The sequence below is a fragment of the Rahnella sp. PCH160 genome (assembly GCF_047784855.1).
In the GTDB taxonomy this organism is placed as follows: Bacteria; Pseudomonadota; Gammaproteobacteria; order Enterobacterales; family Enterobacteriaceae; genus Rahnella.
This window is the reverse complement of record NZ_JBLOGT010000001.1, coordinates 863829-921499: the sequence shown is the minus strand read 5'-3', so window position 1 is coordinate 921499 and position 57671 is coordinate 863829. Positions and strand designations below refer to the sequence as shown.

General features: G+C 54.7%; 50 protein-coding genes, 1 tRNA gene and 3 pseudogenes (1 of these 54 only partly in view). 30 read left to right on the top strand and 24 right to left on the bottom strand.

Annotated features, from left to right (window positions below):
* The first annotated feature begins 301 nt into the window (after positions 1 to 301).
* The 7 genes from ACM5QY_RS04220 (at position 302) to ACM5QY_RS04190 (ending at position 8379) form a co-directional block, all read left to right on the top strand.
* On the top strand, positions 302 to 1024 hold the full coding sequence (locus tag ACM5QY_RS04220) for a DUF3053 domain-containing protein (RefSeq protein WP_416119364.1): 723 nt from the start codon (positions 302 to 304) through the stop codon (positions 1022 to 1024).
* A gap of 186 nt (positions 1025 to 1210) precedes the next feature.
* The gene (locus ACM5QY_RS04215; RefSeq protein ID WP_416119362.1) at positions 1211 to 2005 is read left to right on the top strand and encodes a DsbA family protein; all 795 of its coding nucleotides are present in this window, start codon (positions 1211 to 1213) and stop codon (positions 2003 to 2005) included.
* Between the two features lie 237 nt (positions 2006 to 2242).
* Positions 2243 to 2422 (top strand): hypothetical protein, encoded by a 180-nt coding sequence (locus ACM5QY_RS04210; RefSeq protein ID WP_416119360.1) that lies wholly within the window; start codon positions 2243 to 2245, stop codon positions 2420 to 2422.
* A 33-nt stretch (positions 2423 to 2455) separates the two neighbouring features.
* Entirely contained in the window at positions 2456 to 3997 is a 1542-nt protein-coding gene (locus ACM5QY_RS04205) for an anti-phage dCTP deaminase (RefSeq protein ID WP_416119358.1), read from the top strand.
* 509 nt (positions 3998 to 4506) lie between these two features.
* Complete coding sequence (locus ACM5QY_RS04200) at positions 4507 to 6420, top strand: PTS mannitol transporter subunit IICBA (protein WP_416119356.1); 1914 nt, start codon at positions 4507 to 4509, stop codon at positions 6418 to 6420.
* A 125-nt stretch (positions 6421 to 6545) separates the two neighbouring features.
* Positions 6546 to 7694, top strand: coding sequence for a mannitol-1-phosphate 5-dehydrogenase (locus ACM5QY_RS04195; protein ID WP_416119355.1), 1149 nt, complete (start codon positions 6546 to 6548; stop codon positions 7692 to 7694).
* 136 nt (positions 7695 to 7830) lie between these two features.
* Positions 7831 to 8379 carry an MltR family transcriptional regulator gene (locus tag ACM5QY_RS04190; RefSeq protein ID WP_104924826.1) on the top strand — a complete coding sequence of 183 codons (549 nt, stop codon included), beginning with the start codon at positions 7831 to 7833 and terminating at the stop codon, positions 8377 to 8379.
* Positions 8380 to 8381: 2 nt separating this feature from the next.
* On the opposite strand, the gene ACM5QY_RS04185 is transcribed toward ACM5QY_RS04190, so the two are convergent.
* Positions 8382 to 8990 carry a LysE family translocator gene (locus ACM5QY_RS04185; RefSeq protein ID WP_416119353.1) on the bottom strand — a complete coding sequence of 203 codons (609 nt, stop codon included), beginning with the start codon at positions 8988 to 8990 and terminating at the stop codon, positions 8382 to 8384.
* 139 nt (positions 8991 to 9129) lie between these two features.
* Here ACM5QY_RS04185 and ACM5QY_RS04180 point away from each other — a divergent pair, with 139 nt between their 5' ends.
* A complete protein-coding gene (locus ACM5QY_RS04180; protein WP_416119352.1) occupies positions 9130 to 10608 on the top strand; it encodes an aminotransferase-like domain-containing protein in 1479 nt (492 codons plus the stop codon).
* Between the two features lie 88 nt (positions 10609 to 10696).
* Positions 10697 to 11056 carry a YibL family ribosome-associated protein gene (locus ACM5QY_RS04175; protein WP_104924825.1) on the top strand — a complete coding sequence of 120 codons (360 nt, stop codon included), beginning with the start codon at positions 10697 to 10699 and terminating at the stop codon, positions 11054 to 11056.
* A gap of 135 nt (positions 11057 to 11191) precedes the next feature.
* Here ACM5QY_RS04175 and yiiM read toward each other — a convergent pair whose 3' ends face one another.
* From yiiM to fdhD, 4 genes are all read right to left on the bottom strand, one after another.
* Positions 11192 to 11878 carry a 6-hydroxyaminopurine reductase gene (gene yiiM / locus ACM5QY_RS04170; protein WP_416119350.1) on the bottom strand — a complete coding sequence of 229 codons (687 nt, stop codon included), beginning with the start codon at positions 11876 to 11878 and terminating at the stop codon, positions 11192 to 11194.
* Positions 11879 to 11986: 108 nt separating this feature from the next.
* A complete protein-coding gene (locus tag ACM5QY_RS04165) occupies positions 11987 to 13930 on the bottom strand; it encodes a methyl-accepting chemotaxis protein (protein ID WP_416119348.1) in 1944 nt (647 codons plus the stop codon).
* Between the two features lie 278 nt (positions 13931 to 14208).
* Positions 14209 to 14829, bottom strand: coding sequence for a superoxide dismutase [Mn] (sodA, locus tag ACM5QY_RS04160; RefSeq protein WP_101077777.1), 621 nt, complete (start codon positions 14827 to 14829; stop codon positions 14209 to 14211).
* 208 nt (positions 14830 to 15037) lie between these two features.
* Positions 15038 to 15880: a formate dehydrogenase accessory sulfurtransferase FdhD gene (gene fdhD / locus ACM5QY_RS04155; protein ID WP_416119347.1), complete on the bottom strand. Its 843-nt coding sequence runs from the start codon at positions 15878 to 15880 to the stop codon at positions 15038 to 15040.
* Between the two features lie 145 nt (positions 15881 to 16025).
* Here fdhD and fdnG point away from each other — a divergent pair, with 145 nt between their 5' ends.
* The 6 genes and pseudogenes from fdnG to exaC all read left to right on the top strand — a co-directional run bounded on the left by fdnG (position 16026) and on the right by exaC (position 23949).
* Positions 16026 to 19073, top strand: a complete 3048-nt coding sequence (gene fdnG / locus ACM5QY_RS04150; protein WP_416119346.1) for a formate dehydrogenase-N subunit alpha — start codon at positions 16026 to 16028, stop codon at positions 19071 to 19073.
* A gap of 12 nt (positions 19074 to 19085) precedes the next feature.
* Positions 19086 to 20000 (top strand): formate dehydrogenase subunit beta, encoded by a 915-nt coding sequence (gene fdxH, locus ACM5QY_RS04145; protein ID WP_416119345.1) that lies wholly within the window; start codon positions 19086 to 19088, stop codon positions 19998 to 20000.
* Positions 19997 to 20649 (top strand): annotated as a pseudogene (gene fdoI / locus ACM5QY_RS04140) (formate dehydrogenase cytochrome b556 subunit). Before fdxH ends, fdoI begins: the two are co-directional and overlap by 4 nt.
* Positions 20646 to 21572 (top strand): formate dehydrogenase accessory protein FdhE, encoded by a 927-nt coding sequence (fdhE, locus tag ACM5QY_RS04135; protein WP_416119343.1) that lies wholly within the window; start codon positions 20646 to 20648, stop codon positions 21570 to 21572. Before fdoI ends, fdhE begins: the two are co-directional and overlap by 4 nt.
* A 95-nt stretch (positions 21573 to 21667) precedes the next feature.
* Complete coding sequence (locus ACM5QY_RS04130; RefSeq protein ID WP_416119342.1) at positions 21668 to 22309, top strand: glutathione S-transferase; 642 nt, start codon at positions 21668 to 21670, stop codon at positions 22307 to 22309.
* A gap of 101 nt (positions 22310 to 22410) precedes the next feature.
* Positions 22411 to 23949 (top strand): acetaldehyde dehydrogenase ExaC, encoded by a 1539-nt coding sequence (exaC, locus tag ACM5QY_RS04125; protein ID WP_416119341.1) that lies wholly within the window; start codon positions 22411 to 22413, stop codon positions 23947 to 23949.
* 127 nt (positions 23950 to 24076) lie between these two features.
* Here the strand turns inward: exaC and ACM5QY_RS04120 are convergent, their stop codons facing one another.
* Positions 24077 to 25315 carry an MFS transporter gene (locus tag ACM5QY_RS04120; RefSeq protein WP_416119339.1) on the bottom strand — a complete coding sequence of 413 codons (1239 nt, stop codon included), beginning with the start codon at positions 25313 to 25315 and terminating at the stop codon, positions 24077 to 24079.
* Positions 25316 to 25552: 237 nt separating this feature from the next.
* On the opposite strand from ACM5QY_RS04120, the gene ACM5QY_RS04115 reads away from it, so the two are divergent.
* Positions 25553 to 26548, top strand: a complete 996-nt coding sequence (locus tag ACM5QY_RS04115) for an acyltransferase (protein WP_416119338.1) — start codon at positions 25553 to 25555, stop codon at positions 26546 to 26548.
* Positions 26549 to 26554: 6 nt separating this feature from the next.
* Here ACM5QY_RS04115 and ACM5QY_RS04110 read toward each other — a convergent pair whose 3' ends face one another.
* The 5 genes and pseudogenes from ACM5QY_RS04110 to ACM5QY_RS04090 all read right to left on the bottom strand — a co-directional run bounded on the left by ACM5QY_RS04110 (position 26555) and on the right by ACM5QY_RS04090 (position 31226).
* The gene (locus tag ACM5QY_RS04110; RefSeq protein WP_416119337.1) at positions 26555 to 27469 is read right to left on the bottom strand and encodes a GlxA family transcriptional regulator; all 915 of its coding nucleotides are present in this window, start codon (positions 27467 to 27469) and stop codon (positions 26555 to 26557) included.
* A 47-nt stretch (positions 27470 to 27516) separates the two neighbouring features.
* Positions 27517 to 28059, bottom strand: a pseudogene (locus ACM5QY_RS04105) (isochorismatase family protein); the annotation flags it as partial.
* Between the two features lie 119 nt (positions 28060 to 28178).
* Positions 28179 to 28775 (bottom strand): DJ-1/PfpI family protein, encoded by a 597-nt coding sequence (locus ACM5QY_RS04100; protein ID WP_416119336.1) that lies wholly within the window; start codon positions 28773 to 28775, stop codon positions 28179 to 28181.
* 82 nt (positions 28776 to 28857) lie between these two features.
* Positions 28858 to 29889, bottom strand: a complete 1032-nt coding sequence (idnD, locus tag ACM5QY_RS04095; protein WP_416119334.1) for an L-idonate 5-dehydrogenase — start codon at positions 29887 to 29889, stop codon at positions 28858 to 28860.
* A gap of 134 nt (positions 29890 to 30023) precedes the next feature.
* Positions 30024 to 31226, bottom strand: a complete 1203-nt coding sequence (locus tag ACM5QY_RS04090; RefSeq protein ID WP_416119333.1) for a benzoate/H(+) symporter BenE family transporter — start codon at positions 31224 to 31226, stop codon at positions 30024 to 30026.
* A 139-nt stretch (positions 31227 to 31365) separates the two neighbouring features.
* Here ACM5QY_RS04090 and ACM5QY_RS04085 point away from each other — a divergent pair, with 139 nt between their 5' ends.
* Positions 31366 to 31932, top strand: coding sequence for a helix-turn-helix domain-containing protein (locus ACM5QY_RS04085; protein WP_416119332.1), 567 nt, complete (start codon positions 31366 to 31368; stop codon positions 31930 to 31932).
* A gap of 28 nt (positions 31933 to 31960) precedes the next feature.
* Positions 31961 to 32413, top strand: coding sequence for a GNAT family N-acetyltransferase (locus ACM5QY_RS04080; RefSeq protein ID WP_416119331.1), 453 nt, complete (start codon positions 31961 to 31963; stop codon positions 32411 to 32413).
* Here ACM5QY_RS04080 and ACM5QY_RS04075 read toward each other — a convergent pair.
* Together ACM5QY_RS04075 and ACM5QY_RS04070 are read right to left on the bottom strand one after the other, a co-directional pair.
* Entirely contained in the window at positions 32410 to 32862 is a 453-nt protein-coding gene (locus tag ACM5QY_RS04075) for a GNAT family N-acetyltransferase (RefSeq protein WP_416119330.1), read from the bottom strand. The genes ACM5QY_RS04080 and ACM5QY_RS04075 overlap by 4 nt on opposite strands.
* 32 nt (positions 32863 to 32894) lie before the next feature.
* Positions 32895 to 33434 (bottom strand): hypothetical protein, encoded by a 540-nt coding sequence (locus ACM5QY_RS04070; protein WP_416119329.1) that lies wholly within the window; start codon positions 33432 to 33434, stop codon positions 32895 to 32897.
* A gap of 260 nt (positions 33435 to 33694) precedes the next feature.
* On the opposite strand from ACM5QY_RS04070, the gene yfcF reads away from it, so the two are divergent.
* Positions 33695 to 34327, top strand: a complete 633-nt coding sequence (yfcF, locus tag ACM5QY_RS04065; protein WP_416119328.1) for a glutathione transferase — start codon at positions 33695 to 33697, stop codon at positions 34325 to 34327.
* Positions 34328 to 34370: 43 nt separating this feature from the next.
* On the opposite strand, the gene ACM5QY_RS04060 is transcribed toward yfcF, so the two are convergent.
* Both ACM5QY_RS04060 and bhsA read right to left on the bottom strand, forming a co-directional pair.
* Positions 34371 to 34817 (bottom strand): GNAT family N-acetyltransferase, encoded by a 447-nt coding sequence (locus ACM5QY_RS04060; protein WP_416119327.1) that lies wholly within the window; start codon positions 34815 to 34817, stop codon positions 34371 to 34373.
* A 145-nt stretch (positions 34818 to 34962) separates the two neighbouring features.
* Complete coding sequence (gene bhsA / locus ACM5QY_RS04055) at positions 34963 to 35220, bottom strand: multiple stress resistance protein BhsA (RefSeq protein ID WP_416119325.1); 258 nt, start codon at positions 35218 to 35220, stop codon at positions 34963 to 34965.
* 405 nt (positions 35221 to 35625) lie between these two features.
* On the opposite strand from bhsA, the gene ACM5QY_RS04050 reads away from it, so the two are divergent.
* The gene (locus ACM5QY_RS04050; protein WP_416119324.1) at positions 35626 to 35874 is read left to right on the top strand and encodes a GlsB/YeaQ/YmgE family stress response membrane protein; all 249 of its coding nucleotides are present in this window, start codon (positions 35626 to 35628) and stop codon (positions 35872 to 35874) included.
* Positions 35875 to 36051: 177 nt separating this feature from the next.
* On the opposite strand, the gene urtE is transcribed toward ACM5QY_RS04050, so the two are convergent.
* The 8 genes from urtE to atzF all read right to left on the bottom strand — a co-directional run bounded on the left by urtE (position 36052) and on the right by atzF (position 48007).
* Positions 36052 to 36750, bottom strand: coding sequence for an urea ABC transporter ATP-binding subunit UrtE (gene urtE / locus ACM5QY_RS04045; protein ID WP_416119323.1), 699 nt, complete (start codon positions 36748 to 36750; stop codon positions 36052 to 36054).
* 24 nt (positions 36751 to 36774) lie between these two features.
* Entirely contained in the window at positions 36775 to 37572 is a 798-nt protein-coding gene (gene urtD, locus ACM5QY_RS04040) for an urea ABC transporter ATP-binding protein UrtD (RefSeq protein WP_416119322.1), read from the bottom strand.
* Entirely contained in the window at positions 37572 to 38645 is a 1074-nt protein-coding gene (gene urtC / locus ACM5QY_RS04035) for an urea ABC transporter permease subunit UrtC (RefSeq protein WP_416119321.1), read from the bottom strand. Before urtC ends, urtD begins: the two co-directional genes overlap by 1 nt.
* Entirely contained in the window at positions 38645 to 40213 is a 1569-nt protein-coding gene (gene urtB, locus ACM5QY_RS04030; protein WP_416119319.1) for an urea ABC transporter permease subunit UrtB, read from the bottom strand. The genes urtC and urtB overlap by 1 nt, the downstream gene beginning before the upstream one ends.
* Positions 40214 to 40400: 187 nt before the next feature.
* Positions 40401 to 41669: an urea ABC transporter substrate-binding protein gene (urtA, locus tag ACM5QY_RS04025; protein WP_416119318.1), complete on the bottom strand. Its 1269-nt coding sequence runs from the start codon at positions 41667 to 41669 to the stop codon at positions 40401 to 40403.
* A gap of 75 nt (positions 41670 to 41744) precedes the next feature.
* Complete coding sequence (locus ACM5QY_RS04020) at positions 41745 to 42467, bottom strand: GntR family transcriptional regulator (RefSeq protein ID WP_416119317.1); 723 nt, start codon at positions 42465 to 42467, stop codon at positions 41745 to 41747.
* 47 nt (positions 42468 to 42514) lie between these two features.
* The gene (uca, locus tag ACM5QY_RS04015; RefSeq protein WP_416122811.1) at positions 42515 to 46147 is read right to left on the bottom strand and encodes an urea carboxylase; all 3633 of its coding nucleotides are present in this window, start codon (positions 46145 to 46147) and stop codon (positions 42515 to 42517) included.
* Positions 46148 to 46159: 12 nt separating this feature from the next.
* Positions 46160 to 48007, bottom strand: a complete 1848-nt coding sequence (gene atzF, locus ACM5QY_RS04010; protein ID WP_416119316.1) for an allophanate hydrolase — start codon at positions 48005 to 48007, stop codon at positions 46160 to 46162.
* Between the two features lie 270 nt (positions 48008 to 48277).
* Between atzF and ACM5QY_RS04005 the strand changes: the two genes are divergently transcribed.
* The 7 genes from ACM5QY_RS04005 to ACM5QY_RS03975 all read left to right on the top strand — a co-directional run bounded on the left by ACM5QY_RS04005 (position 48278) and on the right by ACM5QY_RS03975 (position 53706).
* Entirely contained in the window at positions 48278 to 48739 is a 462-nt protein-coding gene (locus ACM5QY_RS04005) for an antitoxin PaaA2 family protein (protein ID WP_416119315.1), read from the top strand.
* Between the two features lie 3 nt (positions 48740 to 48742).
* Entirely contained in the window at positions 48743 to 49021 is a 279-nt protein-coding gene (locus tag ACM5QY_RS04000; RefSeq protein ID WP_416119313.1) for a type II toxin-antitoxin system RelE/ParE family toxin, read from the top strand.
* A 14-nt stretch (positions 49022 to 49035) separates the two neighbouring features.
* Positions 49036 to 50481 carry an alpha/beta hydrolase gene (locus ACM5QY_RS03995; RefSeq protein WP_416119312.1) on the top strand — a complete coding sequence of 482 codons (1446 nt, stop codon included), beginning with the start codon at positions 49036 to 49038 and terminating at the stop codon, positions 50479 to 50481.
* 86 nt (positions 50482 to 50567) lie between these two features.
* On the top strand, positions 50568 to 51032 hold the full coding sequence (locus ACM5QY_RS03990) for a MarR family winged helix-turn-helix transcriptional regulator (protein ID WP_416119310.1): 465 nt from the start codon (positions 50568 to 50570) through the stop codon (positions 51030 to 51032).
* Positions 51033 to 51169: 137 nt separating this feature from the next.
* Positions 51170 to 51592, top strand: a complete 423-nt coding sequence (locus tag ACM5QY_RS03985) for an organic hydroperoxide resistance protein (RefSeq protein ID WP_416119309.1) — start codon at positions 51170 to 51172, stop codon at positions 51590 to 51592.
* 257 nt (positions 51593 to 51849) lie between these two features.
* A complete protein-coding gene (gene eptB, locus ACM5QY_RS03980) occupies positions 51850 to 53529 on the top strand; it encodes a kdo(2)-lipid A phosphoethanolamine 7''-transferase (protein ID WP_416119307.1) in 1680 nt (559 codons plus the stop codon).
* Positions 53530 to 53629: 100 nt separating this feature from the next.
* Positions 53630 to 53706, top strand: a tRNA-Pro gene (locus ACM5QY_RS03975).
* 136 nt (positions 53707 to 53842) lie between these two features.
* Here ACM5QY_RS03975 and ACM5QY_RS03970 read toward each other — a convergent pair.
* Positions 53843 to 54121 (bottom strand): annotated as a pseudogene (locus ACM5QY_RS03970) (LysR family transcriptional regulator); the annotation flags it as partial.
* Between the two features lie 737 nt (positions 54122 to 54858).
* Between ACM5QY_RS03970 and dppA the strand changes: the two are divergent.
* The 3 genes from dppA to dppC all read left to right on the top strand — a co-directional run.
* The gene (gene dppA / locus ACM5QY_RS03965; protein ID WP_416119306.1) at positions 54859 to 56466 is read left to right on the top strand and encodes a dipeptide ABC transporter periplasmic-binding protein DppA; all 1608 of its coding nucleotides are present in this window, start codon (positions 54859 to 54861) and stop codon (positions 56464 to 56466) included.
* Between the two features lie 101 nt (positions 56467 to 56567).
* Entirely contained in the window at positions 56568 to 57587 is a 1020-nt protein-coding gene (gene dppB, locus ACM5QY_RS03960) for a dipeptide ABC transporter permease DppB (RefSeq protein WP_416119305.1), read from the top strand.
* Between the two features lie 10 nt (positions 57588 to 57597).
* Positions 57598 to 57671, top strand: partial view of a dipeptide ABC transporter permease DppC gene (gene dppC, locus ACM5QY_RS03955; protein WP_104923794.1) — the beginning only. Its footprint extends 841 nt past the window's final position; 74 of the gene's 915 nt are visible here — the first part of the coding sequence; its start codon is at positions 57598 to 57600; its stop codon lies off the right edge, out of view.

Sequence of the window (57671 nt, the reverse complement as noted above, 5' to 3'; positions counted from 1 at the left end):
CCTGGCCTCTTTTGGGCGGTTTCGGCGCAGCGAGTTAAGTGAGCGCTGCAATTGAGAAACCGAAATTTTCGCGGTTCTTCTTTTAGCATTAAGGCCAGTAACGCCAGTTTGGGTGGCAACCCAAGGTATTGACGTTGAATTTAAAAAGCTCAACAGCTGAACCTCGGCAAAAAAAGGGATTTTAAGGCGCAGCCTTAAGTATCACATCCCCCCCAGATGTTCTATCCTATACCCCGCATGGACGCACAGCATCGGCACGGAATTCGCCGGCAAAGAACATTGAAATCAGGAGTCAGGACTCATGGCTGTAGGGATCAGAAGCGGTGTATATTCTCGCTGGCTGGCGCCGTTTATCGCATTGCTGGTAGTGTTTCAGCTCACTGCATGCGGCGATAAAGAACCGGAACAACGCAAAGCCTTTATCGATTATTTGCAAAATACTGTGATGCGCAGCGGGCAAAACCTGCCATCGCTGAGTGAAGATCAGAAGCAACGTTTTGGTAATTACGCGAATGACTACGGCATCATCCTGTCATTCTCCCGTCAGATGAAAGGTGCCGTTGAAGGCAGCTTTGTGCCGGTAGTTAACGCGATTGGTCAGGTGCGCACGCCGCAGGATTACATGACCCAGCGTAGCGCGTTGCAACAGGCCGCCAGCACGCTGAGTATGATGAATGCCCAGTTGCGCGATTCGAAAACTAAAGCCGATACCGCGATGGCCGCTCTCAAGCAGCCTGACGATCTGAAAGCCGTTTACGGTCAGGTCTACAACACCGTGGTCACTCAGCCAGCAAACGTGCTGACCCCGCTGGTGCCTGCGCTGCAAAGCTTCACCCAGGATATCGTCTCAGTGGGTGATTTCCTGCAACAGCAGGGCCCTCAGGTGGCTTTCGCTAACGGCGGCGTGCAGTTCCCGACGCAGCAACAGGCGACGCAGTACAACACTATGATGTCGAATCTGGTGGGTAAACAGCAGACATTGCTGCAAGCGCAGAAAGTTGCACAGGGCGATTTCAGCAACTAACCCAGACTGGAATTTTCGTAAAAAGCCACGTCATTTTGTACGTGGTTTTTTTGTTGGGAAAATCCGGGACTTGATGGCGTCATATTTATAAAAAATGACAATTTTTAACCTGCAAACTCTGCTGAATTCCTCTACTTTTGAAGGCAACTGCCCGATTTCCCCCGTATTTCACTTTAAGGATTTTTGATGAAACGTCAGATGATGACTCTGTTGGCTTCTCTGGTGCTGGCACCTGTTCTGGCCAACGCTGCCGACAGCGCAACAGCAGATTTCACCCCGGCGCAACAGGAAGCCATTGGTAAAATTGCAGCAGATTACATGCTTCAGCACCCTGAAATTCTGGTGCAGGTTAGCCAGAAACTTCAGGCGAAGCAGGCCGATCAGCAGCAACAGGAAATCCTGAGCGCCGTTCTGGCGAATTCAAAAGCACTCATTGAAGATCCTTCCACGCCAGGCTACGGCCCGAAAGATGCCAAAGTGGCTTTCGTAGAATTCTTCGATTATCAGTGTCTGTATTGCAGCCGTATGGCACCGGTGGTTGAACAAACGGTGAAAGCGAATCCGAACGTCCGTTTCGTCTTCAAAGAATGGCCAATCTTCGGTGACCGCTGGAAAGCGTCCATCACTGCGGCAGAAACCGGCATGGCTATCTGGAAAGAAAAAGGCGCGCAGGCGTACTTTGACTACCACAACAGCATTTATCGTACCGGCCATGACGAAGGCAAACTGACCGATGCGGATATCGCCGGTGCGGTGAAAGCGGCCAAAGCTACCCAGCCGACCGACGCGCAGCGTAAAGCCACGCACGACGCCATCGCCTCCAACGACGAACTGGCCCGCACGCTGGGCTTCAGCGGCACACCTGGCTTTGTGGTGATGCCAACCAACGGCGCAACGGCGGCGAACACCACCGTCCTTCCGGGCGCAGTTTCAGCCGAAGAATTGCAAGCCGCCATTGTTAAGGCGCAAGGCGGGAAGTAATTTCTCATCAATTTCAATCCGGCAGCCTGTGCTGCCGGATCCTCTTTTCCCCCAGTTTGGAAAGCACTTCTCAATATTGGATGTAATGTCTGAAAGGGGTAAATTTTTACCCGCTTCATTGTTTTCGCCGTGGTAACCTTGCCTTCTTCATGGATATTTATCTCTGTGAAGCAACCTCTGATTCGTTGGATCTGGCATCAGAGTTCCCCAATCTTTGACCGACTACATGGATAGCTAATGATTGTTCAATTTGCTGAGTATGCTGCGCTGAAAAAAAGTAAGCAGGATAAAGAACCGGGTGTATCAGAAACGTTGGGTTCGCCTCAGGTTATTGAGCTGTCTGCTCGGCAAGAGTTTGCTGCGTATGAGAGAGCTAAAGCACGAGTGCAGGAAGCTGCCGCTAAACTCGACTGGTAATCACGCCCTGCCTGTCCAGTCATTGGAGTTTCTATGGCTGTTTCAGCAAATAAAATTGTCCCTATTGCAGGCTCAAAAAGTTCTGCCGAAGATGACAGTATCGATTCTATTTTATCAAGACGTTCTCAGGAGCTTATTCTTGGATTATGCGGAGCAAGTGGTTCCGGGATCCGAACTTTAAAAGACAAGTTAATCGCACGTTTGAAAAGTTGCCATTATCACGTTGAGCATATCCGTATCAGCGACTTAATGATTGGAACTCAGGATGCAGAGCGGGCCCAATCGCTTAAAGCTCTGGACGGTTCCGGGCATTTTATACAGCTACAAGATTTAGGCGATTCGCTCAGGGATAAGTATGGTTCAATGATAGCTGCTCAAATGGCGATCAGAAATATCAGGTACCTGCGCGACAAGTTATTAGAACAAGGGCGGATCGAAGGGATGTCGGGTAAGACGACCAATAAAGTTGCTTATATCATCGATCAGTTAAAGCATCCCGCTGAAATAGAATTATTACGTGAAGTTTATCGAAATAACTTCTACCTCATCGGATTAATCAGGTCGCTAAAAGAAAGACGTAATAACTTAAAGAAAGACTCTTTGAATGATAATGAAATTAATGAGGTGATTAACCGTGACCGGCGTTCTGCGTATAAATATGGTCAGCAGGTAGAAGATACACTGCATTCCTCAGATTATTTTATTCATAATACCAACGACCTTTGGCTCGATCAGTCCGTTATCCGGTTTGTCGATCTTGTCCACGGTGCCAATAATCTGACGCCGACGCGTGATGAAACCGGTATGTTTAATGCTAACTCGGCCTCATTACGTTCTGCCTGTCTCTCGCGACAGGTTGGTGCGGCAATTATGGATGAAAACCACAATCTCTTAGCCACAGGATGTAATGACGTGCCTGTGGCTGGCGGTGGGCTTTATTCCTGTGAAAGTGGCAGCGCTGATAAGCGTTGTTATGCCAACGGAGGTTGTCACAATGACCAGCATAAAAAACTCGTTAAGCGTGAAATTGAAAAAGTATTAGAAGATTTCAACGTCGGAAATGAAAAAAAGCTTGCTGAAGAGATAATGAAAACCACTAAGTTGAAATCGTTAATTGAATACTCAAGAGCAATTCATGCAGAAATGGATGCTATTACTTCGGTAGCAAGATCCTCAAGGGGAGATACGCTGGGTAAGATTTTATATTGCACGACTTATCCTTGCCATAATTGCGCGCGGCACATCGTTGCTGCCGGGATAAAACGGGTTGTTTATATTGAACCCTACGCGAAGAGTTTGGCTGAAGATCTGCACGGTGATTCCATCACGGGTTCAGATGCTCAGGACAAAAGTAATAAAGTCATTTTTGATATCTTTGAAGGGACGGCGCCGAGACGTTATAGCAAGTTTTTCGGCTATAGCCGGGATCGTAAAGATGCCAATGGAAAAGTGATTACTTATGACGTTGATAGCTCACATCATGTTGATTCCCAGCAAATGGACAGCTATACGGATTTCGAGCTTAAAGTCGTCCAAAATGTGACCACAAAAATTGGTGAAGAAATCACTTCTTAGCGAATTTGAGAAGCCGTCCGTGAGGCTGCAAATCCTGTAGTCTCAACCCCCCCACCCTGTAATTTTATTTCAAACTCTCCCCCGTAAACTCAATTCCGCATTCACCTGACACGTCTGAACGGTTTTTAAGCGAAATAAGCAAGGTCATCGAAAAATACTTTGTGATGAATATCACGTTTTTATGATAAAGACTCGTTAATAAAAAGTGACTTTAATCACACTTTTATGCGTTATCAGCTTAATTTATCAGCGGTGTAGCCGGATTACAGGGGGTTTTGTGATCGCCATCACTAAAATGCAGGGGGTAATGGTCGTATACGTGTGATCTCCGTCACGGGCTGTGGGGTGGCTACGCGAGGCCTATAATCACGTGGTAGAGTCCGCCTCGCAGACAGCAATTCGACGGACGGATTTTTAAAGCAGTGGCAGAAAAACCGAAATAACCGTCACCGATAATTAACTGATATCACGCGCTCTATTGTCAGCGCGTATCAATAGGGGTGCGTTTTATGTTTTCACCAGACGTTAAGATCAAAGTTCAAAACTTTGGTCGCTTCCTGAGTAACATGGTAATGCCCAACATCGGCGCATTTATCGCCTGGGGTATCATTACTGCTCTGTTCATTCCTACCGGCTGGATCCCTAATGAAACATTAGCGAAGCTGGTTGGCCCGATGATCACTTATCTCCTGCCATTGCTCATCGGTTTCACCGGTGGTCGTCTGGTCGGCGGTGATCGCGGTGGCGTGGTCGGCGCAATCACCGTAATGGGTGTTATCGTCGGTGCGGATATGCCAATGTTCCTCGGCGCAATGATTGGCGGCCCACTGGGCGGCTGGGCAATCAAGCGTTTCGACCGCTGGGTTGACGGTAAAATCAAAAGCGGCTTCGAGATGTTGGTTAACAACTTCTCCGCGGGCATTATCGGTATGCTGCTGGCGATCCTCGCCTTCCTGGCTATCGGCCCGCTGGTAGAAGCGCTGTCTAAAGTGCTGGCTGCAGGCGTGCACATCATGGTTATTCATAACCTGTTGCCGCTGGCCTCTATCTTTGTTGAACCGGCGAAAATCCTGTTCCTCAACAATGCCATCAACCACGGTATCTTCTCTCCACTGGGTATCCAGCAGGCGACTGAGACCGGTAAATCTATCTTCTTCCTGATTGAAGCGAACCCGGGACCGGGTATGGGCGTCCTGATGGCGTACATGTTCTTCGGTCGTGGCAGTGCTAAGCAATCTGCTGGCGGCGCGGCAATCATCCACTTCCTGGGTGGTATCCACGAAATTTATTTCCCGTACGTTCTGATGAACCCACGTCTGCTGCTGGCGGTAATTTTGGGCGGTATGACTGGCGTGTTCACCCTGACTATGCTGAACGGCGGTCTGGTTTCTCCGGCTTCTCCGGGTTCCATCCTGGCCGTGCTGGCGATGACGCCAAAAGGCGCTTACTTCGCTAATATCTCCGCTATCGTGGCCGCGTTTGCGGTGTCCTTCGTGATCTCTGCTCTTCTGCTGAAAACCACGAAAGCGAAAGAAGGTGATGATCTGGAAGACGCAACCCGTCGCGTTCACGATATGAAAGCAGAATCTAAAGGTGGCAAACCAGGCGCAACCGGCGTGGCTGGCGACCTGTCTACCGTGCGTAAAATTATCGTTGCCTGTGATGCCGGTATGGGTTCCAGCGCGATGGGTGCCGGTGTTCTGCGCAAAAAAGTGCAGGATGCAGGGCTGACCAATATCAGCGTCACCAACAGTGCAATCAACAACCTGCCGGACGACGTTGACCTGGTCATCACACACCGTGACCTGACTGAACGTGCGATGCGTCAGGTGCCCCATGCACAGCACATCTCGCTGACCAACTTCCTCGACAGCGGCTTATACATTGACCTGACAGCACGTCTGGTTGAAGTGAATAAAAGCAGCCAGTACAAAGAGAAAGTGACCACCACATTGGGCGACAGCATCGTGTCCGACAGTGAAAACGAAAACCTGTTCCGCATCAGCGAAAGCAACATCTTCCTGGGCCTGCAGGCGGCAACAAAAGAAGACGCCATTCGTTTTGCGGGTGAACAACTGGTTAAAGGCGGCTACGTTCAGGCAGAATATGTTGATGCGATGCTGGCGCGTGAAAAACTGACGTCCACGTATCTGGGCGAGTCAATCGCGGTGCCACACGGTACAATCGAAGCGAAAGATCGCGTACTGAAAACCGGTATCGTGTTCTGTCAGTATCCGGCGGGCATCCGCTGGGGAGAAGACGAAGATGATTCAGCGCGTCTGGTGGTGGGTATCGCCGCACGCAACAATGAACACATCAACGTAATCACCAAGCTGACCACTGCGCTTGACGAAGACGGTGTCATCGAACGACTGGCGAACACCACCAGCGTTGAAGAAGTGCTGACGATTCTTCGCGGTTAATCAGTAGAGCGTTACTAAGCGGGTCTTGATATCGAGACCCGCTTGTTGATTCGGAGCCGGGCGGCTCCCAGCTTTACCTAAAGCTTTTTACCAGAAAGTATGGCCCCCGATTTGAAGGAAATATTATGAAAGCATTACATTTTGGCGCAGGTAACATTGGTCGCGGTTTTATCGGCAAATTACTTGCTGATGCCGGGGCTGAACTGACATTTGCGGATGTCAGCCCTGCTTTACTGGATGCACTGAACAGCCGCAAAGGCTACAACGTGCACGTTGTCGGTGAACAGGCCACGGTTGAGCCTGTCAGCAATGTGAATGCCGTCAACAGCGCCGGTCAGGATGCCATTAACCTGATTGCCGAAGTCGATTTAGTGACCACCGCCGTTGGCCCGACTGTGCTCGAAAAAATCGCGCCGAACGTGGCGAAAGGTCTGGTGCTGCGTCACCAGCAGGGCAACGAAAAGCCGCTGAATATTATTGCCTGTGAAAACATGGTGCGCGGCACCAGCCAGTTCAAACAGCACGTATTCAACGCGCTGCCGGAAGATGAAAAAGCCTGGGTTGAAGCGCATATCGGCTTTGTCGATTCCGCTGTAGACCGCATCGTGCCACCAGCAGCCGCCGGTTCGACCGATCCGCTGGAAGTCACCGTTGAAACCTTCAGCGAGTGGATTGTGGATAAAACCCAGTTTAAAGGCCCTCTGCCGGAAATCGCCGGGATGGAACTGACTGACAACCTGATGGCGTTCGTGGAACGTAAACTCTTTACCCTGAATACCGGCCACGCCATTACTGCGTATCTCGGTCAGCAGGCGGGCCATGCGACAATCCGTGATGCGATCCTCGACGAGAAAGTGCGTCTGGTGGTTCGTGGTGCGATGGTCGAAAGTGGCGAAGTGCTGATCCGTCGTTACGGTTTTGACCCTGAAAAACACGCGGCGTACATCGAAAAAATTCTGTCCCGTTTCGAAAACCCGTATCTGCATGATGATGTTGAACGCGTTGGCCGTCAGCCACTGCGTAAACTGAGCGCGGGCGATCGTCTGATCAAACCTCTGCTGGGCACTCAGGAATATCGCCTTCCTCATGAGAATCTGTTGAGAGGGATTGCGGCTGCGATGCACTACCGTAGCGAGCAGGATCCGCAAGCCAAAGAGCTGGCCGAATTACTGGAAAAAGTCGGGCCAAAAGCCGCGCTTGCCCAGATTTCAGGTCTGCCGGAAGAGGGCGAAGTGGTTGCCCGGGCTGTAAAAATCTACGAATCTATGCACTAATACTGCGTTCGTTTTGATTTCGCCAATACCAGGCAAAGAAAGCCCTGTCGGGCAGGATCTTCCTGCCCTTCATGTGCGCATCATGGATGACGCCAGGGGCGCTATTAGCACCGGTTCTTTACTGCAAGTAAGCCCTATGGAAAAAGCTCAGGCGTTTGAAAACCGAGTACTGGAAAAGCTTAATGCGGGTAAAACCGTGCGCAGCTTTTTGATGACTGCTGTGGAATTGCTGGCCGAAGCGCTGGATATTCTGGTCGTGCAGGTTTTCCGCAAAGACGATTATGCCGTGAAGTACGCCGTAGAACCGTTGCTGACCGGCACCGGTCCGCTTGGCGATCTTTCCGTGCGCCTGAAACTGATTTATGCGTTGGGCGTGATCAGCCGTCATGAGTACGAAGATGCAGAATTACTGATGGCACTGCGTGAAGAGTTGAATTATGACGGTGAAGAATATCGTTTTACTGACGATGAAATTCTCGGCCCGTTCGGTGAATTACATTGCGTGACGGAGCTGCCGCCCGTGCCGACGTTCCTCAAACCCGGTGAGGCCGACGAATCACTGATTGCCATGCAACGTCAGCGTTACCAGCAAATCGTCCGCTCCACGATGGTCCTTTCTATCACTGGCCTGATCGCGCATATCAGCAATCAGCAGCCATCACGTCTTTCTCCTGTTAAGAAATAGCACTACGCCAGCGCGTGACGCACTTCGCCGACCATCAACCACAGCGCGGTTAACGCCATCATTCCGCCCATAATCGTATTGAACAGTTTCAGCTTCCATTCCACGCGCAACGCCTGACGTAACCGGTCACCCATCACCACCCAGACCAGAATGCACGGCAGATTGACCAGCGCGAATCCCACACAAATCAGCAGCGTGTGATGCAGCATATTGCCGTCCGGCGGCGTAAACAGAATCGCCACGTTGGTTGCCATCAGCCAGGCTTTCGGGTTAATGGCCTGAAAAAGCGCGCCGCCGACCATGTTCATCGGTTGCTGTTTTTCGCCTTCTTTTGGCGTACCGGAACGGTAAATTTTCCACGACAGCCAGAAGAGATAAGTACAACCCACCACGGCCATCGGCAGGCGCACGACGTTCATCCAGCTCAGTAAAATCGCCAGCATGGAGGTCATCAGCGCACATTGCACCACGCAGCCCAGCGTGATCCCCAGCATCATCGGCACGCTGCGGCGTAACCCGAAATTCACCCCGGACGCCGCCAGCAACAGATTGTTCGGGCCTGGCGTAATCGACATCACAGTGACGTAACTGACAAAAGCGGTATCTATCATTTTTATTTTTCCCCTGTATTCCAGACAACCAGAATAATCAGTGCAGGGGAAAGGTAACAGAACCAGAAATACGCTATTGTTAGGGTTACAGTTTCAGATAAGAAAAACTGTACCCTTTCATTTTTACGGAACTGACACCATGACTGATATTGCGGAACTGCCCGACACCCGTTACAACCAGCTGGCAGGACAACTGGCCGACGCGATCCGCCGCGGTACGCTTGCGCCCGGCAGCCGTTTGCCCTCGGTGCGGCGCAGTGCGCAAACCTGGTCAGTCAGCATTAATACTGTAGTCGCGGCGTACCGGCGGCTGGAAGATCGCGGTTTTATCGAAGCCCGTCCGCAGTCCGGTTTTTATGTTCGCGCCGCATTGCCCGCGCTGGAACATCAGCCGGCGTTGGAACAACCCCAGACGCCCGCCGCCGAACCGGCAGACGAAGTGCTGGATCTGATCGACACCGTTTTTGCCTCGCAAACCGACCCGGCGTACACCAATCTGTCGCTGGCCTGTCCGCAATCCAATGATTTTTATCCGAGCGGAAAACTCGGGCGTATTATGTCGTCCCTGTTGCGCCGCCAGCCGGACCTGATCGGCAAATATGCTTTGCCGCCGGGTCATCCCGCGCTGCGTCAGCAAATCGCCCGCCGTGCGCTGGCGCTGGGCATGATTTTAGAGCCGACCGACATCACGATTACGCACGGTTGCATGGAAGCGTTGCAGCTGGCGTTGCGCGTGACGACCAAACCGGGCGACAGCGTGGGGCTGGAAACGCCGACCTATTTTTATCTGCTGCCGATGCTGGCGAGTCTCGGGCTGAAAGCGGTGGAAATCCCGACCGATCCGCAAACTGGCCTTTCACTGGATGTGCTGGAAATGCTGCTCAGCGAGAAGCGCCTGAATGCGGTGATTGCGATGCCGACGGCGCAAAATCCGCTGGGCTTTACTATGCCGCTGGAAGCCAAAAAACGGCTGGCGCGGTTGATGAACGATCATCAGGTACCGCTGATTGAAGACGGCTTGTATGCCGAAATTCAGTTTAGCGCGACGCTGTCTCCGGCGGTGAAAGCGTTCGACCGTGATGGCTGGATCCTGTTTTGCACCAGTTTCACCAAAACGCTGGCACCGGATTTTCGTATCGGCTGGGTGGAAGGTGGCCGCTTTGCTGACCGCCTGCACAAGCTGAAAGCGGTTTCCTCGATGGCGGAATCGGCCCTGCTTTCACAGACGCTGACGCTGTTTCTGGAATCCGGCGGCTACGATCATCATCTGCGAACGTTGCGACGCCGGTATGCCGCGCAGGTTGAGCAGGCGCGCGCGCTGATCGCTCAGCATTTTCCGCAAGGAACAAGGGCGACACAACCGGCGGGCGGTTTCGTCATCTGGGTCGATTTTCCGGCGGAAGTGGATTGCGTCAAACTGTTCCATCGGCTGCTGAAAGATAAAATCTGCATGACGCCCGGCCAGTTGTATTCCCCGAGCGGGCGTTACAGTAACGGCCTGCGTTTATCCTGCTGTTATGTGTTCGACACACGCTATATTTCGGCGATGATCCGCATTGGCGAGCGGGCATGTGAGATGTGCGGTCTGCCACCGGGGCTGGCGGCGACGCAGGAGTAAGCTGAAGAGTCACGCACTTCCTGATACACTGATGGTTATTATCCTTTTTTACAGTCGTGCCCGTTGCGGCATGAACGGAACTGACACCATGAAAGAAATCGAAAAAACCGAGATTAAGCGCCTCAGCGACATGCTGGATGCCCTGAACCACAAAGATGCGACCGTTATTCAGGCAGGTAATGCTGAGCTGATCGCCAAGCACGAAGAAGAGAAAGAAAAACTGGCGGCAGAAATCGCGCGTCTGAAAGATGTGCGGGTAAAAAAACTTAGCACCGAAGCGCAGAAACTGGAAAAACTGTTCAGCCGTGAAATCACCAAGAAAGAACAGGCTGATATGGGCACGCTGAAGAAAACCGTACGCGGTATTGTGGTGGTTCACCCGATGACCGCACTGGGCCGCGAAATGGGCCTGAAAGTTGTGACCGGTTTTGCCATAAAAAAATTCTGATTTTAGCTCCCTCCCCTGCGAAGGGGAGGGTTGGAGTGGGGTATTAATGACATCTCCGTCGTTTGCAATACCCCCTCCCGGCCTCCCCCTTCGCAGGGGGAGGAGCAAGGAAAATCCCCTTCGCAGGGGAGGAAGCTAAAACGATTTCCCTTCCGAACCGGACAATCTCCGTCCAAAATCCTCGATCTTGCGCTGAACCAGACGCGTTTGCATCGTTTTGCTCCAGCTGGCAGAAAGCCCGGCAGCCGACATCAGACGGCGATACTGCTCCTCATCAAACGGCATGTTAAAGGCAATCGAAATCGCTTCTGCCACGGAGACTTCGCTGTTACGCGTCAGCAACTCCAGCGGGCGATCACCGCTGACATTCCCGGTGCTCACTACGCGATAAAGCCAGCCGCAGCGTCCGCTTTGTTGCAACAGCGGCGACAGATTTTTGCATCCGAGAAAATGATTGAGCTTGTAACAGGGCGCACGCGGCTGCGTGACCTGAATCAGTGCGTCTCCCCAGCGGAAAATATCGCCAATAAACACATTATCTTCGGTCATGCCGAGCGTTGAGAGATTCTCGCCGAAGGCGGGCGGATGGAAACGATCTTCTTCTTCGGGAAACTGCTGACGAAGCCAGGCGTAATGTTCGCGGGGAAAATGACACAGCGCGCGGTCTGCGCCGCCGTGATAACTCTTTTCTGCCTGTTGATCGCCTTCCAGACCGGCTGGCGTCAAAACCACCGCGCCATCGACCTGTCGTTTAGCAATCGCGCTGGGCGAATAATCAGGATAACTTTCGATATTGCCGATATAGACGTCGGGATAATGCATAAGGTCTCCGTCAGGAATCAGTCGTTGACCTCAGCATAACCCGCATTGCCCGTTCGGAGTATCAGGAATCACCCCGCGTGGAAATCACGCAGAGTGACGTGAGGGAAATCAGAAGGTTTCCCAATTATCCTGACTGTTTTTACCCTTTACTGCGGGCAGAACCGGGCGGCGCAACGCATTGGACGCGGGCGCTTTTAGCATGTTGCCGTTATCGGCCAGACGGAATACCGACACCGCCTGCGTCAGCGTCGCGGCCTGATCTTCCAGAGAATCCGCTGCCGCCGAAGACTGCTCAACCAGCGCGGCGTTCTGCTGGGTGGTGCTGTCCATTTCGACAATCGCCTGCGAAATCTGGCTGATCCCCCGGCTTTGCTCGTCAGAAGCCGACGCAATTTCGCCCATAATATCGCGGACGTGCGAGACGGATTTCACGATGTCCTGCATCGTGCGCCCGGTATTTTCCACCAGCTTCGCACCGGTGTTCACCCGCTCGACCGATTCGGCAATCAGCCCTTCAATCTCTTTTGCCGCCTGCGCACTGCGTTGTGCCAGCGTGCGGACTTCAGACGCCACCACCGAGAATCCGCGGCCCTGTTCACCGGCACGTGCGGCTTCTACGGCGGCGTTCAGCGCCAGAATATTGGTCTGGAAGGCAATGCCGTTGATGACGGAGGTGATTTCGGCAATCCGTTTAGAACTGCCGGAAATCTGCTGCATGGTATCGACCACTTCGCCAACCTGTTTGCCGCCGAGTGTTGCCGTGCCGGATGCTTCACTCGCCAGTTTGCTGGCGTGATGGGCGTTATCGGCATTCTGTTTCACCGTGGCGCTCAGTTCTTCCATGCTGGCGGCGGTTTCTTCAACCGCAGCGGCCTGCTGCTCGGTGCGTGAGGACAAATCGGTATTCCCGGCAGCGATTTCCGCTGCGGCGTGGGAAACCTGCGAGACGCCTGAGCGGATTTCATAAATCATCGTACTGAGATTCTGGCTCATCCCGGCAACCGCGTTCATCAGCATGCCCAGTTCGTCGCGGCGCGTTGTGGTGCGGGCGGCGGTCAGATCGCCCTGCGCAATGGCTTCGGCGGTTTTGAGCGTATCGCGGATCGGCTGCGCAATCTGGCGGGTAATTCGCCACGCAATCAGGATACCGGTGAGCATGACAATCAGCGTGATCACCATCATGATCATCTGCGCATTGCTGATATCGTTGTGCGTATTATCCAGTTCATTTTTGAAGATTTTCGCCACCAGCGTGTTCATCTCGGCGGCTTTCACAGACAGAAGTTGCGAGTTTTTCTGCTCATCTTCATAGGCGGGCATGTACGCGACGACATGGCTTTTGTACGTCGCCAGCGTGGTCATCAGTGGAGCCAGCGTTGCCTGCTGATTGGGCAGCAACAGCGCGTTAAGTTTTTTGGCATTAGCCTGCGTATCGTCGATGGCCTGCAACAATGTTGCCTCAGACTCTTTGTTGATGTTGAGCAACAGGCCGCGCACGTAATAACGCACGCTGATCAGTTTCTGAATCACTTCCGCCAGAGAAAGACGAATCGACGGATCGGCATCTTCTACGCGTAACTGGTCCTGCAGGCGTTTCACGACGGCTTCGGTTTCAGAAAGATTCCAGCTGGCGCGCACAGCATCTTTTCTGTCGACGGCCTGTTTGAAGGCATCCTGCGCCACCTGATATTCACGGATTTTTACCGGCACCTGATTGAGATCGGCCTGGCTGGCCGCATCCCATTTCAGCTTGTCTTTCGACTGCGCAATCAGCCCGGACAGTGCGTTGATTTTGTCCTGATTTTGCTTGAGATAGGCAGGGTCGTAATTGAGCTGATAAAGCGTGCGGCTCAGGCGGGCATCATTGAGTAACGCATTCATCTGATTGCTGAAATCAACTTTCTCAGCGCGCTGGCTGATATCGTTAAATTTAATCATTCCTGCAGCCGTGATCACCGCTGCGATCAAAAGAACTAACCCGAAGCCGAGCCCCAGTTTTGTACCGACTTTGAGATTATTCATCCACTGCGAAAGACCCGATCCATTGCCCATATTTTTTCTCCGTCAAACATCCCTGCGAAAAGTTAGCGATTTTGTGACGCCTTTGTGAAAGTTCTATCGGTAGACGTCTGGGCAAACTTTATAGGTTCTGCGGTGTATTTTTGATTAATGCGAGGGCCGTCTAAAAATGACGTAAGGGCGGAGGATAATTCTCTGAAATACAGTGATCAGGCTTACGTTTTTAGCATGATAACCGAGGCATAAAAAAGGCAGGTCACAGACCTGCCTCTTGCGAAAACATCGTGCCCGTTACGGGCAGCAAAGCGAAATTATTTCGCTTCAGCCAGACGTTTTGCTGCTTCGTCCCAGTTTACAACAGCCCAGAAGGCTTTGATGTAATCAGGGCGTTTGTTCTGATATTTCAGGTAGTAAGCGTGTTCCCAAACGTCCAGACCCAGCAGCGGGTAACCGGAAACGCCTGAAACAGCTTCGCCCATCAGCGGGCTGTCCTGGTTTGCAGTAGAAACAACAGCCAGTTTGCCGTCTTTCAGAACCAGCCATGCCCAGCCAGAACCGAAACGGGTTGCTGCTGCTTTCTCAAAAGCTTCTTTGAAAGCATCAACGCTGCCGAAATCGCGTTCGATCGCAGATTTCAGTTCGCCCTGTAAGGTGGTGCCAGTTTTGAGGCCTTTCCAGAACAGGCTGTGGTTAGCGTGGCCACCTGCGTTGTTACGCAGTGCAACTTTCTTATCCGCAGGCACTTTGTCCAGGTTAGCGATCAGCTCTTCGACAGACAGCGCAGCCAGTTCTGGCAGGCTTTCCAGCGCAGCGTTAGCGTTGTTAACGTAAGCCTGGTGGTGTTTAGAGTGATGGATTTCCATCGTTTCTTTGTCGAAATGCGGTTCGAGTGCGTCGTATGCGTAAGGCAGTGATGGCAGTGAATAACTCATGTTCATCGTCTCCATAGTGTAGGGCGGCACCGTCATTGTGAGCACCGCGTAATCAGTCGGATCATTATAGTTAATTAAATGATATTGAAAATGATTATCTAAGCCTGACGCTTTGTAAGGCTACGCGTAAGCCCCTGTTATTGAGGGCTTAGAACCAGATAACCGCAAACAATCCTAAATTGTCTAAAGGCACTGAGTGCTTAGAGGGTTACCTTAACCGCTGAGGATGCGTATACACCGTTGCCCGGCCAGGTTTGCTGAAACCGACCAGCGTCAGGTTACATTTTTCTGCGACGTCCACCGCAAGCGTGGTGGCGGCGGAGACGGCGAACAGGATTTCAACGCCGCACATCGCGGCTTTCTGCACCATTTCATAGCTGGCGCGGCTTGAAACCAGCGCGGCGCCGGTGTTCCAGTCGTTTTGTCTGGCGCGCAGGCCGAGCATTTTATCCAGCGCGACGTGGCGGCCGACGTCTTCGCAGCCGCCCGACAACGCGCCTTCCGGTGTGATCCACGCGGCGGCATGTGTGCAGCCGGTCAGCTGGCCGATGGTCTGAACGGATTTCAGCTGATGCAGCGCGGCGTCCAGATTCGCCAGATCGAAGGTTTGCGTAAATGGCAGCGGCGCGAGCGGACGAAACAGATCGCCCAGTTGTTCGATGCCGCAGACGCCGCAACCGGTGCGCCCCGCCATCGCGCGGCGGCGTTCTTTCAGCCCGGCAAAGCGTCGGCTCGATAACTCAATATTAACCTCGATGCCGTTACAGTTTTGCGCGACGTCCATTCCGTAAATGTCGCTCACTGAGTCGATAATCCCTTCCGAGAGCGAAAACCCCAGTGCGAAGGCGTCGAAGTCTTTTGGCGACGCCATCATCACCACGTGCGATATCCCGTTATAGACCAGCGCGACGGGCACTTCTTCAGCAATCCAGTCTTCTTCCGGCGCATCCAGACGGGCACGTTGCATCACCGTTTTTTGGCGCGCTCCGATGATCTGAGTCACTTTTTTGTCATCTTTTTCGCTCAGTTCGTTTACTTGATGGACATCCATTGGCAATAACCTTATAAACAATCCGGCTACATAAGCCGTACAAAAAATATGGGTACTCAGCCTTAATTTTACCGCTTCCGCGTCTGACGGGGAAAGCGCCAATTTGAAAAGCAATGTGTTAACAAATGATGGGAAGGAGTCTTTCATGCAGGTCAGCAGAAGACAATTATTCAAAATCTGTGCGGGCGGAATGGCCGGTACAACCGCCGCGTTATTAGGGTTCGCCCCGACGCTGGCGCTGGCGGAAACCCGCCAATACAAACTGCTCCGTTCGCGTGAAACCCGCAATAACTGCACCTACTGTTCAGTCGGTTGCGGAATGCTGATTTACAGCCAGGGCGACGGTGCGAAAAATGTCACCGAGAATATCTTCCACGTTGAGGGTGATGCCGATCACCCGGTCAGTCGCGGCTCGTTGTGCCCGAAAGGGGCCGGCGTGCTGGATTATATTCACAGCGAAGGCCGTCTGAGATACCCGGAATACCGTGCGCCGGGCTCAGATAAATGGCAGCGTATCACCTGGGACGAGGCTATTTCCCGTATTGCCCGCCTGATGAAAGATGACCGCGACGCTAACTTCGTTGAGAAAAATGACAACAACGTGACGGTCAACCGCTGGCTGACCACCGGAATGCTCTGCTCGTCTGCGGCAAGTAATGAAACCGGTCTGCTGGATCAGAAATTCACCCGCGCAATGGGCATGGTCGCCATCGACTGTCAGGCGCGCCTGTGCCACGGGCCGACCGTTGCCGCCTTAGCGCCAAGTTTCGGTCGCGGCGCGATGACCAATAACTGGGTGGATATCAAAAACGCCAACGTCATTTTGATTATGGGCGGTAATGCGGCGGAAGCCCACCCGGTCGGATTCAAATGGGTGATTGAAGCCAAAACCAAAAATAACGCCAAAGTCATTGTTGTCGATCCGCGCTTTAACCGCAGCGCCGCCGTGGCCGATATTTACGCGCCAATCCGTGCCGGTTCCGACACCGCCTTCCTGCTCGGCATGATCAACTACCTGATTACGCATAATAAAATTCAGACCGAATACGTCAGGGAATACACCAACGCCAGCCTGCTGGTGCGCGAAGATTATGCCTTTAACGACGGGTTGTTCAGCGGTTTCGATGCCACGAAAAAAGCCTACAACAAAGACAGCTGGCATTATCAGCTCGATGAAAACGGCATCGCGAAACAGGACAAAACGTTACAAGACCCGCGCTGTGTCTGGAATCTGCTGAAAGAGCACGTTTCCCGCTATACGCCGGAACTGGTTGAACGCCTGTGCGGTACGTCGAAAGAAGATTTCCTGCTGATTAGCTCGATTCTGGCGGAAACCTGCGCGCGCGATAAAACCTCCACCATCCTGTACGCGCTGGGCTGGACGCACCACACCGGCGGCGCGCAAATCATCCGCTGTGCGGCGATGATCCAGTTGCTGCTCGGCAATATCGGGATGCCCGGCGGCGGCGTCAATGCGCTGCGCGGCCACTCGAATATTCAGGGTTATACCGATCTGGGTTTGCTGTCGCTCAATCTGCCGGGCTACATGCCGCTGCCTTCTGAGAAACAAACCAATATCACTGATTACCTGAAACAAATTACGCCGGGAACTCTGGTCGAAAATCAGGTCAACTTCTGGAAAAACACGCCGAACTTCTTCGTCAGCATGATGAAAAGTTTCTGGGGCGAACACGCCACGGCGGACAACGACTGGGGCTTTGACTGGTTGCCGAAATGGGACAAAAGCTACGACGTGCTGCAACAGGCTGAGCTGATGACCCAGGGGAAACTCAACGGCTATATCGTGCAGGGCTTCAACCCGCTGGCGGCTTTCCCGGACAAAAACAAATCTTCGCGCGCGCTTTCAAAACTGAAATACATGGTGGTGATCGACCCGCTGGTGACCGAGTCTTCGAACTTCTGGCAGAACCACGGTGCGATGAACGACGTGCAAACCGCCGACATTCAGACCGAAGTGTTCCGTCTGCCTTCTTCCTGCTTTGCGGAAGAAAATGGCTCAATCGTGAACTCCGGCCGCTGGCTGCAATGGCACTTTCAGGCGTCTGAGCCACCGGGTGAAGCGCTGCACGACGGCAAAATCATTGCACGTCTGTTCATGAAACTGCGCGAGCTGTACCAGAAAGAAGGCGGGGCGAATCCGCTGCCGGTGATGAACATGGCGTGGGATTATCAGGATCCGCTCGACCCGCTGCCGGAAGAGATCGCCCGCGAAGCCAACGGCAAAGCGCTGGCGGATATTCACGACGATCAGGGCAATATTCTGGCGAAAAAAGGCCAGCAAATCTCCACTTTCGCGCACCTGAAAAATGACGGCTCGACCGCCAGTTTCTGCTGGATTTACGCCGGTAGCTGGACCGAAGCCGGCAACCAGATGGCGCGTCGCGATAACGCCGATCCGTCCGGTCTGGGCTGCACCTCCGGCTGGGCATGGAGCTGGCCGCTGAACCGCCGCATTCTGTATAACCGTGCCTCCGTTGACCCGCAGGGCCAGCCGTGGGATCCAAAACGTGAAATCATCCGCTGGGATGGCGCGAAATGGACCGGTTTTGATGTCCCTGATTACAGCAACGCTGCACCGGGCACCGGCGTCGGGCCGTTTATCATGCAACAGGAAGGCGTCGGGCGTTTGTTTGCGACCGACAAAATGGCCGATGGCCCGTTCCCGGAGCATTACGAACCGATCGAATCGCCGATTGGCACCAACCCGTTGCATCCAAACGTGATTTCCAATCCGGTCGCCCGCATTTTTGCCAGCGATTTACCGAATATGGGTACCGCCAAAGACTTTCCGTACGTCGCGACCACGTATTCGATCACCGAACTTTTCCGCCACTGGACCAAGCACGCCTTGCTAAACGCCATCGCGCAGCCTGAGCAATTTATCGAGATCGGCGAAAGTCTGGCCGCCTCGAAAAATATCGCGCAGGGCGATGAAGTGAAAGTCTCCTCGAAGCGCGGTTTTATCGTGGCGAAAGCCGTGGTCACCAAGCGTATCCGCCCGCTGACCATCGACGGAAAACAGGTCGATACCATTGGCATCCCGTGTCACTGGGGTTTTGAAGGGGCAACGCGTAAAGGTTATCTGGCCAATACGCTGACGCCGTCAGTCGGCGACGCTAACTCGCAAACGCCGGAATTTAAGGCGTTCCTGGTTAACGTGGAAAAGGTTTAACGGAGGCGAATTATGGCAATGCAATCTCAGGACATACTTCGTAAGTCCGCAACCAACGGGTTCACGCCAGCGCCACGTGCCCGCGATCATCAGCAGGAAGTGGCGAAGCTTATCGACGTCACCACCTGCATCGGCTGTAAAGGCTGTCAGGTCGCCTGTTCCGAATGGAACGACCTGCGCGATGACGTCGGCGTGAACACCGGCGTTTACGACAACCCGATGGATCTCAGCGCGAAATCCTGGACGGTGATGCGTTTCTCGGAAGTGGAAGAAAACGGCAAGCTGGAATGGCTGATCCGCAAAGACGGCTGCATGCACTGCGCCGATCCGGGCTGTCTGAAAGCCTGCCCGGCGGAAGGTGCGATCCTTCAGTACGCTAACGGCATCGTCGATTTTCAGTCGGAACACTGCATCGGCTGCGGTTACTGCATCGCCGGCTGCCCGTTCAACATCCCGCGCATTAACCCGCAGGACAACCGGGCGTACAAATGCACGCTGTGCGTTGACCGCGTCAGCGTCGGGCAGGAACCGGCCTGCGTGAAAACCTGTCCGACCGGTGCGATTCATTTCGGGACCAAAACGGAAATGCAGGATCTGGCGGCGGAACGCGTCAGCGAGCTGAAAGGACGCGGTTTTGAACAGGCCGGATTATACGATCCGCAAGGCGTCGGCGGCACGCACGTGATGTATGTGTTGCACCACAACGACAAACCGGAGCTGTACCACGGCCTGCCAAAAGACCCGGCGATCAGCACGGCGGTCACGCTCTGGAAAGGCATCTGGAAACCGCTGGCGGCCGTCGGCTTTGCCGTGACCTTCGCGGCGGCGGCCTTCCACTTCCTCGGCGTGGGACCCAACTATGTGAAAGAAGAGCCTGTGGATGAAAAAGACGAAGAAAAACAGAATGATGAGGAGACACACTCATGAAAAAAGAGAAGTTAATCCAGCGCTATAATCTGGTGGAACGTCTCAATCACTGGATCGTCGCTTTTTGTTTTGTGACGCTGGCGCTCAGCGGTATCGGCTTCTTCTTCCCATCGTTTAACTGGCTGATGAATGTTTACGGCACCCCGCAACTGGCGCGTATCCTTCACCCGTTCTTTGGCGTGGTGATGTTCGTCTCGTTCCTCGGATGTTCTTCCGTTACTGGAAGCACAATCTGCCGGAAAAAGATGACATCGTGTGGGCGAAAAATATCCACAAAGTGCTCACCAATCATGAAGTTGGTGATACAGGGCGCTATAACTTCGGCCAGAAATGCGTGTTCTGGGCGGCCATCAGCTGCCTGGTCTTGCTGATGGCAAGCGGTGTGATGATCTGGCGTCCGTGGTTTGCCGGTTACTTCCCGATCCCGCTGATTCGCCTGGCATTGCTGGTGCATTCGCTGGCGGGTATCGGGCTGATTCTGGTCATCATCATGCATGTCTACGCCGCGACCTGGGCGAGAGGCTCCATCACGGCCATGACCGAAGGCAAAGTGCCTGCGTCCTGGGCGAAATATCATCATCCGCGCTGGTATCGTCAGGTGCGTGCTGAAGAACAGAAAAAAGAACAGGACGAAAGGAAAGCCGGATGAGCATACAGATTGTTCCGCAGGACGAACTGGCTGACGGCAAAACGGCGGGAAATATCCCGCCGGTATTGTTCGCCAATCTGAAAACCCTTTACCCGCGCCGCGCCGACCGTTTGCGCAAACTGGCAGAAGACAGCCCGCTGGACGGGTATCTGAACTTTGCCGCGACGATTTGCGACGCGCAGAAGCGGGTTCTGGCGGCGTTTCCGCTGGAAATTGACCTCAGCGAAGAGCTGCAAAAAGCCGCCGGTAAACCGCCGCTTGATTGCAGTTTGTTTCCGCGAACGCCGCACTGGCTGGTTCTGCTGGATGCGCTGATTACAGAGCTCAAACCGGGTGCGGATGAAACCGTGCGTCGCGTGCTGGAGCGCCTCGAGCATTCTCCGAGCCTTCAGCGGGAAATGATGGCAACGCAGCTGCTGAATCAGGATTTCGCACCGGTTCCTGCCGACAAAGCGCCGTTTATCTGGGCAGCGCTGTCGCTGTACTGGACGCAGATGGCCGCGCAGCTTCGCGGCGTAGGCCGTGCGGATTACGGTGAAAGCCGCCAGTTCTGCCCGGTGTGCGGCAGTATTCCGGTTTCGGCGGTGATTGCGCTGGGTGCTAACAACGGCCTGCGCTATCTGCACTGCAATCTTTGCGAAAGTGAATGGCACGTTGTGCGCGCGAAATGCAGCAATTGCGACGAAATGGGTAATCTTCACTACTGGTCTTTAACCGAGGGTTCCGCCGACGTCGGGCAGGCCACGATCAAAGCCGAAGCCTGTGATGATTGCGGTGCATATCTGAAAGTGATTTATCAGGACAAAGATCCGCAGGCCGATGCTGTCGCCGACGATCTCGCCACGCTGTTGCTCGACGACCGCATGGAAGATAAAGGCTTTACCGGCAGCGGTGTGAACCCCTTCCTGTTCCCTGCCGGATGATGCTCAAAGCTGGCAGCCCGCCGCGTCTTTACTGGTAAAGCGTGCCGTGGCTGCTAGCTTTAACAGAGGTTCCGATGAAAAACGTGGAGGCTCTGATGAAACTGATCGGCAGTTATACCAGCCCGTATGTGCGCAAAATTTCGGTGATGCTGCTGGAGAAAGGTATCCCGTTCGATTTCATTAACGACGTGCCGCACGAACCCGGCTGCAAAATCACCCAATTTAATCCCCTCGGCAAAGTCCCCGCGCTGGTCACTGACGACGGCGAAGTCTTTTACGATTCCCCCATTATTGTGCAGTACATCGAGCTGATGAACGTCGCGCCGGCTTTTTTGCCGTTGCAGCCGCTGGACGCGTTGCGGGTAAAGCAAATCGAAGCGCTGGCCGATGGTGTAACGGACGCCGCCGTCGCGTTGGTGCTGGAAAACCGTCGCGAGGCCGATAAACGCAACGAAGCCTGGGTTTTGCGTCAGCGCGAGAAATTGCTGCGCGGGCTGGACGCGCTGGAAAAACACGCCGAAAACCGCACGCTGCTCAATTCTGACCATCTCAACGTGGCCGATATCGCCACCGCCTGTTCGCTGGGTTATATCAACTTTCGCCGCATCGCGCCGGGCTGGTGTGTTGAGCGTCCGGCGCTGATCAAACTGGTTGAACGCCTGTTCCTGCGCGAGAGTTTTGCGCGCACGACGCCACCCGGAGGGGGTAATGCCGGGCTTGCGACAAAAAAGGTGTGAAGCGGCTCGAAGAGTTCTCTTTACATCCCACCCGTCAGGCATCTGCGGCCTACGCTTTATGCAGCGCTCTGCTAAAACCTGCTGCATAAAGGAGTCTCATCATGGCTTATGATAAAAATCCTCATGCTGTTAAACCGGAAGAATACGGTTTCCCGCTCAAACTCAAAAAACAGTACGACAACTTTATTGGCGGCGAATGGGTCGCACCGGTGAAAAAAGAGTATTACGACAATCTGACGCCGGTGACCGGCGAAGTGCTGTGTAAAGTGGCCAGTTCCAGTACTGATGACATTGAGCTGGCGCTGGACGCCGCGCACAAAGCCAAAGCTGACTGGGGCAAAATGCCGGTGCAGCAACGGGCGAACTTACTGCTTAAAGTCGCCGACCGGATGGAACAAAACATTGAGTTGCTGGCTAATGCCGAAACCTGGGACAACGGGAAACCGATCCGTGAAACCAGCGGTGCCGACGTGCCGCTGGCGATTGACCATTTCCGCTATTTCGCGTCCTGTATCCGGGCGCAGGAAGGTGGGATCAGCGAAATCGACAGCGAAACCGTCGCCTATCATTTCCACGAACCGCTGGGCGTTGTGGCACAAATCATTCCGTGGAACTTTCCGCTGCTGATGGCGTGCTGGAAAATGGCACCGGCGCTGGCTGCCGGTAACTGCATCGTGCTCAAACCGGCCAAACTGACGCCGCTCTCCGTGCTGTTGCTGATGGAACTGGTGCAGGACATTCTGCCTGCGGGCGTCATCAACGTGGTAAACGGTTCAGGCAGTGAAATCGGTGAATATCTGGCGACATCCAAACGTATCGCCAAAGTTGCGTTCACCGGTTCGACCGAAGTCGGCCAGCAAATCGCCGGTTACGCGGCACAAAACCTGATCCCGGCCACGCTGGAACTGGGCGGAAAATCCCCGAACATTTTCTTCGCCGACGTGATGGACAAAGAAGACGAATTCTTTGACAAAGCGCTGGAAGGTTTCGCGCTGTTTGCGTTCAATCAGGGCGAAGTCTGTACCTGCCCGAGCCGCGCGCTGGTGCAGGAATCCATCTACGAACGTTTCATGGAACGCGCGATAAAACGCGTGGAAGCCATCAAAACGGGTAACCCGCTGGATATGGAGACCCAGATGGGCGCGCAAGTTTCTGCCGGACAGATGAAAACCATTCTGGATTACATCGAAATCGGTAAGAAAGAGGGCGCGGAAGTGCTGACCGGTGGCGCGAAGAAAAAACTCGAAGGCTCGCTGAACGACGGTTATTACCTGCAACCGACCATTTTGCTGGGTAAAAACAACATGCGCGTATTCCAGGAAGAAATCTTCGGACCGGTGCTGGCAGTGACGACGTTTAAAGATATGGATGACGCGCTGCAAATCGCTAACGACACGGCGTACGGGCTGGGGGCGGGCGTCTGGAGCCGCGACGGCAACGTGGCGTATCACATGGGGCGCAACATTCAGGCCGGTCGCGTCTGGACTAACTGCTACCACGCCTATCCGGCACATGCGGCGTTCGGCGGTTACAAACAATCCGGGCTTGGGCGTGAAACTCACAAGATGATGTTGGATCACTATCAGCAAACGAAATGCCTGCTGGTGTCCTATTCAAGCAAACCGATGGGCTTGTTCTGATTCGGCGTTGCCATTAATACCCCACCCCAGCCCTCCCCTTCGCAGGGGAGGGAGCAGATCGGTTTTCGGCTCCTCCCCCTGCGAAGGGGGAGGCTGGGAGGGGTTTAGCAGGCGACTCAGGACTACATTAAACCACGCTGTTCGGCGGCAATACGACCTGACGGCTGCGCAGGAAAACGACCACCAGCGCCAGCCACGACAGGCCGCTCAGAAGATTGAACAGGTTAAACATCCCCGCGCCGCCTTCGACGTAAGCGACTTTCGCCAGCTCAATCCCTAACGTGAATATCATCATGCTGATGACGCCCATCGCCGCTGAAACGGTGCCTTTGCTCATGTCGCTCGAGAACAGTGTCAGGCGGTACAAACCGGCGTTCGCCACACCAATCCCGAAAGCATACAAACTCAACCCCGCCGTCATCCACAGATAGGCATGGGCGGAGAACAGCGTCGCGGCGGCGGCAATCAGCAGACCGACAACCATCGGGCCTGCGCCGAATTTAATCAGGTATTCCACTGTGCGTTTGCCGGTCAGGCGCGCCAGCGTAACGTTACCGATAATCAGCGCGCCGAAAATCGGCACCTGCAACAGGCCGTAATCGTAGGTCGAAAGCCCTTCGCCGCTGATTAAAATCACCGGCGACTGTGCAATCCACGTCAGCAGCGGCAGGCTGGCAAAACCAATTGCCAGTGCGCCACACACGAACTGGCGGTTTTTGAGCACCAGTTTGTAATCGTGCAGCAGGCTTGGCATGGAAAACTTCTCGCCAAGGCGCGAGGCGGTTTCCGGCATGGATTTCCACAATCCCCACAGCGAAATCGCGGCCAGCACGGCGAAAATCACAAACATCAGCTGCCACGGCGCAACGTGGATCAGCGCCGCACCGGCCAGCGGGCCCAGCAGCGGCGCAATCAGCGCCACGTTTGCCATCATGGCGGTGATCTTAATGCAGATGGATTCCTCGAAGGATTCCTGTATCGCGGCGTACCCGACGGCGCCGATAAAGCACAGGCTGATGCCCTGAAGGAAACGCATCACCATAAATTGTTCGATGTTCTGCACGAACAGAATCGCCAGACAGGTGACGATGAAAAAGCTGACGCCCGCGAGCATCACCGGACGACGCCCGCGCCGGTCGGACAGCGGCCCGAGCAGCCATTGCAGGAACATTCCACCCGCGAGATACGCGGTCATTGAGGTGGGCACCCATTCTTCCCCGGCATTAAAATTAGCCACGACGGCCAGCATGCCCGGCTGGATCATATCGTTGCCGATATAAGTCGCAAACTCGAACAGCACCAGACACAGGGGGAACAAAAGCGCCTGCCGCCCCAGAAGGGACGCAGTATTTGGAGAATTATGCATATTTTTATTTCACAGACGTAAGGCTAATCGGTTGAGATTTAGCGAAAAAATAAGAGACTGTCCGGGCGGGATTCGCAAGCGAGGCAGTAATGGGCGTTATTTTGCCGATTTTTTGAGCGCAGTGCAATCTTCTGATTCACGTTAAGCACAATCTGAGATCGGCACTTTTGCCTTGTTAGCGTTCAAAAAGGTGACTACGCTGCAAACAGCACATCAACGGGAAGGAATTTGCAGATAATGAGCCAAAAAATCAGCTGGATAGATAATCTGCGCGCGCTCGCCTGCATGATGGTGGTGATGATTCACGCCAGCACCTCGCTGGTGGTGAATTTCCCGGCGATACAGACGGCGGAATGGACCGTGGCAAACCTGCTGAATTCGGCGTCCCGCGTCTGTGTGCCACTGTTCTTTATGATTTCCGGTGCGCTATTTTTTGGGGAAAAAAGTGCGCAGAAGCGCCATTTTCTGCGCGTCAGTTTATGCCTGTTGTTCTACAGCGTTGTCTCGCTGCTCTATATTTTTACGATGACCAAAATAGGTTTTTGGCCGTCTCTGCGGCTGATTCTGGAAAAACCGGTGTTTTATCACCTTTGGTTCTTCTACGCGATTATCGTGATTTACCTGCTTTCTCCGCTGATCAGCGTAAAAGCCGTCTCCGGGAAATATTTACTGATTGCCGGGATTTTGCTCGCCGTACTGGCGAACCCGCAGCTTCCGGCGCTCACCTGGCAGAAAGTCCATCTTCTGCCGCTGGATTTGTACATCAGCGGCGACACGTTTTATTACGTCCTGTATGCCCTGATGGGACGCGCCATCAGCCAGATTGATACCCGAAAGCCCGGCGTGACGCTGACCGCCGCTGTCGTTTTCGTTCTCAGCACGCTGGCGATTGCGGGCGGGACTTACCGGCAGATGCTGATTAACCAGAATTTCGCCGATACTTTCTACGTCTACAGCGGTCCGCTGGTGTTTATCTCCGCGATGGCGCTGTTTGTGACGTTCAAAAACGCGCTGGCAGATCGTGTGTTGCCAGGATTTTCGCTTATCTCCCGCCATTCACTGGCGATCTACGGCTTTCATGCGCTGATCATCATCGGTCTGCGCGGCCGCCATCTCGATTTCCCCCAATTCCCGCTGCTCAATGTCGGGTACCTGTTTATTTGCGGACTCGGCGGCGGTTTATTACTGGCAATGGCGCTGGGGAAAATTGACCGGCGGAATTGGGTGAGTTAAACCCTCTCAGCTCCACCTTTCCTGCGCCCGTCTGAATTGTCTGCCGGAGGAGAATCCGGCGGCGAGGGCGGCTTTCTCGATGCCTGATCCTTGCTGGATGCGTTGTTGTGCGACGGCGATGCGCAGCTGTTCGTGGTAGTCGCGCACGCTGATGCCCAAATGCTGGCGGAAAAGGCGGGTGAGGTGGCGGCCGCTGATGTGCGCTCTGGCGGCGACGTCTTCCACCTGCCACGGGGATTCCGGTTCGGCGGCCATCAGGTTTTGCGCGCGATGGACGGCAGGATGCAGATGATTACGGTAGCGCAGCCACGGGGAAAGTTGCGGGTCATCGCCGCCACGACGGAAATAGACCACCATTTCGCGGGCGACGTCCAGCGCGGCCTGCGGCCCGAGATGTGTGGCGATCAGATGCAGCGCCAGATCGATACCGGCGCTGATCCCCGCGCTGGTCAGTACGGAACGGTCTTCGACAAATATCCGGTTATCTTTCACCTGCGCGGCAGGCACCTGCTGGCGTAAACGCGCGATCACGTCGTGATGCGTGGTGCACTGATAACCGTCGAGCAGCCCGGCTTTTCCCGCCAGAAGGCTCCCCGCGCAGATGCACACCAGCGTTAAACGCCCCCCTTCGATCGCGCTTTTTTGCAGGCGCAGCCAGTCGCAGGCGGTTTGTGCGGCAGGCGTGGCAAAGTTATCTGCCGAATCTGCAACGCCGGGCATTATGACAATGCTGCCTTCCGGCAAAGTCTCAGGCAGCGGCAGCAAATGGCTGACTGTCAGCCCGGTCGACATCGTGACTTCCGGCAGCGGGCCGATGTAGTGCAAGGCAAACTGCCCGGCGATGCGCAGCGCTTCCGCCGGACCGGTCAGATCCAGCGACATCACGCCGGGGAGCATTACAAAGTAGACATTTCGCTGCATATCGCCTCGTGGGTTAGCCTTCGCAGCGCCTATCTTCACACAGCGTGATCGATTTCCGCCAGTGCGCCGTCGACGTCAGTGATCGTGGCGAAACGGTCGGCCAGCACCAGCTCGGTGCGCAATTTAATCTCAGCCGCGCTCAGCGTCACGCCGCTGGCGTGCGTCATCGGAAACGTCAGCGTCGCCTCAGTAACAAACGTCACTGTGTAACCCAGATCAGACGCCACGCGCGCCGTGGTTTCACAGCATTGTTCGGTACGCATTCCGGCGATTATCAGATGTGTAATTCCGCGTTCGCGAAGCCAGGCGTCGAGGCCGGATTCAGTCAGGGAATTGTGAACATGTTTATGGACGACGTGCTGTGGCTGATGCGTCAGAAAAGCCATCGGCGTGACCAGCCCGGACTCAAGCGAAAATACGCCATCGGGGTTAACGTGAAATACGTCAATGACGGGAACGTCGCGGGTCTGACAGCCATCAATCAGGCGGGTTAATGCCTGGCTGAATGCCGGTAAATCATCCTGCTGCCAGAAGTCTTTTTGTTCGAAAGAACGTTGTACATCGATATTTAACAGGGCGCTGTGGGTCATTTTCGGACTCCATCTGGTGAGTGTTAAACCAGTCTGCGCCTGAAAGCCTGTGAGGAAAATGCCAAAAACGGACATGATGATGACCACAGCGGACGACCTGCGCCGTCCGCTGATGGCATTCAGATTTTCTGGTCAGCGCGCCAGTGGTGATAATCGATGTGTTCGGCCTGGAAATTGGTGGTTTGGGCGTCGCCGGTCAGGCGGTACGCCAGCTGGAACGCGAAATCAAATGCCAGCCCTAAGCCTTTGCCGCTGAGCAGATTGCCGTCTTCGACGAAAGACTGATTCACGTAAACACCGTCTTTGACGTCTTTGTATAAATCGCCGGAACAGACATAACGCCGTCCTTTCAGCAGGCCGTTGCCGCCCAGAACGCGCGCCGCTGCCGAGCACAGCGGGCAAATCAGCTTTCCGGCTTCGTCATGACGGCGGACAAATTCCACGACGTCTTTGCTGGCCGCCAGCGCCACCGAACCTTCCGGGCCGCCGGGCATCACCACCGCGTCATACAAACGGTCGCTCTGTGCGCTCAGCAATTCATTGGCGTGCATCTGAATGCCGTGGTAAGTGCGCAGCGTCAGGCTTTTCTGGCAGGCCAGCGTCGTCACCTGAATCTCCAGCCGCTCAAGAATATCGAGCACGATCACCGCTTCGCCTTCTTCAAATCCGTCCGCCAGCAGCAGGGCGACCTGCTTTTTCGCGTTGTCCTTCACCATAATGTAAATGTCCTCTGAGGATGAAAATCAGAGGACATCATAAAATGAAACGATGTTTTGATATTGTGAATCCGTCAGCAGACTAGAAAACCAGCTGAACTTTCGACGCTCTGGATTTATCCAGCGCAAACTCCAGCGCGTCCACCAGATCCTGTTGCGGGAATTCGGCGGAAAGCAGCGGCATCGGATCAACGGTTTTATTCGCCAGCCATTCCACCGCCGTGTTGAATTCCTCGGTGAAACGGAAGCTGCCGACCCAATTAATTTCTTTCGCAATCAGCATCATCAGCGGGAATTCATTGACCACCGGCCCCATGCCGACCTGCACCAGCGTACCGCGCGCACGGGTGACGTCCAGACAGCGGCGGATAGAAGAAGGGTGGCCGGAGGCGTCGAAAGACACGTCGAAAAAGCCCTTTTCGGCCTGATACGCGGAGAAATCACCCTGCGCGGCGTCGAGCGCCTGGCTGGCACCGACCGCCAGCGCCAGCGTACGGCAGCGTTCGCTCGGATCGGTTACCACAATGTCTGCGGCACCTTTGGCTTTAGCCGCCAGCACGATCAGGCAGCCAATCGGGCCGACGCCGGAAACAAACACCGTTTTGCCACGAATATCCCCGGCCTGATTCACTGCGTGGATGGCCACCGCCAGCGGTTCAGCAAAGACCATCAGCCGGTCGCTGACCTGATTGTCGTAAGGAATGCACTGGTCGCTGTCGACGATTTTATACTGCGTGAACGCGCCGTTGATGTGCGGGAAATACATCGCGCTGCCGAAGAATTTCATGGTGGTGCACTGGTTTTCATCGCCGGAAAGGCAGTATTTACAGGCTTTGCACGGCTTGCTCGGGTTCAGCGCGACTTTCTGACCCGGCTGCAAACGCGGGTTATCTGATTTTTCCACCACGCCGACTACTTCATGCCCGAGCACCATCGCTTCGCGGACTTTGAAATCGCCGACCTGACCGTGTTCGTAATAATGCAGATCAGAGCCGCAGATGCCGCCACGGGTTATTTTCACCAGCGTGCCCTGGCCCGTGTAGTCGAGGGTCTGGCCGATCACTGAGACGTCTTTTTTCCCGGTCACTACGCAGGATTGAGTGGCAATCGTCATGGAATTCTCGCTCTTTAAAGGGGGGCGTTTTTGGCCTGATGGCTCCCAGTAAAGAGCGTTTGGACGCCGGAAAATGTGATCACCGTCACTTTGTTTCGTGTTACGAAAACCTGTTACCCATAACTTGAACGGACTCAACCTTTCGCGGGCGGTTGCGCCTTGTTGCGCGCAGGAATACTCAGGATCAGGTGGGTCATCACGCCGCCGATTAAGCCCCAGAATGCCGAGCCGACGCCGAGTAAGGTCACGCCGGAGGCGGTGATCAGAAAAGTGATGATCGCCGCGTCGCGCTGACGTTCATTTTCCAGCGCACGGTATAAGCTCCCGGCAATGGTGCCGAGCAGCGCCAGCCCGGCGATGGTGTGGATAAGCGCGGGAGGCAGCGCGGTAAATACCATACCGATCGAACCGCCAAATACTCCGGCAATCAGATAGAAAATCCCGGCGGCGACGGCGGCCATATAGCGCTTTTTCGGATCAGGATGGATATCTTCGCCCATGCAGATTGCGGCGGTAATGGCGGCGATACAGATGGTAAAACCACCGAATGGCGCTAAAACTAACGCAGTCAGCGCCGTCCATGAAATCAGCGGTGAAACGGGCAGATGATAGCCGTGGGCTTTCAGCGTGGCGATACCCGGCGCGTTTTGTGACGCCATCGTCACCACGAAAAACGGAATGCCGATGCCGATAATGGAGGACCACGTAAAGTGCGGCATCACAAACGCCGGAACGGCGAACGTCATGGTCTGGCCGTGCAGCGAAATATCGCCCTGTAATCCGGCCACCATCAGTCCGGCGGCGAGGGCGAGCACTACGGCATAGCGTGGCAGGGCGCGTTTCGCCAGCAAATAAACAAGACACATGCTGCCCGCCAGCGCGAAATTACTGTGCAGAGAGGTAAAAGCATCCAGCCCGAAACGCAGTAAAATCCCGCCGAGCATGGCGGCTGAAAGCGCCTGCGGAATGTATTGCATCAGCCGGGCGAATAATCCGGTCACGCCGCACAGCAGGATCAGCCCGGTCGCAAACACAAAAACGCCAATCGCTTCATTGATTGTCGTGCCGTGCAGGCTGGTGACCAGCAGCGCGGCGCCCGGCGTCGACCACGCCGTGACCACCGGTGTGCGGTAATACAGCGACAGACCGATGCTCGTCATGCCCATTCCCAGCCCGAGCATACTCAGCCAGCCACCAATCTGCGCCACGCTGGCACCGGCGGCTTCGGCAGCCTGAAAGATGATCGCCGCAGAGCTGGTATATCCGACGAGAACGGCGACAAATCCGGCGATAACCGCCGAAAACGTCAAATCATGGAAGCTTATTCGCGATGGCATTGATGAAAATCCTTCTGGTTACCGGACGCGGGCGCTATGCTGTTGTGCGTTATAGCGCACGCCGTGGCGTTCAAGATATCACTGTGCGTTATAGCGTACAATTGCGATCATCAAATATCCGATTGCCAGAGGAGTCAGGATGCAGGATCTCACGCACCACATCGGCAGCCAGCTGAAAGCCGTGCGCAGCGAACGGGGCTGGAGCCTCAGCCAGACGGCAGAAAAAACCGGTGTCAGTAAAGCGATGCTCGGCCAGATTGAGCGGGGCGAATCCAGCCCGACGGTGGCGACGCTGTGGAAAATCGCCAGCGGGCTGAACGTCTCTTTCTCCGAGTTTCTCGAAACGCCGCCCGCGCAGTCTGCAGCGCTGCACCGTCATGGTTTGCTGACTACATTTAACAGCCACACGTCGGGAATGCGCGTCGTGCCGCTGTTTCCGTTTGATACCACGCTGCGGATGGACATGTTTGTTATCGATCTCGAACCCGGCGGATGCAGCGAATCTTCGCCGCACGAAGCGGGGGTCATTGAACATGTGATTGTGATTGAGGGCGAACTGACGCTGACGGTCGACGGCGTCACACGTACCCTCAGCGCCGGTGAAGCACTGCGTTTTGCCGCCGATTGCGCGCACGCTTACCGCAACAACAGCGAACATTCCGTGCGTTTCCACGACCTGATACATTATCCGCAGTCCCGCCCGTAACGATTTTATTTACCGAGGAGAATGACCGATGAGCCAGTCGCAAGATGTTGTTATCCGTTCATTAGCGCCCGCTGACCGTGAAAGCTGGGAGAATCTGTGGCGCGGTTATCTGGATTTTTACCAGTCAGAGCTGGATCCGGCGCAGTTTGATTTCACGTTCCGGAGGCTGTCAGACCCTGACTATGACGGGATGTTTGGCTATGTGGCGGAATATCAGGGGAGGTTGGTCGGGCTGGTGAATTGCCTGAATCACGATCACGGCTGGCACATGCAGCAGGTGGTGTATTTGCAGGATTTATACGTCGATGAGTCCGCACGCAAACTGGGCATCGGACAGAAACTGATTGAAGTGGTCTACGCACACGCCGACAAAAACGAAAAAGCCAACGTGTACTGGATGACGCAGACCACCAATTACACCGCGCGCAAACTGTATGACCGCGTGGGTAAAGCGACTAACTTTATGAAATACATACGTTAAAGCGGTTTGCGCATATTCATTTTTGTCGTGACATAACCCAGGCTGGCATAAAGTGCCTGCGCGCCGGGATTGCTGGCGAAAACGTTCAGTTCGATAGCCACGCTGCCCAGCTCGCGCAGGCGTTCTTCCATCAGCCGGAACGCCGCGATGGCATGTCCCTGACGGCGAAATTGCGGGTAAACCGTCAGTTCATACACGAAAGCGCTGCGCACGCCGTAGCGTTCAATATTGGCAAACCACAAATATCCCACGGTTTCGCCCGGTTCTTCCTGCCTGATTTCATACAAATAGTGATCCGGTGTTTCAACGCCCTGCGGCAGCGCGTTTTGTGTGGAGCTGCGCGCGCGTTCCAGCGCCGTATCCGGCAGCCACAGCCCGGCGGTCACATTCTCTTCGGCGTAATCTTTCGCCAGCCGTTCTGCAAATTCTTCATAAAATGCAGTGCTCATCGGTACTAAAACAGTCATCATTTCCCTCTGATTTATCGGGCACTTTCCGCCTTTTTATACGGCGTCACATAACATTCGCTGATGGTGGTGGAATGGCTTTCAACCTGAGTGATGATGTAGCCTTTCTCGGTCAGCGCCACCGAGCTGTACGGCGTTTCGTTGTGCTTATCGGAGATCACATCTTCGAACGACCGAATGATTTTGGCTTTCTCGCCAGCCCGCGCCGGATCATCCATCCCGTCGACCAGGATCATGGCCTGCTTAAACTGATTAGAGAATGACGTTTTCCCCATCTTGCTTTCAATCACCGCTTTGATGTTCACCGTGACATCGTTACCGAGCAAAAACAGCGTATTGCTCTGGTAAATCAGCACATTCTTACGTTTTGATACCACGAAGCCGTTCTCGATGACCTTCATTTTGTTGTTGTTGGCGTAGGTCACATCATCGAGGCAGATGGTTTTATCCCCGACCTTAAACTGGCTGAAACGCGCCTGGATTTCTTTCGGCGTAGACGCCGCCTGCGAGCACAACGGGACAAGCAACAAAAGCGATAAGAGCCATGACTTCATAGGATTTTCCCAAACAAGGTGCTGAGCCAGCCGATATAACAGCAGTATAGGGAGACACCGGCAGGATGCGAACGTTTATCTTTGCGGGGTAGTTTTTTACCGTTTTGGCTAAACTCGCCCCGGTCATTCAGGCGATAAGGGAATTCCTGCTTAGCTTCAGCGTGTACAAATCAGGGACAGAAAATCCGGTTTTTTAACGACATCCCCCTGATTCTGCGCTATGTTTTTTATCCTTTCGTTTTATTTTTCAGGAGTTCGCCATGAGCCAGCCTTCGCTGATTTTGTATTCCGATGCCGATTATTTCAGCCCTTACGTGATGTCCGCTTTCGTGGCGCTGACCGAAAAAGGCATTCCTTTTGAGCTGGAAACCGTCGATCTGGCGCAGGCGGATAACCTGAAAGAATCTTATTCGGCGATTTCGGTCACCCGTCGCGTACCGACATTAACCAACGGCACCTTTGTTCTGTCCGAATCGTCCGCGATTGATGAATACGTCGAAGCGCTTTTCCCTGCGCCGACGTTCCCGGCTATTTATCCGTCAGACCCGGAAAATCGCGCCAAAGCCCGTGAAGTTCAGGCATGGCTGCGCAGTGATCTGATGCCCATTCGCGCGGAGCGTCCGACGGAAATCGTGTTTGCCGGTGAGAAACGCCCGGCACTTTCCGCCAGCGGAGAGCAGGCTGCCGAAAAATTGTATGCGGCGGCAGAGCGTTTGCTGGGAGATAAAGAACATTTATTTGGCGAATGGAGTATTGCGGATGTGGATCTGGCGCTGATGCTCAACCGCCTGCGTCTGAACGGCGATACGATGCCGGAAAAACTGGCGGCTTACGCCGAAACGCAATGGCAGCGGGCATCAGTTTTAGAATGGTTAGCGTTATCTGCGAAATAATGACAGCGCGCAGCAGGAAGAAAATTCGTGCTGCGCGGAAAAGTCAGAGCAGTTTCTTCGTCAGAAAATAGCGGGTATGTGTTGACGGTGCATCTTCCGGCGCGCGCGAATCGGCGATGTAATCTTCCAGCGTCATCTGCGTCGCATAACCCATGCGCTCATAGAAAGGCCGCGCCTGAAAACTAAACGTATCGACCAGCGAATACCGGCAGCCGCGCGCCTGTGCTTCTTCTTCGGCCTCGCGGATCAGCTGCGTGCCCACATCTTTACCGCGTAACGACTCATCGACCCACAGCATCTGGATGTACATCCAATGGCCGATAGTTTCAGCCACAATCCCTGCTTGTTTAAGGCCGTTTTCATCTTCAACAAAAATCCCTAACTCGCGAAATTTCGGCTGCGGAATGAAGTTTCTGTTGAAACTGCGCAGACCGGCTTTGATTTCAGCGATATCGTCTTCGGTCGGGGCATGGCTGAGTCGGGTCTTCATGACATTTTTCCTTTTTCCTGGGGAAAAATGAGAATAGTCAATCACTCAGGAAGTTTCCAATCGTCAGAAAAACAAAAAGCCTGTGGAAGATGTGCTTCCACAGGCTTTTTAAGCGGGTTTATCGGGCTACCGTTTTGCGTGGCGATTATTTGTAGATTTCAGCGTCAGCGTGCAGTTTGTTATTACCGGTCACGGAGATGATGCGGTAAGAAGAAGCACCGGCTTCTTTAGCCTGCTGTGACAGTTTCGCTTCCAGGCCGCCGAGGGTGGTGGAGTTAGCGGCGGAAATCACACCGATTTTCTGCATGTCGCCTGAGGGCTGATTAATCTGCTGAGCCGCGAAGCTGCCGAAGGAAATCAGGGAAAGGGTTGCAGCTACAGCAAAAATTTTGACGTTTTTCATGATATGTATTCCATTCAGGTTTGTGTGAGTGAAAGGTGTTTGCCTTTCGATGGATGCATAATAGGCCTGACAGCGGCGGATGAAAAACGGATTGATTTGAGTATCTCATTCAAAAAATTTGGTCTACTTTTTACGCAATTTTACGTCCAGATGCGGGTGCCTGACGAAACCGCATTCGTGCTGACACAGCCTGAAACAGCCTTAGATTTCTCTGCGTTTCTTCCCTTCCTGCTGATTTTGGGCGGTTTTGTGCAAACAGTGCTAGACTTTAGATGTAGTGCAAGAAGAGGGCTGTTTGTGTGGAAAACGCATCCGGCTCGCAGAACCTGAGTTGTTCTGCTTTTGTTTGGCTGACTTTGCTGAACAATATTCACGGTAACGGAAATTCATTCGGAGGAGTCGAAAATGGGAATTTTATCCTGGATTATTTTTGGTCTGATCGCCGGTATTCTGGCTAAGTGGATCATGCCGGGCAAAGACGGCGGCGGGTTTATTCTGACCGTGGTTCTGGGTGTTGTCGGTGCCGTTATCGGGGGGTACATCAGTACTTTCTTCGGCTTTGGCCGCGTAGACGGATTCAACTTCGGCAGCTTCGTTGTCGCCGTGATCGGTGCGTTGGTGGTTCTGTTTATCTACCGTAAAATCAGGAGCTAATGGTTTTCCATTACGCCTGAAAGCAAAAGCCGCGCTGAGTCGCGGCTTTTTTGTTTCTGTTATTCCTGCGGTGTGCTCTGGTATTCCACATCAGGCTCAGGCAAACGCTGGCGCATGATATTGGCGGGTGAACGGCTTTGATGCATAACGGCCACTAAAACAAGGGTTCTCAAACCCTTAAATTGCCACCAGCCCGCGCACGCCGTCCGCTTCCATATCTTCCCCGCGTCCGCGTTTCACGATACTGCCGCGCGACATCACCAGATAGCTGTCGGCGAGTTCGGCGGCGAAATCGTAGAATTGTTCGACCAGCAGGATCGCCATGTCGCCTTTGGCGGCGAGCTGTTTGATCACCGCGCCGATTTCTTTGATGACGGAAGGCTGAATGCCTTCGGTGGGTTCATCGAGGATCAGCAGGCCGGGTTTGCAGGCTAACGCCCGGCCAATCGCCAGCTGTTGTTGCTGGCCGCCGGACAAATCACCGCCGCGCCGGTGCTTCATTTCCAGCAGGATCGGGAACAGATGATAGATTTCGTCGGGCACCTGTTTTGCGGCGCTGCCGGAAAAACGCGAAAGTCCCATCAGCAGATTTTCCTCTACCGTCAGGCGCGGAAAAATTTCGCGTCCCTGCGGGACATAAGCAATGCCCGCCTGCACCCGCTGGTGCGGTTTGCGGGAATTGATAATCTTATCCTGCCAGCTGATGGTGCCGGATTTTGCCGGGATCAGCCCCATCAGGCATTTCAGTAGCGTCGTTTTGCCCACGCCGTTGCGGCCCAACAGACAGGTGACTTCGCCGATTTTTGCGTCAAAGGAGAGGCCGCGCAGAATGTGGCTACCGCCGTAAAACTGATTCAGTTCATTCACTTCCAGCATGCGTGTTTTTCCTCGAAAAAAGCCTCAGCGCCCTAAATAAACGTCGATAACCTGCTCGTTGGCCTGCACATCGCGCAGCGAGCCTTCGGCCAGTACCTGCCCCTGATGCAGCACGGTGACGTGATCGGCGATGGTTTCCACAAACCCCATGTCGTGTTCGACCACCATCAGCGAATGTTTGCCCGCCAGCTGTTTGAACAGCTCAGCGGTGTATTCGGTTTCGGCGTCAGTCATGCCCGCCGCCGGTTCATCGAGCAGCAGCAAATGCGGCTCCTGCACCAGCAACATGCCGATCTCCAGAAACTGTTTCTGGCCGTGGGACAGCAATCCCGCCGGGCGATGGCGTTCCGCCGTGAGGCGCAGCGTGCCGAGCATTTCATCGATGCGGTCGCGCTGCTCGCTGTTCATTTTGGCGCGCAGACACGCCCACACCGATTTATTGGTTTTCTGCGCAATTTCCAGATTTTCAAATACTGTCAGCGCTTCGAATACCGTCGGTTTCTGGAATTTACGGCCAATGCCGGACTGCGCGATGCGTACCGGGTCGAGCTTCGTGAGATCGGTTCGCTGGTCGTAAAAAACGCGTCCGCTTTGCGGTTTGGTTTTGCCGGTGATCACATCCATCAGCGTGGTTTTCCCTGCGCCGTTCGGGCCAATCACGCAGCGCAACTCACCGACGCCGATGTTCAGCGACAAATTGGTCAGCGCTTTAAAACCGTCAAAGCTGACGTTGATGTTCTCCAGCTGCAAAATAGGATCGGTCTGTTCGCGGTGTTTATCCGCCCGCTGCGGCTGGGTAAACAAGTCTCCGGCCATGGTCATCAGGATTTCCTTTTGCGCAGCAGGCCGATCACGCCTTGCGGCAGGAACAGCGTCACCAGAATGAACATGCCGCCAAGAACAAATTGCCAGTATTCGGGGATAGCGACGGTGAACCAGCTTTTCGCGCCGTTGACGATGCCCGCGCCAATAATCGGGCCGATCAGCGTGCCGCGCCCGCCGAGCGCCACCCAGATGGCGGCTTCGATGGAGTTGGTTGGCGACATTTCGCTGGGGTTGATGATGCCGACCTGCGGCACGTACAGCGCCCCCGCCAGCCCGCACAGCATGGCGGAAACCGTCCAGACGAACAGTTTGAAACCTTTCGGATCGTAGCCGCAGAAAATCAGGCGGTTTTCGGCGTCGCGCACGGCGGTCAGCACGCGGCCATATTTACTGCGTGCCAGCGCGAAGCCGAGCGCCAGACTGAAGACCAGCACCAAAACGGTCATCAAAAATAATCCGACGCGGGTACCGGTCGCGGTGACCTGAAAGCCGAGCAGGGTGGTGAAACCGGTGAAGCCGTTGTTGCCGCCAAAACCGGTTTCATTGCGGAAAAACAGCAACATACCGGCGTAAGTCAGCGCCTGTGTCATGATCGAAAAATAGACGCCTTTGATTTTTGAGCGGAAGGCGAAGTAGCCGAATACAAACGCCAGCGCGCCGGGCACCAGAACGATCAGGCATAACGCCCAGGCGAAATGCTGTGTTCCGGCCCAGAACCACGGCAGTTCAGTCCACGACAGAAATGACATGAAATCCGGCAGGCCGCTGCCCGCCGCCTGACGCATCAGGTACATGCCCATTGCGTAACCGCCGAGCGCGAAGAACAGGCCGTGGCCGAGCGACAGCAAACCGGCGTAGCCCCAGACCAGATCCAGCGCGACCGCCACAATGGCGTAGCACAGGATTTTACCGATCAGCGTCAGCGTGTAAGTGGAAATCGCCAGCGGGCTGTCTGCCGGAAGCAGCGCCAGAAACGGCAGGATAATCAGAGCAATCAGCCCCAGCGTGCCCACGGAAATCGCAAGTTTTGGCGCTTTTTGTACGCCGGTAAGGGTTAACGGTTGGCTCATCAGTCAATCACCCTGCCTTTGAAGGCGAAGAGTCCCTGAGGACGTTTCTGGATAAACAGAATAATCAGCGCGAGGATCAGGATTTTGCCCAGCACGGCACCGATTTCCGGCTCAAGAATTTTGTTCACGATGCCCAGACCAAAGGCCGCGACGACGGTTCCCGCCAGCTGGCCGACGCCGCCGAGCACGACCACCAGGAATGAATCGATGATGTAACCCTGCCCGAGTTCCGGGCCGACGTTGCTGAGTTGCGACAGCGCCACGCCGCCCAGCCCGGCGATGCCGGAACCGAGGCCGAACGCCAGCATATCCACGCGACCGGTCGGCACGCCGCAACAGGCGGCCATCGCGCGGTTTTGTGTCACCGCGCGCACGTTCATGCCGAGCCGCGTTTTATTGAGCAACAGCCAGGTCAGGCCAAGCACCAGCAGCACAAAAATGATGACGGCGATACGGTTGTACGGCAGTACCAGATTCGGCAATAACTGAATGCCGCCGGAGAGCCAGCCGGGGTTGGCGACTTCGACGTTCTGCGCGCCAAACAGCACGCGCACGCCCTGAATCAGAATCAGGCTGATGCCCCAGGTTGCCAGCAATGTTTCCAGCGGGCGGCCATATAAATGGCGGATCACCGTGCGTTCGAGCGCCATGCCGATCCCGGCGGTAATGAAAAACGCCACCGGCAGCGCGACCAGCGGGTAGATCGCCAGCAGGCCCGGTGCGTAATGTTGAAACAGCGACTGCACCAGGTACGTCGAGTACGAACCGAGCATCAGCATTTCGCCGTGCGCCATGTTGATTACGCCCAGCAGGCCGTAAGTGATCGCCAGTCCGAGCGCGGCGAGCAGTAAAATCGAGCCGAGCGATAAACCGGTAAATGCCTGTCCGAGCAAATCGCCAATCAGCAGGCGGTGCTGAACGGCTTTCAGGCTGATGTCTGCCGCTGCGCGCACGGTGGCGTCGGCTTCGGTTTTCGGATCGGTCAGGCTTTGCAGGCGGCCCTGCGTGTCCGGGTCGCCGGATGTTCCGAGCAGCTCCACGGCTTTTAAGCGCACCTGCGGATTAGTGTCGCTCAGCTGTAAATTCGCCAGCGCGATAGCCAGCGCATCGTGAACCGCGCTGTCTTTTTCCGCGTCGAGACGACGGGTCAGCAGCGACAACTGGTCGGCCTGCGCGTCGCGCTGTAAGGATTTTGCGGCCTGTAAACGCACGGCGCTGTCGGTGCTGACCAGGCGGTGCGCGGATAATGCATTGGCAATCAGAATGCGCAGACGGTTGTTCAGCCACACTTTTTTAGTGTCGCCCTGCGGTTTGGCGTCGCCGTCGAGCGGCGTCAGCTGATCGCCGTTTTGCATGAACGCGTGTTTAGATTCGTCGATGACGACATTTTCCTGCTTCAGCGCCTCGAGCAGCGGCAATCTTTCCGGCTGCGGATCCGCTGCCCATAGTTGTAATAAGTCGGCTTGCTGGCTGCGGCTGGCGGCAGCAAAGTCATTCGCCGCCCCGGCCTGCGCCAGCAACGGCAGGCAGAAAAGCAGGAAAAGCAGTGGCCTGATGAGGATTCTCATAATGTTCTCGCCGCAAAAAGTTGATGCTGATTTGCTCCTCCCCCTGCGAAGGGGGAGGTTGGGAGGGGGTTTAGCAGGCAACTCAAGATTCAACGTTGCCATTAATACCCCACCCCAACCCTCCCCTTCGCAGGGGAGGGAGCTGACCGGTTTATCCTTCAACCCCCTTCGCTGGGGGAGGTGCTTATTAGTTCGTCGTTTTCACCGGGGTATCAGGCTTTTTGTCATTGCCCGCAATGTACGGACTCCACGGCTGGGCGCGGATGGGTTTGTCGGTCTGCCAGACCACGTTGAACTGACCGTTCGATTCGATTTCGCCGATCATCACTGGTTTGTGCAGGTGGTGGTTAGTGGCATCCATGGTCAGCGTGAAGCCGGACGGCGCAGCGAAGGTCTGTCCGGCCATGGCGGCGCGGACTTTATCCACATCCGTCGTCCCGGCTTTTTCAACCGCCTGCGCCCACATATGGATGCCGACATAAGTCGCTTCCATCGGGTCGTTGGTCACAGCTGAGTCGGCGTTTGGCAGTTTGTGAGCCTTGGCGTACGCTTTCCATTCGGCCACGAATTTCTTGTTCGTCGGGTTATCCACGGACTGGAAGTAGTTCCACGCCGCGAGGTCGCCGACCAGCGGTTTGGTGTCGATGCCGCGCAGTTCTTCTTCGCCGACGGAGAACGCCACCACCGGCACATCGGTCGCTTTCACGCCCTGGTTCGCCAGCTCTTTGTAGAACGGCACGTTGGAATCCCCATTGATGGTGGAGATCACCGCAGTTTTGCCGCCTGCGGAGAATTTCTTAATGTTGGACACAATGGTCTGATAATCGCTGTAACCGAACGGCGTATAGACTTCTTCGATATCGCTGTCTTTCACGCCTTTAGAATGAAGGAAGGCACGCAGGATTTTGTTGGTGGTGCGCGGATACACATAGTCCGTGCCGAGCAGGAAGAAGCGTTTGGCTGCGCCGCCGTCTTCGCTCATCAGATATTCCACCGCCGGAATCGCCTGCTGGTTAGGCGCCGCGCCGGTGTAAAACACGTTTGGTGACATCTCTTCGCCTTCGTACTGCACCGGATAGAACAGCAGGCCGTTCAGCTCTTCGAACACCGGCAGCACCGATTTACGCGACACTGACGTCCAGCAGCCAAACACCACGGCGACTTTATCCTGCGTCAGTAACTGGCGGGCTTTTTCAGCGAACAGCGGCCAGTTGGACGCCGGATCGACTACCACGGGTTCCAGCTTTTTGCCCAGTACGCCGCCTTTGGCGTTGATGTCATCAATGGTCATCAGCGCCACGTCTTTCAGCGGCGTTTCGGAGATGGCCATGGTGCCGGAAAGGGAATGCATAATGCCGACTTTTATGGTGTCGGCAGCCTGCGCGCTCCAGGCTAATCCCATGCTGACTACGGTGGCGGACAGAGCAAAGGCTTTAATAAAACGTCGACGTTGCATAGATGTACCCTCTGTAAAAAACGCTGTGATTAAAGAGAACGCTGGACTGTCTTAAGTCGAAAAAAGATAAAAAAGTCATGACGGGTTGCCCTCGTCATTCTCCGCCCTGGCCCGGTGCAACATATGCAGGGTAATTTTGCGCACCTCGGCTTTGCTGACGGCAATGTGGTCATGTAACTGGCGTTGCGCCTCCCCGGTTTGTTGTTGAATGATGGCGAGCAAAATGCTCGCGTGTTCCTTGTACGTCGCGTTAACGCGCTCGTCTTTGGTGAAATCCAGACGGCGGATAATGCGGATTTTCTCCGTCAGTTCGCGGTGGATGCGGGCCATTTCGGCGTTACCGGCCGCCGCCACCAGCGTCATGTGAAACTCTTCGTCGTAACGTGAAACCACCTGACCCTCTTCGAGCCGGGGCTCGTCAATCCAGAACGCTTTCAGTTCGGCCAGTTGCAGCGGTTGTGCCTCAGGTGGCAGGGCGCACAGGCGTTTCACCGCTTCCAGTTCCAGCACAATGCGCAGGTCATAAAGCTGTTCGAAAAAGTCGAAATCGAACGGACGCACCTGCCAGCCGCTGCGGAAAAACACTTCGACATAGCCTTCGCGCTCCAGCCAGAACAGCGCCTGACGAACCGGTGTACGGCTGACTTCCATACGATCGGCGATGTCGTTTTCGCTGAACTTGTCGCCCGGCAGCAGGCGGAAACTGAAAATGTCATCTTTGAGTTGCTGGTAAATCCGTTCCGCCAGCCCTTCCGGCCGGTTTTTGCTGCGTGAAGATTTAGAGCCCGTCAGTTGCATAAAATATTCCCTGAATTTTTGAGCCGCTTTGCGCGGCCAGAACGGCGTTAAACGGCTGCGTCCAGCCACAACAAGGCATCGCCCGGCCCGACCGGACGGCCCTGCTGGCAACTGATTTTCAACACCGTACCGGCGCACGGCGCGTTGACGGACAGCTCCATTTTCATGGCCTCGACGACAATCAGCGGCTGGCCTTCTTCGACCTGCTGACCCGGCTCCACCAGAATTTTCCAGACGTTGCCGTTGAGATCGGCGCTGACTAACTGCCCGTCCTGAACCGCCTCGTCCTCCACTAACTGCACGGCATTGGCGGCGGCTTCCACGGCGGTGCTTTCCGCTTCATGCCAGTGCGCCACTTCACGGGTGAATGCCTCGGCCTGCTGGGTGCGGAATTGCGCAATATCGGCGGCGTTGTCGGCAAGGAATTGGGTATATTGCGCAAAATCGAACTCGGTTTCTTCGATGCGAACCTGCGCTCGGCCTTCGCGGAAAGCGTCGCGCTCAATATCCAGCTCGGCTTCGCTGACTTCATAGAAACGCACCTGATCGAAGAAATGCAGGAGCCACGGTTCACCGTTCTGGAACTGTTCGTTTTTCAGGAATTTGTTCCAGATAGGCAACGTGCGGCCGACCAGCTGATAACCACCCGGCGAATCCATGCCATAAATGCACATGTACATGCCGCCGATGCCGACCGTGCCTTCAGCGGTGAACGTGCGCGCCGGGTTGTATTTGGAACTGAGCAGGCGATGGCGCGGATCGACCGGCACCGCACAAGGCGCGCCGAGATACACATCGCCCAGCCCGAGGATCAGATAGCTGGCGTCGAAGAGTATTTTTTTCACCTCTTCGCGGCTGGCCAGCCCGTTGGTGCGCTGGATGAAATCCACGTTATTGGGCAGCCACGGCGCGTCGGCGCGCACGGTTTGCTGATAGCGTTCAACCGCGCCGAGTGTGGCGGAATCTTCAAACGCCATCGGCATATGCACGATGCGGGTCGGGATTTTAAGCTGGCTGACGTCCGCCAGATTGTGCTCGAGCGCCAGTAAATGCCGGAGCAGCGCGGTCTGGTGCAGCACGCGGCTGTCGAAGCGGATTTGCAGCGAACGCACGCCCGGCGACAGCTCTTCGATGCCTGCCTGACCGGCCGCGCTGATGGCATTCATCAGCAGATAAATGCGCATACGCACCGCCAGATCCAGCACGTTATCGCCGTACTCAATCAGCACGTAGCCATCGCCCGCCTGACGGTATTCCACCGAAGGGCGTTCTGCTGTGGCCGGTAAGGATGCGAGAACCGTGGCGGAAACCGTGGTGTCCGGCAGCAGCGACGGCACCGGCAGCGCCATGGCATTGACGGGCATCAGCGCATCTATCGTGCTTTGCTGCGCCCGTTCCAGCGCCAGCGCCTGTTCAAAACTGATCGGATGGAAACGGATTTTATCGCCCGGTTTGACCTGGCCGACTTTCCACAGCTCAGCTTTGGCGATGGTCACCGGGCAGACGAAACCGCCGAGGCTTGGCCCGTCACGGGTCAGAATGACCGGGAAATCGCCGGTGAAGTTGATTGCACCGATGGCGTATTCGCAGTCATGCACGTTAGACGGGTGCAGACCGGCTTCGCCGCCATCCTGCCGCGCCCATTGCGGTTTCGGGCCGACCAGCCGCACGCCGAGGCGGTTGGAGTTGTAATGCACCTGCCATTCGGATTCGAAGAACGTCTCAATAGATTCCTGTGTGAAGAAATCCGGCGCGCCGTGCGGGCCATAAAGCACGCCAATGTTCCAGAGTTCGCCGTAATGCTGAACGATATTGGCCGCAGCGGCTTGGGGTAAATCCACCGGCGCGGGCGTGGTGCAGGCGGCAAGTTCCGGCTGCGAAACGGTCAGCATATCCGCGACACGCAGCGTGCGGCCTGCGTGACCGCCGAACTGCCCGAGCGCAAAGGTTGAGCGGCTGCCAAGATAAACCGGTACGTCGAAACCGTTACGCACCGCCAGATAGGTACGGCAGCCCTGCGTGGCGCGGCCCAGCGTCAGTGTCTGACCAGCTTTCACCGGCACCGGCTGCCAGTAAGCGACACTTTCGCCGTCGAGATCGGCCGGGCAGCATGCGCCGGTCAGCGCGATAATCGCGTCACAATGAAAACGCAGCACCGGCCCCTGAAGCGTGAATTCCAGCCCGGCGGCGTCGAGATGATTGCCGACAATGCGGTTGGCGAGGCGGAACGCAAAATCGTCCATCGGCCCGGACGGCGGCACGCCGATATCCCAGTAACCCAGACGCCCCGGATAATCCTGCACGCTGCTGTACGTGCCGGGCGCGATCACTTCGATGGCGTTTGGCGCGTAGACAAAACTGTCGAGCATCCGCGTCCACATTTCGCCCTCGCGGAACACCGGCGTGGCGACGACCTGACGCAGGTAATCAATATTGGTGGCGATGCCGTGCAGACGGGTGGCGGCCAGCGCGGCAGACATTTTTGCCAGCGCGTCCTGACGATCTTTGCCGTGAACAATCAGCTTGGCGATCATCGGGTCATAAAACGCCGACACTTCGCTGCCGGTTGAAACCCAGCCATCAACACGAACGTCTGGCGGGAAAAATACTTCGGTCAGCACGCCGGGGCTTGGCTGGAAGTTTTTCAGCGGATCTTCGGCATAAATTCGTACTTCCATCGACGCGCCCTGCGGGGCTTTTTCCATCGCAGGCCAGTTGAGCGGTTCGTCTGCGGCCACTTGCAACATACATTCGATTAAATCCAGCCCGGTGACACTTTCGGTGACCGGATGCTCGACCTGCAAACGGGTATTCACTTCGAGGAAATAAAATTCGTCGCGCGCGGCGTCATAAATAAATTCGACCGTTCCGGCGCTGCGGTAATTCACCGATTCGCCGAGCTGTACGGCGGCGCGATGCAATGCTTCGCGACTGGCCTGCGGCAGGTTGGGTGCGGGCGTTTCCTCCACGACTTTCTGATTACGGCGCTGCAACGAGCAGTCACGCTCGCCGAGTGCCACTACGCGGCCTTTACCGTCGCCAAAAATCTGCACTTCAACATGCCGGGCGCGATCGACAAAGCGTTCGATGAAAACGCCCGCGTCACGGAAAAATTGTTCGCCGAGGCGCTTCACGCTGTCCCACGCGGCGCGCAACGCATCTTCGTCGTCGCAGCGCGTCAGGCCAATGCCACCGCCGCCTGCGGTACTTTTCAGCATAACCGGATAACCGATTTCGGCAGCGGCGGTGACCGCATGGTCAATGCTGTCGAGCAAACCGGTGCCCGGCGTCATCGGCACATTGGCGGCACCGGCTAATTCACGGGCGCGGTGCTTGAGGCCAAACTCGCGGATTTGCGCGGCGGTCGGGCCGATAAACGCGATGCCCGCGGCTTCACAGGCGTCGGCAAACTCTGCGCTTTCGGATAAAAATCCGTAGCCGGGATAAATCGCCTGCGCGCCGGTTTCTTTCGCGGCGGCCAGAATTTTGTCGATCATCAGGTAGCTTTCGCTGGCCTTTTCGCCGCCGAGCGCGATGGCGATATCGGCATCCGTGACGTGCGGCGCGTTGCGGTCGGCGTCGGAATACACGGCAACGGGGGCGATGCCCAGACGTTTCAGCGTGCGGATCGCGCGGCAGGCAATTTCGCCACGGTTGGCGATCAGAACTTTAGTAAACATCATCGTGGCTCCTCAGCGTTTTACCGGTGAATTGAGGCTCTGGATGTAATTTCTCCAGCCGCCAAAATGGGTGATGTCGGTGGCGTCAGGAATGGCCCACGGCTCGCAGATAAAGCCTTTCACCGTGCGGCCGTCGGCCAGTTCGAGCGAACCTATGCCCAGCGGCGCCGGGATTTCCGCGACGAACTCCCCGAAGCGTGCCAGCGGGATATCCCACAGCTCGACGATAATCGCGCTGCCGCCTTCCGCCCTGACCAGCCCCGGTTTCGGCGGTGTAGTATTGGCGAGCGCATACAGCTTATAAGTGGCGGCGGTGGTGGTTTGCTCTGCGCGAACCGCATTACGGCGGGTGAGCTGAAAATTGAGCGGCATGCCGGTCAGGTGCGCACCGACCACGGCGACGCGCACCCACGCCGGGCTGAGCGGCACGGAAACCATGAATTCTTCCTGTTTTACCGTCAGGCCGGTGGCACCGAGCGGCAGATTCAGGCTGCGCTGCCACTGACGGCCAAAACTGGCGAGCGCATCGTCGTGCCAGGCGGGGGCGATCAGCGTGATCCCGGCAGGCAGGCCGTCGGCGCGCATTCCGGCAGGCAGCGCCAGCGCAGATAAATCCGCCAGATTGGTGAAGTTGGTGTAAATCCCGAACTGCGAGTTGTAGAGCACCGGCTCCTGCGCCATCTCTTCCAGCGTGCGGATGGTCGGCGAGGTCGGCACAACCAGCGCATCAAACCCTTCCAGCGCCAGATTGATTTTGCGTGCCAGTTCCGCCCGCAGATATTCCGCCCGCCAGGCATCGCAGGCGGTGTAATTCAGGCCGCTGGCGACAATGCCGCGCACCACCGGATCCATCGCTTCCGGGCTTTCCTCAAAAATTGCCCCGACGGCCACCGTACGTTCCGCTACCCACGCGCCGTAATACAGCTGCTCGGCCAGTTCGCGGAAGGGCGTGAAATCAATCGTTTCCAGCGTCACGCCGTGATGGCGCAGACGTTCAAGCGCCTCGCTGAACGCGGCTTCGGCCAGTGCATCGCCAAAGAATTCCAGACGATCGGGCACCGCAATACGCGGCTGAACCGGCAGCGAGAACGGCGCGGTGTACGGATTTTTGCGCGAATACGCATCGGCGGCGTCAAACCCGCCCGCAGCGTGCGCCACGGCCTGCGCATCGGCGACGGTCAGGGCAAAAATAGACACGGTGTCATTGAGACGGCAGGCTGGCACCACGCCGGTGTTCGACAGCCAGCCTTTGGTGGGTTTCAGACCAACGATATTGTTGAAACCGGCGGGCACACGGCCGGAACCGGCGGTGTCCGTGCCCAGCGAAAATGCCACCAGACCGCGCGCCAGAACCGACGCGGAGCCGGAGCTGGAACCGCCGCTGACGTATTGCGGGTTAAAGGTGTTTCGCACCGCGCCAAACGGTGAACGCGTGCCGACCAGGCCGGTCGCAAACTGATCGAGATTGGTTTTGCCAATGACGATTGCGCCTTTGGCTTTCAGATGGGCGACGACGGTGGCGTCTGCTTCGGCGGTATAGGTAAAGGCGGGGCAGGCGGCGGTGGTTGGCCAGCCCGCGATATCAATATTGTCTTTTACGGCGAACGGCACGCCAAACAGCGGCAGGGAGGTAAGTGATCCGCCGGCCTGACTGCGCAGGGTTTCCAGACGGGTGATCTGGGCTTCAAGCTGCTCCGCCGTAGCGAGATAAAGCCAGGCATTATCGGCTTTACTCAGGCTGCCCAAAACCAGAGAAAGCGTCGTTCGCAGGCTGTCCGGCGCGGTGCGGTAATGCTGCTGCCATTCCCGCAGCGTAAAACCGCGATAAGGCGAGGTAACAGAGTCTGAAGTTGAAGCCATGTTTTGAATCCCATCTAGTACACAAGATTGAATTCATCTAAGCAAGGGCTGTGCCACATCATTATTTATTGATTTTAAATGATTTATTATTTATCGGGCGAATGGGTTGCTCATTTGTTGCACCACGGACGGAATGCAACTGAACAAAAATGGGGCGATTTTGTGCGCGATGTCTCGCAAGAATAAGATTAAAGCCGTTTGTTGATTGAACCGGTATATAGTTGTCTGAATCGATGATTTATTATTGTTTGCAGAAAAGTGAGCGAATTTATGACACAGGAAACGATCGACCATTCAACACTGGCTTGTCTGGCAGAAGCAGGCGCGATTGGTCATCTCAATGTGACTGCACAACAAGGAGGGTGGACAATAATGATCAGATACGGCGAACATCAGCGCACCTTAGTGGCACAACGCAGTGGGAAAATACGGGTATTTAAGCGCTTCGACACGCTGGCAGCCTATCTTAAAGACATGGGGATAAATCAGTTTGAAGTGGATATTACCGACTATGATCCTGAAGGTAGCGGTAAAGGAACGCGGCCCGACCGATCGGCTGCATTGAAACGCGCCCATGAAGCGGCAGCTTTCGACGAAACGGCCTTTGACCTCTGGTTTCGCGAAAGAGTTAAAGAATCACTGGATGATCCGCGTCCCGCCATCCCGCATGAAGACGTTAAAGCTCAGTTTGCCGCCCGCAAAGAGGCATTGCTGAAAGGGCGGGACAAGTAACGGATGACGATCAAACAGGTATGGAAACCACACGCTCTGGAGGATCGCGAGCATATTTTCAACTATGTCTCGAAAGCACATCCGCATGCGGCCATTGAACTGGATGAGGAGTTTGATGCCGCCGCAGAACGCATTTTCCTGCGTCCGGATATGTACGTTGCCGGGCGGGTTGCCGGAACGCGCGAATGCATAGTGCATATGCACTTCAGAATGGTTTATTGCATCACGGAAACAGAAATTCAGATTGTCAGACTTGTACATACCGCTCAGCACTGGCCTTAGGAAAATACAAACTAATGCAATTCCGTCACCTCTTTGAACGCCTGAAAAAACTGTTATTGGCGGTTATCCTTATCGTGCTGACCTTGTTAGCGGTCCGCACTTACGACGCCTTACAGGGGCCGGCGCTGGAGCCGTGGCACAAACTGGTTCCTGATGAACTGAGCGCGTCACAGCTGGATAAAAGCGACTGGGCTGCGTATTTACGGGCCGAGCAACAGGCTTTTGTGGAAGTGAAGCAGCAGGTGACGGACAAGCTCGATGCTGAAGACCGTATTCCGCTGAACCGGTATTACGACCGCAGCCCGGTTTATCCTGAACACTTTGCGCAGGACTGGAACCGCTCATATGAGTTGATGCCTGACGGTAAACCGGTCGGCGCGGTGGTGTTATTGCACGGGCTGACGGATTCGCCCTACAGCCTGCGCCATATTGCAGAAGATTATCGTCGCCGTGGTTTTGTGGCGGTAGGCATTCGTTTGCCGGGGCATGGAACCGTGCCCGGCGGCCTGACGCGCGTTGACTGGGAACAATGGCTGGCGGCCACGCGGCTGGCGGTAAGAGAAGCGCATCGCGTGGCGGGTGAAAATGCGCCGTTGCAGATCGTCGGTTTCTCCAACGGCGGTGCGCTGGCGATGAAGTACACGCTGGATACGCTGGACGATAAATCGCTGGTGCGCCCGACGCGTGTGGTCCTGATTTCTCCGATGATCGGTGTTACCCGTTTTGCGCGATTCGCCGGCTATGCGGGCTGGCCGTCGATTTTTCCGGCCTTCGCCAAAACCGCCTGGCTGAATCTGATGCCAGAATTTAATCCGTTTAAATACAATTCTTTCCCGGTGAAAGCGGCGCGACAGTCTTATCTGCTCACGCAAGCTTTGCAACAGCAAATCAGCGAGGATGCGCAGTCCGGTAAGCTGACGCAGTTGCCGCCGCTGCTGGCTTTCCAGTCGGTGATTGATTCCACCGTCAGCACCCGCGCGGTGGTCACCGCATTATTTAATCAGCTTCCCGCCAACGGCAGCCAGCTGGTGTTGTTTGATATCAACCGCAGCGCTTACGTTGGCCCGTTGCTGCGGCCTGCGGCGGAAACTGCCGTTGAACGCCTGCTGCCTGCGCCTCCGCGCGCGTATCAGACAACGATTATCACTAACGCTTCACCGGATGAGGCCGCTGCGATTGCGCAAACCACGCTGGCGGCGCAAACCACGGTCAGCAGCAGCCCGCTGGGGCTGAATTATCCTTCTGAATTCTATTCGTTATCGCACGTCGCGTTGCCTTTCCCAACGGATGATTCGCTGTACGGGCGCAATCCGCAAGGCCCGGCGCAGTTCGGTATTCACCTGGGGACGCTGGCTGCGCGGGGTGAAAATGGCGCGCTGGTGGTGAGTATGGATCAGCTGATGCGCGTTTCCTCCAATCCTTTCTATCCGTATATGCTGAAAAAAATTGAAGTATTTTGAAGGGGATACGTTAAAAAGATCGGTTTTTGAGAGAATAATCATTAAAAGCGCTTGCGATAATATCGTGCACTATATATATTGAAAGCATGAAGACGAAAACAGACACCGACTTAACACACAGCAGCATGCTACATCTTGATCAACAGATGTGTTTCGCCCTTTACTCCGCGAATCTTGCGCTGCATAAGGTGTACCGCAAACTGCTCGGACAGCTAAACCTCACCTATCCGCAATACCTGGTGATGTTGGTTCTCTGGCAGCGTGATGAAGTGACGGTTTCTGATATCGGCGAAAAGCTGTTTCTGGATTCCGCGACGTTAACGCCGTTGTTAAAGCGTCTCGAAGTGGCCGGTTTGCTGATTCGTCAGCGTGCGAAAGCCGATGAACGTCAGGTGATTATCACCCTGACCCCTGAAGGCAAAGCATTACGCGAAAAAGCACAAAGTATTCCTGAAGCGATTTTTTGTGCCACAGAATGCAATATGGACGAAATTATTTCGCTCAAACAGCAACTTGAAGTGCTGCGCGGCCATCTTCAGGATAAAGCCTGAGAAGAATGATTCAACAAACGGAGCGGAAGACAACGTTTTTCAATCCGTTTGTGTGTGGCAAATAAGTAGTGTGCGATTAAATCGCATAATAAATTTAAGCATTTTCCCTACTCACTCTGATCGAAAAGGAACCAAACATGTCTATTGAAAACGTTGTATATCGTGCTCATGCCTCTGCAACCGGTGGTCGTGATGGTCGTGCGATATCTGATGATGGCATTCTGGACGTTAAGCTGGGTTTGCCAAAAGAAATGGGCGGCCTGGGCGGCGGGACTAACCCTGAACAATTGTTCGCAGCCGGTTATTCCGCCTGCTTCCTCGGCGCACTGAAAGCGGTCGCCGCGCAGGAAAAAATCAAAATCCCTGCGGATGCAAAAATTGAAGGCGCAGTCGGTATTGGCGCAATTCCTGGCGGTTACGGGATTGAAGTACAACTGGACATCACTCTGCCGGGCTTTGAACGCAGTGAAGCAGAAGCGCTGGTGGCGAAAGCACATCTGGTTTGCCCGTACTCAAATGCCACCCGTGGCAACATCGACGTGACGCTTAACGTGAAATAACACGCAGAATCAGCGCCTTCACCAGGGAGCTGTAAGTAAGACAATAATAAGAAAATCTCGGGGAGGCTTCGGCCTCCTTTTTCGTGGCTAAAACGAATTCAAAAATGTTCTCATCCCGCCTGCAAGGCACGGCCGACGCAGAACTTTCCGGAAGTTTGTATATAAACGTAATCTCGGCATAATCTGTGAACTCGTCTTATATAATCATGTCACAATGATTCCGAATCTTTCAAAAATTTTCCGGATATCCTAATTACATGAATAGAGTGAAGACTCTATCGCAGCAAAATATCTCTTTATTGTTAGCGATTTATATCGGTATTTTCCTTAACGTCTCGGTGTTCCAGCGCCGTTTCGCCGCGTTGATCCATCAGTTCACGTCAACTGAGCTGATCCAGGCGATCACGGAAGTGTGCGCCATCGTCCTGTTTACCTTCTTCGTGCTGCGTTTGCTGTCGCTCGGCGGAAAAATTTTTTTCCGCGTAGTAGCCAGTTTACTGGTGCTGATTTCCGTCGCCGCCAGTTATTACATGATGATGTTCAATGTGGTGATCGGCTACGGCATCGTAGCGTCCGTGATGACCACAGATGTCGATCTGAGCAAAGAAATCATCGGATTACCGCTGTTCATCTGGATGGTGCTGGTCAGTGCTTTACCGCTGGTCCTGATCTGGAAAAATGACCTGCGGCTGACGCTGATTGAGCAGATTAAAACGCCGGGGCAGCGGCTGCTTCCGCTGGGCGTGATGCTGGCGACGGTTCTGCTGGTCTGGCTGCCGTTGCGGTCGCTTGACCACGCGCAGAGCGTCAACGAGAAAAAAACGAACGTTGATTTGCCGAGCTACGGCGGCGTTGTCGCGCACTCGTATTTGCCGTCTAACTGGCTGGCGGCGTTGGGTTTGTATGCCTATACGCAGGTGGATGAAAGCCAGGATGCAGGCAATTATCTGGATCCGGCCAAAGAGTTCACGTATGTGCCGCCAGCTGATATCGACGATACCTATGTGGTGTTTATTATCGGCGAAACGACCCGCTGGGATCACATGGGGATTTTGGGCTACGAGCGCGACACCACGCCACTTTTGTCGAAAGAAAAGAATCTGGTGGCCTTTCGCGGAACGTCCTGTGACACCGCGACCAAGCTTTCGCTGCGTTGCATGTTTGTCCGCGAAGGCGGGACAGAAGACAACCCGCAGCGAACGCTGAAAGAGCAAAATATCTTTGCCGTGATGAAGTCTTTAGGGTTCACTTCCGAGCTGTTCGCAATGCAAAGCGAGTTGTGGTTCTACAATAACGCGGACACCAACAATTTCTCATTCCGTGAAATCATCGCCTCTGAGAAGCGCAACGACGGTAAACCGGTCGATGACATGCTATTGGTGAATGAATTACAGGAATCGCTGAAGAACTATCCCAAAGGCAAGCACCTGGTGATTTTGCATACCAAAGGTTCGCATTATATGTATTCCCAGCGTTATCCGCGCAGCTATGCCCGTTATACGCCGGAATGTATGGGCAACACCTGTAGCAAAGAAGAACTGATCAACGCCTTTGATAACAGCGTGTTGTACACCGATACCTTTATTGACAGCGTGATTGATCAACTGCGCGACAAAAAAGCACTGGTGTTTTATGCCGCCGATCACGGTGAATCCATCGACGAGAACTCGCACCTGCACGGCACGCCGCGTGAAATGGCGCCGCCGGAACAGTTCCGCGTGCCGATGATCGTCTGGGCCTCTGACCGTTTCCTTGAACAGGCCGACCATAAGCAGGCGTTTGAGCAGTTACAGGCGCAGCAGCGGGTGGGCGCAAAGAAACGCCATGTCGAGTTATTCGATTCGATTTTGGGTTGTCTGGGCTATACCTCGCCAGACGGTGGGATTAACCCGGCGAATAACTGGTGCGCAAAACCTCAGGCTGAACAGAAGCTTTAGGCGATTTTAGCGGCGTATCGGGTGATTAATGGTCAGTCAGCATTTAAGTTTTAAAAAGCCGTTGACGCTCTGAAACCGTCGCAGTAAGATGCGCCCCACTCGGCGAGTAGCGCAGCTTGGTAGCGCAACTGGTTTGGGACCAGTGGGTCGGAGGTTCGAATCCTCTCTCGCCGACCATATCCCAATCTGATGATGCAGTTAATCCTCAGACAGCAAAAAGCCCGCAGCCTTCTGGTTGCGGGCTTTTTGTTTTGTGCGAAGAAAAATCAGATGATTTCTTCCCTCGCTGATACGTAACGCATCGCAAATATCACACCGTTTCTTTCTTCTCATGCGCTCTGATCCGCAAATTACTCCTCAACTGTGCCATTGAATCCACCAGTTCGGCAGCGGTTTGCTGAAAGTCTTCGCCTTCCGGCGTCAGGCGTATCGGGTAGGTTTTGCGATCAAAAAGCGGGACACCTAACCATTCTTCCAGCTGTCTGATGCGGCGGCTCAGCGCAGACTGTGTGATGTTTCTTTCACTGGCGGCTCGCGTGAAGCTGTAGCAATGAGAGACGCTGAGAAAATCTTCAAACCACTTCAGTTCCATCCTAAAACCTTTGACGGGTGACAAGCTTCACAGTCTTGCAAGCTTGCAAGAAATACGCCAAGGTTTAAAAAACCATTAACATATTAGTTTCAATCCATTTCCCCCCTATACGGTCATGATGCTGGAAAAACAGTCGGAATTTGTATGGATAATCATCTGCACCACGATGGCGCATTTGCGCTATTTTGGGGGCTTTTCAGGGAACAGAGGCAAACTCTTTCCCTGACGAGTTAGCGCCGTTTGTCGCACTTCCCAGCATTTTCCGCTGGTTTTCACCCTGATCTCAAAAATAACCGTTCATATATTCATCATTTAGCCAGAAATTTTTAAGCTTTAAAAAAGGGCTAAATCCCCATTAATATTCTTTTACATAGAGGATTGTGTGGGTATTGGTGGTCAGAACTGAACATTCATCCTGCATTCGTTAATTAAATATTTTTTTATGTTTGTTTGCTGTTACTCACAGTCTGTGTAAATGCCTGATGGTTATATTGACGTCAAGGGAAGGAGTTGCCAAATTGATAGCCCCAAGGAAGACCAGTGATTATTTCCGGTAAGGTTTTGTAAAGCCAACTTTACAGAACGCAGGAAAAAAAATGGCAGTTCACCATGCTCTGGTTGGACTTATTGCAGCGCACGAGCAAACACAGTCACCCGCAAATAAAAATAAAGGGTGACGTGAGCTGTAAAACACAACACACACATCCACATCACCATTCATCAATGGAGCAGAAGCGATGACAATCTCTTTAGGTAAGTCGGGGCTACTGAAATTCAGTATGGGCCTGATTGCGCTGACCGTTGCGGCCAGTGTCCAGGCAAAAACGTTAGTGTATTGTTCCGAAGGTTCACCTGAAGGCTTCAACCCTCAGTTGTTCACCTCCGGCACCACGTATGACGCAAGCTCCGTGCCTATCTACAACCGTCTGGTTGAGTTCAAAATCGGGACCACTGAAATCCAGCCTGGTCTGGCAGAGAAGTGGGACGTTTCCGCCGACGGCAAAACGTACACCTTCCATCTGCGCAAAGGCGTGAAATGGCAGGACAGCAAGGACTTCAAACCGACCCGTGATCTGAATGCGGACGACATCGTCTTCTCCTTCGAACGCCAGCTGGATAAAAACAACGCTTACCACGGCGTTTCCGGCGGCAGTTACGAATACTTCGAAGGTATGGGCATGGGCGATCTGATCAACAAGATCGTGAAAGTGGACGACAACACCGTGCAGTTCGTCCTGAACCGCCCAGAGTCTCCATTCCTGGCTGACCTGGCGATGGACTTCGCTTCCATTCTGTCTGCGGAATACGCTGACAACATGCTGAAAGCGAAAACCCCTGAGAAAGTTGACCTCAATCCTATCGGTACCGGTCCGTTCCAGCTTCTGCAATACGAGAAAGATTCCCGTATTCTCTACAAAGCCTTCCCCGGCTACTGGGGCACCAAGCCGCAGATCGACCGTTTAGTCTTCTCCATCACGCCTGACGCGTCTGTGCGTTACGCGAAATTGCAGAAAAATGAATGCCAGGTGATGCCGTACCCGAATCCGGCTGATATCGCGGCAATGAAGAAAGATAAAACCATCAACCTGATGCAGCAGCCAGGTCTGAACGTGGGTTATCTGTCCTTCAACGTTGAGAAAAAACCACTCGATGAAGTGAAAGTGCGTCAGGCACTGACCATGGCTGTGAACAAAAAAGCCATCATCGACGCGGTTTATCAGGGCGCTGGTCAGCCCGCTAAGAACCTGATCCCACCAACAATGTGGGGCTACAACAAAGACATCGTGGATTACCCGTATGATCCGGTAAAAGCCAAAGAACTGCTGAAAGAAGCGGGTCACGCAGACGGTTTCACTATCGATCTGTGGGCAATGCCAGTACAGCGTCCGTACAACCCGAACGCACGCCGTATGGCTGAAATGATCCAGTCCGACTGGGCGAAAATTGGCGTGAAAGCCAACATCGTGACTTACGAGTGGGGCGAATACCTCAAGCGTGCGAAAAACGGTGAGCACCAGTCTGTGATGATGGGCTGGACCGGCGACAATGGGGACCCGGACAACTTCTTCGCCACCCTGTTCAGCTGTACCGCAGCAAAAGACGGTTCCAACTACTCCCGCTGGTGCTACAAGCCGTTTGAAGATCTGATCCAGCCAGCCCGTGCTGAATCTGATCACGCTAAACGTGCTGCGCTTTACCAGCAGGCTCAGGTTGTGATGCATGACCAGGCACCTGCGCTGATCATCGCTCACTCCACCGTGTACGAACCTGTTCGTAAAGAAGTCAAAGGCTATGTCGTTGATCCGTTGGGCAAACACCACTTCGAAAACGTAAGCATGGAGTAATAGCGCTTCGCTATTGAATCCACCTGTTAAGAGTTTTGTGAGCTACTAATAAGCCCGGAGCGCTACGGTTCTCCGGGCATTTTATACAGAGAGTACGGGATATGTTGCAGTTCATACTCCGACGTTTGGGGTTAGTTATCCCAACGTTTATCGGCATTACTTTGCTGACTTTTGCCTTCGTACACATGATACCAGGCGACCCGGTCACCATTATGGCAGGCGAGCGCGGTGTTTCCCCCGAGCGTCATGCCCAGTTAATGGCAGATATGGGGCTCGACAAGCCTCTTTATCAACAATATTTCCATTATGTGAACGGGGTGCTTCACGGCGACCTGGGCACGTCATTAAAAAGCCGCACGCCTGTCTGGCAGGAATTTGTGCCGCGCTTTAAAGCCACGCTGGAGCTGGGTATCTGCGCGATGATCTTTGCGATCATTGTCGGTATTCCTGTCGGGGTGCTGGCGGCAGTAAAAAGGGGTTCGATATTCGACCACACGGCCGTGGGAATATCGCTGACCGGCTATTCAATGCCCATATTCTGGTGGGGGATCATGCTGGTTATGCTGGTCTCTGTGCACTGGAATCTGACGCCCGTATCGGGGCGAATAAGCGATACCGTCTTCCTCGATGAGAGCCTGCCGCTGACTGGCTTTATGCTGATCGACACGCTGTTCTGGGGCGAACCGGGTGATTTCGTGGATGCCGTGATGCACATGATTTTACCCGCCATCGTTCTGGGCACCATTCCGCTGGCGGTGATTGTGCGTATGACCCGTTCTTCCATGCTGGAAGTGCTGGGTGAAGACTACATCCGTACCGCGCGCGCCAAAGGCGTCAGCCGTATGCGGGTGATCGTCATTCACGCCTTGCGTAATGCGCTGTTGCCGGTGGTGACCATCATCGGTTTGCAGGTCGGTACGCTTTTGGGCGGCGCCATCCTGACGGAAACCATCTTCTCCTGGCCAGGTCTTGGCCGGTGGCTGATCGACGCACTCCAGCGCCGCGACTATCCGGTTGTGCAGGGCGGGGTGTTGCTGGTCGCTACTCTGATCATCGTGGTTAACCTGCTGGTAGACGTACTCTACGGCGTGGTTAACCCGCGTATTCGCCACAAGAAATAAGGGGCGCACAATGTCTCAAACCACTGAGCCAGTCGCTAACGAGTTAGTGACGGCTGCGCCAGCGCCGATGCCGCCTTTGCGCGA

Bases quoted from the DNA above. Each gene is read 5' to 3' on its own strand.
- ACM5QY_RS04220 (WP_416119364.1), top strand. From the start codon at position 302: ATGGCTGTAGGGATCAGAAGCGGTGTATATTCTCGCTGGCTGGCGCCG.
- ACM5QY_RS04215 (WP_416119362.1), top strand. From the start codon at position 1,211: ATGAAACGTCAGATGATGACTCTGTTGGCTTCTCTGGTGCTGGCACCT.
- ACM5QY_RS04210 (WP_416119360.1), top strand. From the start codon at position 2,243: ATGATTGTTCAATTTGCTGAGTATGCTGCGCTGAAAAAAAGTAAGCAG.
- ACM5QY_RS04205 (WP_416119358.1), top strand. From the start codon at position 2,456: ATGGCTGTTTCAGCAAATAAAATTGTCCCTATTGCAGGCTCAAAAAGT.
- ACM5QY_RS04200 (WP_416119356.1), top strand. From the start codon at position 4,507: ATGTTTTCACCAGACGTTAAGATCAAAGTTCAAAACTTTGGTCGCTTC.
- ACM5QY_RS04195 (WP_416119355.1), top strand. From the start codon at position 6,546: ATGAAAGCATTACATTTTGGCGCAGGTAACATTGGTCGCGGTTTTATC.
- ACM5QY_RS04190 (WP_104924826.1), top strand. From the start codon at position 7,831: ATGGAAAAAGCTCAGGCGTTTGAAAACCGAGTACTGGAAAAGCTTAAT.
- ACM5QY_RS04185 (WP_416119353.1), bottom strand. From the start codon at position 8,990: ATGATAGATACCGCTTTTGTCAGTTACGTCACTGTGATGTCGATTACG.
- ACM5QY_RS04180 (WP_416119352.1), top strand. From the start codon at position 9,130: ATGACTGATATTGCGGAACTGCCCGACACCCGTTACAACCAGCTGGCA.
- ACM5QY_RS04175 (WP_104924825.1), top strand. From the start codon at position 10,697: ATGAAAGAAATCGAAAAAACCGAGATTAAGCGCCTCAGCGACATGCTG.
- yiiM (WP_416119350.1), bottom strand. From the start codon at position 11,878: ATGCATTATCCCGACGTCTATATCGGCAATATCGAAAGTTATCCTGAT.
- ACM5QY_RS04165 (WP_416119348.1), bottom strand. From the start codon at position 13,930: ATGGGCAATGGATCGGGTCTTTCGCAGTGGATGAATAATCTCAAAGTC.
- sodA (WP_101077777.1), bottom strand. From the start codon at position 14,829: ATGAGTTATTCACTGCCATCACTGCCTTACGCATACGACGCACTCGAA.
- fdhD (WP_416119347.1), bottom strand. From the start codon at position 15,880: ATGGATGTCCATCAAGTAAACGAACTGAGCGAAAAAGATGACAAAAAA.
- fdnG (WP_416119346.1), top strand. From the start codon at position 16,026: ATGCAGGTCAGCAGAAGACAATTATTCAAAATCTGTGCGGGCGGAATG.
- fdxH (WP_416119345.1), top strand. From the start codon at position 19,086: ATGGCAATGCAATCTCAGGACATACTTCGTAAGTCCGCAACCAACGGG.
- fdhE (WP_416119343.1), top strand. From the start codon at position 20,646: ATGAGCATACAGATTGTTCCGCAGGACGAACTGGCTGACGGCAAAACG.
- ACM5QY_RS04130 (WP_416119342.1), top strand. From the start codon at position 21,668: ATGAAACTGATCGGCAGTTATACCAGCCCGTATGTGCGCAAAATTTCG.
- exaC (WP_416119341.1), top strand. From the start codon at position 22,411: ATGGCTTATGATAAAAATCCTCATGCTGTTAAACCGGAAGAATACGGT.
- ACM5QY_RS04120 (WP_416119339.1), bottom strand. From the start codon at position 25,315: ATGCATAATTCTCCAAATACTGCGTCCCTTCTGGGGCGGCAGGCGCTT.
- ACM5QY_RS04115 (WP_416119338.1), top strand. From the start codon at position 25,553: ATGAGCCAAAAAATCAGCTGGATAGATAATCTGCGCGCGCTCGCCTGC.
- ACM5QY_RS04110 (WP_416119337.1), bottom strand. From the start codon at position 27,469: ATGCAGCGAAATGTCTACTTTGTAATGCTCCCCGGCGTGATGTCGCTG.
- ACM5QY_RS04100 (WP_416119336.1), bottom strand. From the start codon at position 28,775: ATGGTGAAGGACAACGCGAAAAAGCAGGTCGCCCTGCTGCTGGCGGAC.
- idnD (WP_416119334.1), bottom strand. From the start codon at position 29,889: ATGACGATTGCCACTCAATCCTGCGTAGTGACCGGGAAAAAAGACGTC.
- ACM5QY_RS04090 (WP_416119333.1), bottom strand. From the start codon at position 31,226: ATGCCATCGCGAATAAGCTTCCATGATTTGACGTTTTCGGCGGTTATC.
- ACM5QY_RS04085 (WP_416119332.1), top strand. From the start codon at position 31,366: ATGCAGGATCTCACGCACCACATCGGCAGCCAGCTGAAAGCCGTGCGC.
- ACM5QY_RS04080 (WP_416119331.1), top strand. From the start codon at position 31,961: ATGAGCCAGTCGCAAGATGTTGTTATCCGTTCATTAGCGCCCGCTGAC.
- ACM5QY_RS04075 (WP_416119330.1), bottom strand. From the start codon at position 32,862: ATGAGCACTGCATTTTATGAAGAATTTGCAGAACGGCTGGCGAAAGAT.
- ACM5QY_RS04070 (WP_416119329.1), bottom strand. From the start codon at position 33,434: ATGAAGTCATGGCTCTTATCGCTTTTGTTGCTTGTCCCGTTGTGCTCG.
- yfcF (WP_416119328.1), top strand. From the start codon at position 33,695: ATGAGCCAGCCTTCGCTGATTTTGTATTCCGATGCCGATTATTTCAGC.
- ACM5QY_RS04060 (WP_416119327.1), bottom strand. From the start codon at position 34,817: ATGAAGACCCGACTCAGCCATGCCCCGACCGAAGACGATATCGCTGAA.
- bhsA (WP_416119325.1), bottom strand. From the start codon at position 35,220: ATGAAAAACGTCAAAATTTTTGCTGTAGCTGCAACCCTTTCCCTGATT.
- ACM5QY_RS04050 (WP_416119324.1), top strand. From the start codon at position 35,626: ATGGGAATTTTATCCTGGATTATTTTTGGTCTGATCGCCGGTATTCTG.
- urtE (WP_416119323.1), bottom strand. From the start codon at position 36,750: ATGCTGGAAGTGAATGAACTGAATCAGTTTTACGGCGGTAGCCACATT.
- urtD (WP_416119322.1), bottom strand. From the start codon at position 37,572: ATGACCATGGCCGGAGACTTGTTTACCCAGCCGCAGCGGGCGGATAAA.
- urtC (WP_416119321.1), bottom strand. From the start codon at position 38,645: ATGAGCCAACCGTTAACCCTTACCGGCGTACAAAAAGCGCCAAAACTT.
- urtB (WP_416119319.1), bottom strand. From the start codon at position 40,213: ATGAGAATCCTCATCAGGCCACTGCTTTTCCTGCTTTTCTGCCTGCCG.
- urtA (WP_416119318.1), bottom strand. From the start codon at position 41,669: ATGCAACGTCGACGTTTTATTAAAGCCTTTGCTCTGTCCGCCACCGTA.
- ACM5QY_RS04020 (WP_416119317.1), bottom strand. From the start codon at position 42,467: ATGCAACTGACGGGCTCTAAATCTTCACGCAGCAAAAACCGGCCGGAA.
- uca (WP_416122811.1), bottom strand. From the start codon at position 46,147: ATGTTTACTAAAGTTCTGATCGCCAACCGTGGCGAAATTGCCTGCCGC.
- atzF (WP_416119316.1), bottom strand. From the start codon at position 48,007: ATGGCTTCAACTTCAGACTCTGTTACCTCGCCTTATCGCGGTTTTACG.
- ACM5QY_RS04005 (WP_416119315.1), top strand. From the start codon at position 48,278: ATGACACAGGAAACGATCGACCATTCAACACTGGCTTGTCTGGCAGAA.
- ACM5QY_RS04000 (WP_416119313.1), top strand. From the start codon at position 48,743: ATGACGATCAAACAGGTATGGAAACCACACGCTCTGGAGGATCGCGAG.
- ACM5QY_RS03995 (WP_416119312.1), top strand. From the start codon at position 49,036: ATGCAATTCCGTCACCTCTTTGAACGCCTGAAAAAACTGTTATTGGCG.
- ACM5QY_RS03990 (WP_416119310.1), top strand. From the start codon at position 50,568: ATGAAGACGAAAACAGACACCGACTTAACACACAGCAGCATGCTACAT.
- ACM5QY_RS03985 (WP_416119309.1), top strand. From the start codon at position 51,170: ATGTCTATTGAAAACGTTGTATATCGTGCTCATGCCTCTGCAACCGGT.
- eptB (WP_416119307.1), top strand. From the start codon at position 51,850: ATGAATAGAGTGAAGACTCTATCGCAGCAAAATATCTCTTTATTGTTA.
- dppA (WP_416119306.1), top strand. From the start codon at position 54,859: ATGACAATCTCTTTAGGTAAGTCGGGGCTACTGAAATTCAGTATGGGC.
- dppB (WP_416119305.1), top strand. From the start codon at position 56,568: ATGTTGCAGTTCATACTCCGACGTTTGGGGTTAGTTATCCCAACGTTT.